This window comes from Streptomyces corallincola, from assembly GCF_019104725.1.
In the GTDB taxonomy this organism is placed as follows: Bacteria; Actinomycetota; Actinomycetes; order Streptomycetales; family Streptomycetaceae; genus Streptomyces; species Streptomyces corallincola.
In genome coordinates, this window is the sequence record NZ_JAHRXF010000018.1 from 1 (window position 1) to 55,568 (window position 55,568).

A 55,568-nucleotide genomic window follows, 5' to 3' on the forward strand; every position below is an offset into this window, starting at 1 on the left:
CCCCGGTGGTCCTCCTGAACCGCGCGGTGGCCGTGGGCGAAGCCGACGGCCCCCAAGCCGGCCTGAAAGCCCTCTCCCCCCCCGCCCCCCCCCCCCCCCGCCACACCGCCGCCTCCGCCTACCTCCACGAACGCGCGGGCGACCTCGACCTGGCGGCCAGGCTCTACGCCGAAGCAGCCCACCAGGCGACCAACATCCCGGAACGCAACCACCTGACCCGCCAGGCGGCACGACTGAACGCCCGCGAACGGGACTGACAACGACCGTCCACCACCCGCTCCACGCCAGAACAGGACCACGCGTCCACAACGCGGAGAACCGCCGCACTTCCCGGATGTCGGAGTGGACGGCGTGCTCACGGTGCGGCGGAGCCCCGGTCCCGAAGGGGCGGACATCGCACCCGAGGCGGCCTTGCGCTGGCCGCCGTGCGAGTGCGGCAGCCCGAGGTGTCCCGATGACAAGGCGCTGCCGGGCGGGACGACAGCGGGGCTGAGCGGCAAGGTCGCCGAGGCCAACGCGAGGAGCCGCAGGGGCGGGTTGTGATCACGCTGCCCCGGCCGACCGGGTGTTCATGGACGAGGGGGCCGGAAAACAGAAGAACCCCAGATCGACTGGGGTTCCCGCTGGTGTCCGAGGGGGGACTTGAACCCCCACGCCCGATAAAGGGCACTAGCACCTCAAGCTAGCGCGTCTGCCATTCCGCCACCCGGACCGGTGGTGTCGGCTCGCGGGGTGTTGTCCCTGCGGCGACGTGGACAACCATACCAAGGTTTCGGAGTGCGTTTCACCTGCGTACAGGGGGTGGGGGCCCGCCGGGAGGGGTGGGCGGCGAGCCCCGACCACGGAGGGCTACGGGGCGCTCACCACGGGCTTGTCGGAGCCTCGGGGAGGTGTTCGCCAGGGGGCGGTGATGGCGACGCAGACCCGGCGTACCGCGGGCATGTAGGCGGTCGAGGCGTTTGGGGACGGCGGCGACGAAGGTGTTCCTCGTTCAAGTGGTCCCGGATCCCCAAGGTGCTCAGGCCCTCCTGATCCAGGGTGTGCCGCCCGCTGGACAGAGGGACCGTGTGCCCCTCGTGGGCGGCCGGGTGCGGGTCGGGGGCGGACACGCACGGGCGCTCGGAACCACGGTCCATGACCGGTGCTCCGGGCGCCCGTGCCGACGGGTGTCAGCCCGTGAACAACTGGGTTGCCTTCTGGACGAGTTGGTACACGCCGTAGACCAGGGGGGCTCCCACCCACACCCAGGAGAGGACGATCAGACCTCGGCGGTCAGGCGGGCTGCTGTCGCTGGGCATCGGCGGCCTCCCTCGGGGCAGGGACGTGGTGATGGCGGGCGTTGACGGGGCGGACGAACTCGTTGGCTATGAAGCCGACGACGAGCAGGCCGATCATGATGGAGAAGGACAGGGTGTACAGCGACGAGCCGTGTTTGCCCGCCGACTCCTGCCGGTCGGCTATCCAGTTGACGATGAGCGGGCCGAGCACCCCGGCGGTGGACCAGGCGGTCAGCAGCCGACCGTGGATGGCGCCGACCTGGTAGGTGCCGAACAGGTCCTTCAGATAGGCGGGGATGGTGGCGAAACCGCCGCCGTAGAAGGAGAGGATGACCAGCGCGCAGAGCACGAACAGGGGCTTGGCGGTGTCTCCGAACAGGGCGATCAGCAGGTACATCAGGGCGCCGACGCCGAGGTAGACGCGGTAGATGTTCTTGCGGCCGATGAGGTCGGAGGCGGACGACCAGCCGATCCGGCCCGCCATGTTGGCGGCGGAGAGCAGCGCGACGAACCCGGCGGCGGCCGAGACCGAGACGGGCGTCGAGGTGTCCGCGAAGAAGTCCGTGATCATCGGGGCGGCCTTCTCCAGGATGCCGATGCCCGCGGTGACGTTCATGCAGAGCACGATCCACAGGCACCAGAACTGCGGGGTGCGTACCGCGCTGCGCGCCGAGACCTGCACCCCCTCGAAGGCGCTCGGCGCGTCCGCGACCGGCTTCGCGGTGCGCGGCACCCGGACCAGGAACACACCGAGCGACATGAACACCGCGTAGGCGAGGCCGTGCACGAGGAAGGCGAGCGCGATCCCGCTGTGCCCGGTGCCGAAGGAGTCGAGCATCTGCGCCGACCAGGGCGAGGCGATCAGCGCGCCGCCACCGAAGCCCATGATGGCGATGCCGGTGGCCATGCCGGGACGGTCCGGGAACCACTTGATGAGGGTGGACACCGGGGAGATGTAGCCGATGCCGAGGCCGATGCCGCCGACGAAGCCGTAGCCGAGGACGATCAGCCAGAACTGCTGGGTCTGGGCGCCGAGCGCGGAGATCAGGAAGCCGGACGAGAAGCAGATCAGGGCGACGGTCATCGCCCAGCGCGGCCCGTTGCGTTCCACGAAGGTGCCGCCGAACGCGGCGGACAGGCCGAGCATCACGATGGCGAGCTGGAAGGGCAACGCGCTCTGCGTGCCGTCGAGATGGAGCGCGGACTCCAGCGGCGGCTTGAACACGCTCCAGGCGTAGGCCTGACCGATGGACAGATGGACGGAGAGCGCGGCCGGCGGCACGAGCCAGCGGCTCCAGCCGGGGGGTGCGACAGGGGGACTGCTCATGGGGCGGGAGGGTAGGACGCGGCCCGGCGAAAGAGAAGGTGCGCGGCAGACCGTATGCGACGAACGGTAGGCCGAAAGCGGCCAACGGTCGGAGCCCGGACCCCGCCGACTCCCGCTCCCCTCGGTACGCGCCGGTGGAGGCGATCGGCGTCGCGTGGTACCCCCGGTTGGAGGCGGAGGCGGACAGCGAGCTGCACCTCCGCGACTACGCCAAGCGCGTCCCCCGCCTCGCCGCGAGCGGCCGGTGCTCTGTCCTTCAGGAGCGTGTTCGCCACGCGTGCGGCCGGGACCCGGGCGGAGTCCCGGCGGACGGAGACGACCCCGGTGTGCGCATACTGCGGTGTGGGCCGCTCGCTCTCGCTCCCCGTGCAGGACAATGAGAACGTGAAGGTCACCTCGCCGCACGACGGCCGGGTGACTCACGGCAATCTCCGCATCAAGGGCCGTTTCGGCCACCAGCACGTACAGAACCGGGGCTGATCAGATCATGGGACGCGTCACGGAACGTCGGAAGGTCCTCCGGATTCGGGAGGGCGCGCTCAGCACCCGCCCGGACACCCTGGTGGCCGAGGAGCCACTGGAGATCCGGCTCAACGGGAAACCCCTGGCGATCACCATGCGCACGCCGGGCGACGACTTCGCGCTGGCGGCGGGGTTCCTGGTGAGCGAGGGCGTGCTGGCGAAGGCGTCCGATCTGCAGAACATCGTGTACTGCGCGGGTGCGACGGTGGACGGCTCGAACACGTACAACATCGTGGACGTGAAGACCGGCCCCGGTGTGGAGCTGCCCGACTTCACGCTGGAGCGGAACGTGTACACCTCGTCGTCGTGCGGGCTGTGCGGCAAGGCCAGCCTGGACGCGGTGCGCACCACGGCCCGCTGGCCGATCGCGGACAACCCCCCGGTCCGGGTCTCCCCCGAGCTGCTGGCCGAGCTGCCGGACCGGCTGCGGGAGGCGCAGCGGGTGTTCGACCGGACCGGCGGCCTGCACGCGGCGGCGCTGTTCACCGAGGACGGCGAGCTGCTGGACATCCGGGAGGACGTGGGGCGGCACAACGCGGTGGACAAGCTGGTCGGCCGCGCGCTCCAGGACGACCGGCTGCCGTTGTCGCGGGTGATCCTGCTGGTGTCGGGCCGGGCGTCGTTCGAGCTGGCGCAGAAGGCCGTGATGGCCGGGATCCCGGTGCTGGCGGCGGTGTCGGCGCCGTCATCGCTCGCGGTGGACCTGGCGGCCGAGACCGGGCTGACGCTGGTGGGTTTCCTGCGCGGCAGCTCGATGAACGTGTACGCGGGCGAGGACCGCATGGCCCTGCGGCCGGCCCCCGCTCAGGGCTGACGCCCCCGCCGTCCGGGCCGCCGCCACCAGCCGCGACGGCGGCCGGTACGACCGCTCGGCGGCGCGGGGCGGTCGGCTCGGTACGACGGGTCAGCGCGCGGCGAACCGTACGTCGGCGGCGCTGACGACCGTGCCGAGGCGCGGGAAGTCGAGGCGGACGGACGCGTCGTGCTCAGCGTGGGTGAGGGCCGCCATCGCGTCCTCGACGAAGACGAGGTCGTAGCCGAGGTCGTCGGCGGCGCGGGCGGTGGACTCCACGCCCAGGTTGGTGGCGATACCGCCGAACACCAGGGTGCGGATGGAGCGGGCCCGCAGCAGCTCGTCCAGGCCGGTGCCCTGGAAGCCGCCGATGGTCTGCTTGACGATCTCGGCGTCCCCGTCCCGGAGCAGCCCGGCCACCAGCCCGCTGCCGGGCGGCTGCTCGGGCGCGCCGCGCCGTTCGACGCGGATCAGGACGACGAGGGCGCCCGCGGCGCGGAAGGCGGTGGCCAGGTCCTCGGCGGCGGCCAGCACATCGGTGCCCTTGCGGGGTTCGAGGGGCAGCGCGACGACGCGGTCCATCAGATCGACGAGGACGAGGGCGGTGCGCTGCGGATCGAGCACGGGAGCTGCGGTCATGACGGAACGTTAGCCTTCGCCAGCCGTCCGTGCCGGAAATCCGGATCAACAGGCCTGTGAACTGCTCACGTTCGACGGGGTCGCGGGTGGCACCGGGGCCGTGCCGGAAGCCTCGGCCTCCGCCGCCGCGAGCGCCACCGCCTCGGGGTCGCGGGAGCGGCGCTTGGCGAGCACCGCGCAGACCATGAGCTGCATCTGGTGGAACAGCATCAGCGGCAGCACGGCCAGCGAGGCGTGCGCGCCGAACAGGACGCTCGCCATCGGCAGCCCGGAGGCGAGGGACTTCTTGGACCCGGCGAACTGGATGGCGATGCGGTCGCCCCGGTCGAACCCGGCCGCCCGTCCGCCGTACCAGGTGACGGCGAGCATCACGGCCAGCAGCACCGCCTCCACGACCAGCAGTCCGCCGAGGCGGGGCAGGCTGATCTGGCCCCAGATGCCCTGCGCCATGCCCTCGCTGAACGCGGTGTAGACGACGAGCAGGATCGAGCCTCGGTCCACCAGGCCGAGCACCTTCTTGTGCCGGGTGAGGAAGCCGCCGACCCAGCGGCGCAGCAGTTGCCCGGCGAGGAACGGCGCCAGCAGCTGGAGCACGATCTTCACGAAGGAGTCGCCGGAGAAGCCGCCCCCGTCGTTGCCGAGCAGCGCGGCGGCGAGCAGCGGGGTCAGCACGATGCCGATGATCGAGGAGAACGACCCGGCGCAGATCGCGGCGGGCACGTTGCCGCGCGCGATCGAGGTGAACGCGATGGAGGACTGGATGGTGGACGGCACCAGGGTCAGGAACAGCAGGCCCTGGTAGAGCGGCTGGTCCAGCAGGACCGGGACCAGTCCGCGCGCGGCCAGTCCGAGCACCGGGAAGAGGACGAAGGTGCTGGCCAGCACGGTGATGTGGAGCCGCCAGTGGCGCAGCCCGTCCATCGCCTCGCGGGTGGAGAGCCGGGCGCCGTAGAGGAAGAAGAGGAAGGCGATGGCGGCCGTGGACGCACCGGAGGCGACGGAGGCGCCCGCACCGCGGGCCGGGAGCAGCGCGGCGAGGCCGACCGTGGCGAGCAGCAGCACGATGTAGGGGTCGATCGGCATCCAGCTCGGCCAGCGCAGGCGTTTCACAGGGCTCCAGTCACGGTGCGTTCGGTACGGGCGGCGCGCGCGGCACCGGCCGGAGCCCGTAGGGCCCCGCTCCATGATCCTCCCGCCGACCTTGATCGGGAATCCCGTACACCCTTCTGACTGTCATCACGGTTCATGATGACCGGTTAGGCTGGACGGGTGTACGACCCCACCCATCTGCGCACGTTCCTGGCGGTGGCGCAGACGCTGAGCTTCACCCAGGCCGCCGACCGGCTGGGGCTGCGCCAGTCCACGGTCAGCCAGCATGTGCGGCGGCTGGAGGGGGCGACCGGACGACCGCTGTTCACGCGTGACACGCACTCGGTGGAGCTGACCGAGGACGGCGAGGCCATGCTCGGTTTCGCACGGCGCCTGCTGGACGTGCACGAGCAGGCGGCGGCGTTCTTCACCGGCACCCGGGTGCGCGGGCGGCTGCGGTTCGGGGCGTCGGAGGACTTCGTGCTGACCCGGCTGCCGGAGATCCTGGAGCGCTTCCGGCACGACCACCCCGGAGTCGATCTGGAGCTGACGGTGGAGCTGTCCGGCACCCTGCACGAGCGGCTGGCCGCCGGGAAGCTGGATCTCGTCCTGGCCAAGCGGCGCCCCGAGGACCGGTCCGGCGAGTTGGTCTGGCGGGACGACCTGGTGTGGATCGGCTCCGCGCACCTGCGGCTCGACCCGGCCCGCCCGGTCCCCCTGATCGTGTATCCGGCACCGGGCCTCACCCGCGCCCGCGCCCTGGAGGCGCTGGAGGGACAGGGCCGCGAGTGGCGCGTGGTCTGCACCAGCGGCAGCCTCAACGGCCTCGTCGCCGCCGCCCGTGCCGGACTCGGGGTGATGGCCCACGCCCGCCGCCTGATCCCACCGGGCCTGGTCCGGGTCCCGGAGCGGGCGGGGCTGCCGGAGGTCGGCAAGGTGGACTTCGTCGTCGTACGCGGACGCCCCGGCGCGGCGGACGGAGCGGCCGACGCCCTGGCGGCGGCCATCCTCTCCGGCGCGGACCGCCTGCACAGAGATCGCCGCACACCCCACTGACGCGACGGAACACTCCCCCCGGGGAAGATGCGCGTGACCGGCCGCAGCGCACCCGCACCCGCACCCGCACCCGGCGACCGACCGAAGCCGCCGAACCCGCCGAACCCGCGGAGCCGCGGGCAGGGCCGGTAAGCGGGCCGTACAGATTCAGTGGAGATCGACGCCTGCCGTCACACCACCCACGCACCCCCGTGTCCGACCCTTCCCCATGTGCACGCATTTTCCGGCGCCCACCGGTACGGAAGCGTGCGATTTGCCAGGCTTCCACGCCTCCCGCGCCCGCCACGGGTGTGAGGTAGCTTTCACCGCGCTGTGTCGAGCATCACGGCGTGACCGAGGAGCGAGGGTTTGCGCGAATACACCACCCCTCCGTCGGCATCGGCGCCGCCCGCGGGCGGCCTGGCCGACGTCGTGTTCGAGTATGCGCGGACGGACCCGCACCACGTCGCGCTGGGCCGCAAGGACGACTCGGGCGAGTGGCGGGACGTGACGTCCGCCGAGTTCCGTGACGAGGTCCTGGCGCTGGCCAAGGGGCTGCTGGCACGCGGCGTCCAGTTCGGCGACCGGATCGCGGTGATGTCCCGCACCCGCTACGAGTGGACTCTGTTCGACTTCGCGCTGTGGACCATCGGCGCCCAGGTCGTGCCGGTCTATCCGACCTCCTCGGCCGAGCAGTGCTTCTGGATGCTGTACGACGCCGAGGTGACGGCGGCGGTCGTGGAGCACGAGGACCACGCGATGACCATCGCCACGGTCATCGGCCGTCTCCCCCGGCTGCGGGAGCTGTGGCAGCTGGACGAGGGCTGTGTGCAGGAGCTGTACGAGGCGGGCGCGCACCTGGACGACGAGGTGGTGCACCGGCACCGCCGGGCGGTGACCCCGGAGTCGGTCGCCACGGTGATCTACACCTCGGGCACCACCGGGCGCCCCAAGGGCTGTGTGATCTCGCACGGCAACTTCATGTTCGAGGCGGACACCGTGATCGAGCGGTGGGAGCCGGTGTTCCACTCCCGCCGGGGCGACGAGGCGTCCACCCTGCTGTTCCTACCGCTGGCGCACGTCTTCGGGCGGATGGTGCAGGTGGCGGCGATCCGGGGCCGGGTGCGGTTCGGCCACCAGCCGCAGATGCACGCGGCGGCCCTGCTGCCGGACCTGGCCGCGTTCCGGCCGACCTTCATCCTGGCCGTGCCGTACATCTTCGAGAAGGTGTTCAACGCGGCCCGGCGCAGGGCGGAGAAGGAGGGCAGGTCGGGGCCGTTCGAGAAGGCCGTGGACGTGGCCGTGCGGTACGCGGAGGCCGTGGAGGCGAAGGCGTGGGGCACCGGCCCGGGCCCGTCCGCGGCGCTGCGCATGCAGCACCAGTTCTTCGACGCCGTGGTCTACGGCAAGATCCGCGCGGCGATGGGCGGCCGTATCCGCAACGCCATGTCGGGCGGCTCGGGCATGGACCGGCGGCTCGGCCTGTTCTTCGCGGGCGCGGGCGTGCAGATCTACGAGGGGTACGGGCTGACCGAGTCCACGGCGGCGGCGACCGCCAACCCGCCGACCCGCACCCGGTACGGCACGGTCGGGCAGGCGGTGCCCGGTATGACCGTGCACATAGCGGACGACGGCGAGATCTGGCTGCGCGGCCCGAACGTCTTCCAGGGCTATCTGAACAACCAGAAGGCCACCGACGGCGCCCTGCACGACGGCTGGCTGGCCACCGGCGACCTGGGCGCGCTGGACGAGGACGGCTATCTGACCATCACCGGCCGCAAGAAGGAGATCCTGGTGACCTCCGGCGGCAAGAGCGTCTCGCCGGGGGTGCTGGAGGAGCGGGTGCGGGACCATCCGCTGGTCAACCAGTGCATCGTGGTCGGCAACGACCGGCCCTACGTGGCCGCGCTGGTCACCCTGGACCAAGAGGCCGTGGACCACTGGCTCCAGATGCGCGGCAAGCCCCGGCTGACCGCCGAACAGCTGGTGCGGGACACCGATCTGGAGACGGAGGTGCGGCGCGCGGTGGTGGCCGCCAACACGCTGGTCTCCCAGGCGGAGTCGATCCGTACCTTCCGGGTGCTGGCCCGGCCGTTCACCGAGGAGCACGGCCTGCTCACCCCGTCGCTGAAGCTGAAGCGCCGGGCGATCGAGAAGGCGTACGACGTGGAGGTGGACGCGCTGTACCGGGGCTGACCGGGAAGCGTGCCGGGGAATGCGGCGGGGCATCCGATCGTTGACCATGTGCAGTACCCACTCGTCCACGAACGAAGGATCAACGAGCTCGTGAGCAGCAAGGTCCCCCCGATCATCCTGAACAACGGCGTCGAGATGCCCCAACTGGGTTACGGCGTGTGGCAGGTGCCGGACGACGAGGCCGAGCGCGCCGTCGCCACCGCGCTGGAGGCCGGCTACCGCAGCATCGACACCGCCGCCATCTACGGCAACGAGGAGGGCACCGGCAAGGCCATCGCCGCCTCCGGACTGCCCCGTGAGGACGTCTTCGTCACCACCAAGCTCTGGAACAGCGACCAGGGGTACGACTCGACGCTCCGCGCGTTCGACACCTCGCTGGCCAAGCTGGGCCTGGACTACGTGGATCTCTACCTGATCCACTGGCCGCTCCCCTCGAAGGACCTGTACGTGGACACGTACAAGGCGTTCGAGAAGCTGTACTCCGACGGCCGGGTCAAGGCCATCGGTGTCTCCAACTTCCTGCCCGAGCACCTGCGGCGGCTCATCGGGGAGACCTCGGTCATCCCGGCGGTCAACCAGATCGAGCTGCACCCGCACCTCCAGCAGCACGTGTCCCGCGAGTTCCACGCGGAGCAGGGCATCGCCACCGAGGCGTGGTCGCCGCTGGGCCAGGGCAAGGGCCTGCTGGACGTACCCGCGATCGTCGCCATCGCGCAGAAGCACGGCCGCACCCCGGCCCAGGTGGTGCTGCGCTGGCACCTCCAGCTCGGCAACGTGGTGATCCCGAAGTCCGTGACGCCGTCGCGGATCAAGGAGAACATCGAGGTGTTCGACTTCAGCCTCGACGACGAGGACCTGGCCGCGATCAGCGCCCTCAACGAGGACCGCCGGATCGGCCCGGACCCGGCCGCCTTCGACATGTCCTGAAGCAGCGCTCCGAAGCCGTGCCCCGAAGCCGTGTCCTGACGCCACGCGCCGAGGCCACGTGCTGAATCCGTTCCCGGACGCGCGTCCGGGTGCGGTTTCCCGGCCGTCCGTTCCGCCGTACCGGCGGGGCGGGCGGCCGTTCGGCTGTTCCGGGGCGCCGGGCGGATTGGCGCGCGGGGGTTGACGGGGACATGCGGCAGGGGCCACCTTGTACGGCACCCGGTAAGGAAACTTTCCTAATAGAAGGGTCCCCCCACAGTGCGCTTACGGACACTGACCCTCGCCGCCGCCTCCGGGGCCGCTCTGCTCGCGGCCGGAGTGCTGCCCGCCCACGCCACCTCCCCCCACCGCACGCCCGCCTCCGCCCAGGAGGGCTCGGTCAGCGCCGCCGCCCTGCTGGCCAAGGTGACCTCCTGCCAGCAGATCTCCAACGGCCTGTACCGCACCGACGAGGAGACGGCGCCGTCCGTCCCGGTCTGCGGGAAGAACGGCGCGGTCTTCTGGAAGGCCGACATGGACATCGACTGCGACGGGCAGCGCACCGCCAACTGCAACGAGAGCCGCGACCCCTGGTACCAGGACGACACGGCGTTCCACCAGTCCGACGGGCGCCCGCTGAGCGCCGAGTCGCTGCCGTACGTGGTGGTCCCCAGCTCCAGTTCGATCTGGAACTACGCGGGGGCCGGCATCCGGGGCGGCGGGGTCGTCGCGGTGATCTACAACAACCAGGTGGAGTACGCCGTCGTCGGTGACACCGGCCCCACCGGCATCATCGGCGAGGCGTCCTACGCCACCGCGCGGGCCCTCGGCATCGACCCCGACCCGGCGACCGGCGGGGCCGAGTCGGGCGTGACGTACATCCTGTTCAAGAACTCCTCGGTCTCCCCCATCGAGAACCACGGCGCGGCCGTCTCGCAGGGCGACCAGCTCGCCCGGCAGTTCCTCGCCGCCAACTGACCCCCCTCCCCGGTCGTCACCCGACCGCACCGGCCCCGCTGCCCCGCCGACACGCGGCAGCGGGGCCGCTGTCGTGTCCGCCCGACCAGGTGGCCCCGGCGCCGGTCAGACGGGCCGTACGCCGGTGTGGACCGTGTGGGCGGCGAGGACGAAGACGTCGGGGCGGCGGTGGACGCCCGCCGGGTCGGCGGGGTCGAGGAGCCGGTCCAGGGTGGCCAGGTCGTCGGCGTCCAGGTCCTCGGCGGCGGTGTCGCGCAGCCGGGTCAGGGTGGTGGCGATGTGGGCGCGGGCGTGGTCGCTCACCGGGGCGGGCAGGTCCAGCAGGAAGGTGCGGCTGCGGGTGTGCCGCAGTCCGGCGGCGGTGAGCAGCGCGGGCCAGTCCTCGGTCACCGGGACCGAGCCGGGCAGCCCGGCCCGCATCCGCTCGAACCACTCCTGCTCCAGCGCGTCCAGCCGGGCCTGGAGACCGGGGCGTCCGAAGCCGAGGTCACGGGGCAGGAAGCGGGCGGGGAGTCCGCCCTCCAGAACCGCGAGGGTGCCGCCGGGCGCGAGCCGTTCCGCGAACGCGGTGAGCGCGGCCTGCTGGTCCCCGAGGTGGTGCACACTCCGGCTCGCCCACAGCAGGTCCGCCGGGTACGCCAGGGACTTCAGCACGTCGGGGAGATCACCGGTGAGCGTGTCGAAGCGGTCGGCGAGCCCCTGCCGGGCCGCCCGCTCCGCCGCCCGCTCCAGCAGCGGACCGGTGCCGTCCACGGCGACGACCCTCGCGCCGGGGAACGCCTCCGCGAACACGCACGCCACCACACCGGGACCGCTTCCCGCGTCCACGATCAGACCGGGCTCGGTCACCTCCTGCGCCAGCCAGGCCGTGACCCGCTCGTAGAGGGGCGCGAACAGTTCGGCCTGGGACTCCAGCATCGGGGCCATCTCGGACCAGTCGATGTCGTGCGCGTGCCCCTCGCCGTGCGCGTGCGTCCCGTGCGGGCGCGGGCGGTGACCGGCGTGGTCCGGGTGGTCGGGGTGGTGCTCGTCGTGCGCCATGAGGTCAGCCTCTCGTCGGTGTGCCGCCAGCGTGCGACGGCACACCGCGCGAGAGCCAGTCCTGTTGCCGGTACGGCAAACGGCCCGGCGGAAACAGCACGTGCAACCGGCACGGGCGGGCCCGGTCACCGGCGGGCCCGGTCACAGGCGGTCGGACGGGCACGGGTGGTCGGACGGACCCGGGGCGGGTCAGTTGCGCCCGGCCATCACGCCTCCGTCCACGTCCCACACCGCGCCGGTGACCCAGTCGGTGCGGTCGGACAGCAGGAAGGCGACGGTGGCGGCCACGTCGTCGGGGGTGCCGGTGCGGCCGAGGGGGTGGAAGGGGGCGAAGCCGTCGAGCGCGGATTCCAGGTCGGCCGCCGGGATGAACTCCTCGTAGATCGGGGTGCGGACGACGGCCGGGGCGACCGCGTTGACGCGGATGCCGTGCTGGGCGAGTTCCATCGCCAGGTGCTGGGTGAGGGAGTGCAGTCCGGCCTTGGCCATCGAGTACGCCGACGAGGGCGTGGCGGCGACGGCCTGGTGCGCCCACATGGAGCCGATGGTGACGACGGAGCCCTTCGCGCCACGGGCGATCACGTTGGCGGCGAAGGTCTGGGTGAGCAGGAAGAAGGCCCGGTTGAGGGCCTGGTAGCGGTCGTAGTCGGCCGCCGTGTGCTCCAGGAAGGGCTTCGGGGCGAAGACACCGGCGGCGTTGACGAGGAGGTCCGCGTCGGCGTGTTCCTCGGTGAGGAGGGCGCGCAGACGGTCAACGGCCTCCGGATCGGCCAGGTCCGCCGCCAGGCCGACGGCCGGGCCGTGCGGGGCGAGGGCCGCCGCCGCCTCCTCGGCACGCGCCCGCGTACGCCCGGTGACGACCGCGCCGCCCCCGGCGTCCAGTAGGTGCCGGGCCACGGCGTGGCCGATGCCGCTGGTACCGCCGATGACGACGACCTTCCGCCCGCTGAGGTCGAGAGCGGGGCTGGGGCTGGGGCCGGACATGGTGTGCTCCTGTTCCGCCGATGGCTCACCCGGACACCGGGTGACAACGGAAGGGCACACGTGACGGCGGCGCCCCGGGGTTCAGGCGCTCGCTCCCCCGTCCGCCCCGTCAGCCGTCGCCCTTGCGGAACGCCCGGAGCCGGAACACCGGGTCGGCACGCGGGCGGTCCTGGTCCGGGAGTGCGGCGAGGCGGGCGGCGAACTCCTCGGTGCGCGCCTCACCGGGCGGGAGCAGGGTGAACCAGCCCCGGTTCAGGTCGGCGACGGTGCTGCGGGGACTGCGGCCCTGAACTCGGCCCGTCCGGTGAGGGTGAGGCCCTGTTCGGCGGCGAGGGCGGTGACGGCCCCGGCGTCGTCCGGGGCGGTCCGGCGGGGGCGGGGCAGCAGCACGGTGTCGATGTCGCTGCCGACGTCGTGCGCGGCGGACTTGTCCACGGTGACGACCAGGGTGCCGCCGGGCCGCAGCACCCGCGCGCACTCCGCGAGGACGGCACGGACCCCGGCCGGGCGGGGCAACAGATGCAGCAGCCAGACACCGGTGACGGCGTCGAACGTCCGGTCGGGGAACGGGAGTCGGCGGCTGTCCGCGAGCAGCACGGCACCGGGCAGCCGGGCGGCGGCGCGGGCCGCCATGCCGGTGGAGCGGTCCACCCCGGTCACCCGCAGCGCGGGCAGCGCCCCGGCGAGCAGGCGGGTGACGATGCCGGTGCCGCAGCCGGTGTCCAGCAGTCGGCCGGGGCGGTCGGCCGGGGCGTGCACGGCCGGCAGCAGACCCAGGACGGCGTCGGCAGCCGCCCGCGCCCGCGCCGCGCCGCCGCGCAGGGTGTCGTAGGCGTCGGCTTCCTTGTCGTAGTCCAGCACGCTCTCAGTGTGGCAAGTGGGCGGGGGCGATGTCCGCCACTCGGCGTGCGAGGGCGAAGTCCCGTGCGGTGAGGGCGCCGCCCGCGCTGTGCGTGTGCACAGAGAGGCGGACGGTGTCGTAGCTGAGGGTCAGGTCGCCGTGGTGGTCCAACTCGTCCTGGATGACGGCGACATGGGCGACCAGGGCAGCGGCCGCCCGGTGCGAGGCCGCCCGGTAGGCGCGGGTCAGGCGGCCCTCCTCCACGGTCCAGCCGGGCAGCGCGGCAAGCAGGTCCGCGATCTCCTCCGGGGCGAGCGGTGCGTCGGCCATGACGGTTCCTGCCTCTCCTCACACGTCCTCGCGTCGCAGGTCCTCGCGTCACACACACGTCCTCGCGCGCGAGGGGTGCGCCGGTGCGGGGTCGCGTACGCGGGGTCCTCGTGCGCCGGGTACCCCCGTCCCAGCCTCCCACGGTCGGGTGAACCGTGACCGCCCGCACCGGGTGCCCGCGCCGGACGGGCCGGTACGGGGTGTGAACGGGCCGGTACGCGGCGGGGTCGGCTCGGCTACGGTCAGGGGCATGAGCCCCGTCGCCACCGGCACCGCCGCCGCCTCCCCCGCCGCCCGCACCGGACGCGCCGCACCCGCGCGGGGCGCCGCAGGGAAGGCGGAGGGCGGGGTCGGGCCGCTGCTGCGGGCCTGGCGGGAGCGGCGGCGGATGCCGCAGCTGGAACTGGCGCTGCGCGCCGACTCCTCGGCCCGGCACATCAGCTTCGTGGAGACCGGGCGGTCCCGGCCGAGCGAGGAGATGGTGCTGCGGCTGGCCGAGCACCTGGAGGTACCGGTCCGCGAGCGCAACGCCCTGCTGCTGGCGGCCGGTTACGCGCCCCGCTTCCCGGAGACCCCGCTGCACGACCCGGCGCTGGAAGCGCTGCGCGACGGCATGGAACGCCTCATCCAGGGCTACGAGCCGTACCCGGCGCTGGTGGTGGACGCCGGGTACACGGTGGTCGCCGCCAACCGGGGCATCGCCCTGCTGCTGGAGGGCGTACCGGAGCGGCTGTCGGCGGACGGGCCGAACGCGATGCGGCTCACCCTGCACCCGGAGGGGCTGGCGCCCCGCATCCGCAACCTGCGTCAGTGGCGCGGGCATCTGCTGGCGCAGATGGAGCGGGACATCGCGCTGCACCGCTCGGACCGGCTGCGCGCGCTGTACGACGAGGTCGTCGCGTACCCAGTGCCCGAGGGCCCGGCGGACGAGGAACCCGCCGGGCCGGTGGCGTACTTCGCGCTGCCGCTGCGGATCGAGCACGCGGGCCGGGTGCTGTCGTTCGTGTCGTCGATCTCCACCTTCAACACCCCGATGGACGTCACGGTGTCCGAGCTGGCCATCGAGACGTTCCTCCCGGCCGACCCGGCGACCGCCAAGTACCTGCACACGCTGGCCGGTTGAGATGCGGACACCGGCGAGGACACGATCCGGCCAGGACGGGTGTGCGAGCGGGCCGGGACATGACAGACTGCGAGGATCTGTAACGGTACGCAGGGGAGGCGTGGCGTGAGTGAGCGTCGGACGGCACCCACCGTGGGTCAGGTGGTGCTCGGCAGGCGGTTGCAGGAGCTGCGGGAGGCGGCGGGTCTCGGCCGTGACGAGGCGGCGCGGGTGCTCCGGGTCACGGCGGCGACCGTGCGGCGGATGGAGACGGCCGAGGTCGCCCTGAAGATCCCGTACGTGCAGGTGCTGCTCACCACCTACGGGGTGCCCGCCGACGAGGCCGCCGTGTTCGTGCGGCTGGCGGAGGAGGCGAACCAGCCGGGCTGGTGGCAGCGGTTCCACGACGCCCTGCCGGACTGGTTCAGCCTGTACGTCAGCCTGGAGGGCTCGGCCCGCGTCATCCGCTCCTACGAGCCGCACTTCGTGCCCGGCCTGCTCCAGACCGAGGCGTACGCGCGGACCGTGATGGAGGCGGGCACGGTCGGGCGGCTCGGTCCCGAGGTGGTGGACCGGCACGTGTCGCTGCGGATGGAGCGGCAGCGGCTGCTGGACGGCGACAACCCGCCCCACCTGTGGGTGATCATCGACGAGACGGTGCTGCGGCGGCCGATCAGCGGGCGGCCCGAGGTGATGCGCGACCAGCTGGACCGGCTGCTGGAGTACGCCGAGCGGGACCGGGTCACCCTGCAGATCGCGGAGTTCGCGGCGGGCCCGCATCCGGGGACGTACGCGCCGTTCACGCTGTTCCGGTTCGCCGAGCCGGAGTTGCCGGACATGGTGTTCACCGAGTACCTGACCGGCGCGCTGTATCTGGACGCCCGGCGCGAGGTGGCCACGCACCTGGAGGTGCTGGACCACATGACGGCGCTGGCCGCGTCCGCGCAGCGCACCCGGAAGCTGCTGCTGGAGTTCCGCGAGCGGCTCTGAGCCCCCGGCGCCCGCGTCCCGGCGGGTGCCGGGGCGCGGGCGCCGGGCGCGCGACGGGGTGTCAGGCCAGCTCGGCCGTGAGCGTGATCGTCGTACCGGCGAGCGCCTGGCTGACCGGGCAGTTCTTCTTGGCGTCCTCGGCGGCGGCCTGGAAGCCCGGCTCGTCGAGGCCGGGGACCTCGGCACGCACGGTCAGGTGGATGCCGGTGATGCCGGTGCCCGGCTGGAAGGTGACGTCGGCCTTGGTCTCCACCCGGGTGGGCGGGGTACCGGCGCCGGCCAGGCCGTGCGAGAGGGCCATCGAGTAGCAGCTGGAGTGCGCGGCGGCGATCAGCTCCTCGGGGCTGGTCTTCCCGTTCGCCTGCTCGGCGCGCGAGGGCCACGACACCGGCTGCTCGCCGATGCCGGAGGAGTCGAACGTGACGACTCCGTTGCCCTTGAGCAGGTCGCCTTCCCAGACGGTGTGCGCGGTGCGCGTGGTGGCCACGGTGGTTCCTTTCGCGTGTGGTCCCGTGTGCGGGTCCCGGTACCCCATCCGATCACATCCGCACCCCCGGCGGTCCCAGGACCGGGCCGCCGCAGGGCGAGTTGGGGCTTGCGGCGGCCGTCAGGCGGCGTGCTCGCGCTCCGGCTCGGGCTCCTCGGGGCCGTCCGGCCCCTCCGGTTCCCCCGCTTCCTCCGGTTCCTCCGGTTCCTCCGGTTGCTCGCGGGCGGCGGGCTCCGCCGTGCGGCTGCCGGGTACGCGGACCCGCGGGCCGTCGCTCTCGCGCAGCCAGCGGCGCAGCAGGTGGTGCACCTGCTCGGCGCCGACCAGTTCCTCCCCGGGCGCGACCGGCGGGGAGAGCGTCAGCGGGGAGAGCAGGAACGGGTGGGACTGGGCGCCGCCGAGGCCGCCGTGCGAGCCGATCTGCTCCTCGAACGCGAGGACTTCGCCGTCCTCGGGCTCGTACGCGGAGTTCACCATGATGTCGGCGGTGTGCGGGAAGCCGTGCGTGCGGCGCACCGCGTCGGCGGCGCCGGGCCCGAACCGCTCCAGCGGTCCGGGGTTCTCGTCCAGGTCCGCGAGGGGGATCTCGGTGCCGTGCGGCCCGAGGACGACCCCGCCGTGCCGTTCGCTGCGCACCAGCAGGAAGCCGATGCCGGGGTGGTCGGCGAGGGTGGTGAGCAGCGCCGGGTGCCGGGCGTCGATCTCCTCCCGGCTCATCCGGTGCGGGACGTCCGGGAAGGAGACCAGACCGAGGTTGCCGGAGGCCAGCACGACGGGTTCGGTGCCGTGCGCGGGGCGTTCGCGCGGGGTGGCGCCGTCGGCGGGGTCGGGGCGGCCCAGGGCGGCGCGTACGGCGTTGCGGGCCTCGGCGCCGCTGCGGGTGCGCTCCGCGCGGCGGGGCACGTGCAGTCCGCAGCCCGCCCGGACGAGGTCGGCGAGGGTGAGGCCGTAGCGGGCGTGGAAGGTCTCGCCGGGGCTCTGTCCGTGGTCGGAGAGGACGACCAGCCGGTAGGGGCGGGGCGCGTGTTCGGCGGCCCGCTCGATCAGCGCGAGGGACCGGTCCAGGCGCTGGAGGACCTTGGCCGCGTCGGCGCCGCACGGCCCGGAGTGGTGGGCGACCTCGTCGTAGGCGACGAGGTCGGCGTAGACGGCGGTGCGTCCGGCGAGCAGGTCGCCCATCACCGCGGCCACCACCACGTCCCGTTCGACGACGGTGGCGAAGGCGCGGACCAGCGGGTAGAGGCCGCCGCGTCCGACGCGGGGGCGCTGCCCGCGGGCGCGGGCGGTCAGCGACTCACCGATCTCGCGGGCGACTTCGGCGCCGAACGACAGAGCGGTGCGCACCGCGTTGGCGGGGTCGGAGAAGTAGGCGAAGTACCCGGCGCGGGAGCGGGTGCCGCGGCCCCGGCGGCGGGCGGCGATGGACAGCACGAGCGCCTGCTCGGCCGCGCCGCCGCCGAAGAGGTTGCCCCGGCTGGCGCCGTCCAGGGCGAGGAGTCCGTCGTCGCCGGTGCGCTCCACGGCCCGGCGCTGCAGTTCGGCGGCGCTGGTGGGCCGGTTGCACACGACGACCTCGCCGCGCTCCTTCTCGTACCAGCGGAACGCGGGGATGTCGTACGTGCTGCCGTGCAGGATGCCGAGCTGGCTGGCGCCGGTCTGGCTGGACCAGTCGGTGCGCCAGGCGGTGAGGGTGTGGGTGGCGGGGCCCTCCGGTGCCGGTGCGGGCGGGGCGGGGTTCCGCGCCGGTACCCGGACGCCGTCGGGCGGCTGGCCCGGCACCCCGAGCGGCAGGCCCCCCGGTGCCGCCCCGAGCCACCGGGCCACGGTCGGCATCCGTCCGGCGCGGACGGCGTCCACCAGCACGTCGTGGCCGACGCCGTCGAGCTGGACGCAGACCAGGCCGGGCGTGGTCGCGCAGGGCGGCCCGGTTCTGCGGCGGCGCAGCGCGAGGCGGGCCAGGCGGCGCCGGTAGGCGTCGTCGTCGCGGACGGCGAGCGCGCCGCCGGTCGCGGAGGCGACGGCGGACATCACGGCGGCCACGACGACGGCGGTCTCGGGCGCGACCTCGGCGCGTCCGGAGGGGTTGACGCGCAGCGCGAGCAGCAGCAGCGACCCGTTGAGGAAGAAGACCAGCACCCCGAGGACCAGCGCGGGCACCAGGAGCAGCAGCCGCACCAGCAGCGGCCAGACCAGCGCCGACAGCAGGGCGAACGCCCCGGCGCCGCAGGCTGCGGTGACCGCTGTCCGGGTGGCGCTGTCGCCCCCGGCCGACTGGAGCCGGAAGTCGGGCAGCAGCCCGGCGAGCACCAGCAGGGTGACCGTGGAGACCGCCCACACGGTGAGACCCCGTCCGACCCGGACGGCGATCCGCCGCCAGCGCACGCCCCGCACGACCGCCCACCTCATGTCCCTGCCCGCTCGGGCGGCGGGCCGTCCCCACCCTGCCACACCCGCCGCGCCCGGCGGAGGTCAGCGGCCGTCGTAACCGGCGGTCGGCATGGACAGCCTGCGGTGCACACACGCCTTCATCCGGGCGTCGTAGACGGGTTCGGGGTGGCCGGCCAGCTCCACCCGGACCCCGCGCCGGGCGCACTCGGCGGTGAAGTCCTCCACCGAGGACAGGGCGCGGCGCAGCACCCGCGGACTGGGCGCGACGAACAGGTCGAGGCCCGGCCGGACCCCGTCCCAGAGCGCGGCGTGGTCGAACCGCAGCCCGTGCACGAGGAGTTCACGGGCGACGACGTACCCGTGCTCGGCGGCCCAGCGGGCGCACATGGCGTGCTGGCCGCGGGAGTCCACGAGGAAGGGGTCGCGTTCCAGTTCCTCCAGCGGGGTCAGGCCCGCGATCGCGGTGACCCGTGGCGTCGCGGGTCCGCCGCCGGTGTCTGGCAGTTGTCCCATCGCGTCCCCTCACCTCCGGGTTCGCCGCCGACCCTACCCCCGCGCGTAGGCTTCGTGGGAGTCGAGCGGAGGAGGCGGGGTCGGTGCCGGTGGAGATCACGTGGTGGGGCCATGCGACCTGCGGGCTGCGGGACTCGGGCACGCGGGTGCTCACCGATCCGCTGTTCGCGCGGAGGCTGGCCCATCTGCGGCGCCGCCGGGGCGGGTTGCCGCCCGCCGGGGACCGGCGGGCGGACCTGGCGCTGGTCTCGCATCTGCACGCCGACCATCTGCACCTGCCGTCGCTGGCCGAGCTCGCGCCGGGCACCCGGCTGCTGGTGCCGCGCGGTGCGCCGCGCGCGGTGCCGGGCCTGCGCCGGTTGCGGGACCTCAGGGTGACCGAGGTGGTGCCGGGCGACACGGTCCGGGTCGGTGAGCTGCGGGTGCGGGTGGTGTCCGCGCTGCACGACGGTCGGCGGCTGCCGGTCGGCCCGCACCGCTCCCCCGCGCTCGGGTACGTCGTGGAGGGCGAGGCGCGCACCTACTTCGCCGGGGACACCGGCCTGTTCGACACGATGGCCGACGAGGTCGGCCCGGTGGACGTGGCGCTGCTCCCGGTCGGCGGCTGGGGGCCGTACCTCGGCGAGGGGCACCTGGACGCGGGCCGGGCGGCGCGGGCGCTGGCGCGGCTGGCCCCGCGCGCGGCGGTGCCGGTGCACTACGGCACGTACTGGCCGATCGGGATGGACGCGGTCCGCCCGCACGAATTCCACACGCCCGGCGACGAGTTCGTGCGGCTGTCGGCCGAGGCGGCGCCCGAGGTGGCCGTGCACCGGCTGGGGCACGGGGAGAGCTTCCGGCTGGAGGTCGCCCGGTGAGACCGACGGCCGCCGTCGTCCTGCTCGCCGCGCTGCCCGTGCCGGTGACCCCGGCCGAGGCGACGCAGCAGGCTCTCGGCTACCCCTCGCTGTTCCTGCTGGTGCTGATCGGGGCGCTGGTGCCGGTGGTGCCGACGGGGGCGCTGGTGAGTTCGGCGGCGGTGGTGGCGTTCCACCAGACCTCGCCGTTCGCCCTGCTGCTGGTGTTCGTCACCGCCTCGCTCGCCGCGTTCCTCGGGGACGCGGCGCTGTACTGGCTGGGGCGGCGCGGCCTGCACTCCAGGAACGGGTCCCGCTGGCTGGCCGCGATCCGGTCCCGGGCGCCGGAGGAACGGCTGGCGCAGGCCCAGGTGAAGCTGGCCGACCACGGGGTGGCGGTGCTGGTGCTGTCCCGGCTGATACCGGCGGGCCGGATACCCGTGATGCTGGCCTGTCTGCTCGCCGAGTGGCCGCTGCGCCGCTTCTGCCGGGGCAACCTGCCCGCGTGCCTGGCCTGGACGCTGACGTACCAGGTGATCGGCATCCTGGGCGGCTCGCTGTTCCAGGAGCCCTGGGAGGGCGTGGTCGCGGCGATCCTGCTCACCCTCGCGGTCGGCGCGGTACCGGCGCTGGTGCGCCGGGTCAGGGCCGCGGTGCGGGGCGGGGAGCGGGACACGGAGCGTACGGGGGAAGCGGGGCGTACGGGGGCCGGTGAGGCGGGACACGCCGGTGGAGCGGCGGGCGGGAAGTAGCCGAGAGGGACGGTGCGTTCACGGCGCGGTGCCGCGGTGCCCGCGCGTGAACGGCTCCGATTCCCCAACTCTCGTGCCTACGGGGCCACTTGGTCTGCCCCGGACCTCCTGCTACTCCAGCACCCGCGACGACCCGACCGGCAGGTCCCACAGGTCTGCCCGGTCGAGCCCCTCCTTCTCCCAGGCCGTGCGGACCCGGGTGAGGGGTTCGAGGACGGGTTCGGCGGAGAGGACGAAGGTGCCCCAGTGCATGGGCGCCATCCGGCGGGCGCCGAGGTCCAGAGTGGCCCGTACGGCTTCCTCGGGGTCGCAGTGGACGTCGCGGAGCCACCAGCGCGGGTTGTAGGCGCCGATGGGCATCAGGGCCACGTCGATGCCGGGGTAGCGGCGGCCGATGCGGGAGAACCAGTGGCCGTACCCGGTGTCCCCGGCGAAGTACAGGCGCCGTCCGTCGGTGTCGGTGAGCACCCAGCCGCCCCACAGACTGCGGCAGGTGTCGGTGAGGGTGCGCTTGGACCAGTGGTGCGCGGGCACGAAGTCGAAGCGCACACCGGACAGTTGGGCACCCTCCCACCAGTCCAGCTCGGTGACGTGGGTGAACCGGCGCCGCCGGAACCAGCGTCCGAGCCCGGCGGGCACGAACACCGGGGTTTCGCGCGGGAGTCGGCGCAGGGTGGGCGCGTCCAGGTGGTCGTAGTGGTTGTGGCTGATGACCACCGCGTCCACCGGCGGCAGGCTGTCCCAGGGCACGCCGACCGGAGTGACCCGGGCCGGGGTGCCGAGGATGCGCCGGGACCACACCGGGTCGGTGAGGACGGTGAGGCCGCCGATCCGGACGACCCAACTGGCGTGCCCCGCCCAGGTGATGGAGAGGGCATCGGTACCGGTGCGGGGCAGCGGCCGGGGCTCGTACGGCAGCAGCGGCACGTCCGCGAGGCCCTCGGGACCGGGGCGTACGGCACCCTCGCGGGCGAAGCGGGCCATCGACTTCAGGTCGGGCAGCGGCGCGGTCAGCCGGTCGTGGAAGGCACGCGGCCACACCCGGTGCTCGCCCAGCGGGCGGGGTTCGGCGAGCGGGGGGTGGGGCGCGGGCGGCGGCGGGGCGGGGGCGTCCGGGGCCTCCGCGTGGGGGGCGGAGACGGGGGTGTCCGGGGCCGCCGTGTCGAGGGGCACGGAGTCGAGAGGCACGGAGTCGAGAGGCACGGAGTCGAGAGGCACGGAGTCGAGGGGCGCGCCGGTTTCGCCGCCGACCGGGCTCGGGGCCGTGGTGGCGGGCTCGGGCTCGTGCGTCTGCTGCGTCATCGGGGAGGCTCCCTATCGCCGGGCTTCGTCGCGAAGGTCGTCGAGCGCGGACGTCAGGGACGCCAACGCACCGCGTACATGGGGTAGTTCCAGCGGATTCGATGAGGTGAGGCTCAGCACCCGCTCCCGGTCGCCGGTGCCGGTCAGGGGCGCGGTGGTGAGCCGTACCCGCAGCGCGCCGAGGTCGTCCCCGAAGCGGTGGCCGCCCGCGACGGGGACGCCGAGCAGCCCGGTGAGCAGGTCCTCCAGCTCCTGGGCGTCGCCCGCGCCGCGCCGGGCGAGGGGGGCGCGCAGCGGTTCGAGGTCGGCGTACAGGTGCCGTCCGGCGCGCGGGAGCAGGGCGAGCGCCCCGGCGTCCACGACCGCGCGGTGCAGGGCTCCGGCGAGCCGCGCGTGCAGGCGTACGGCGGACTCGCGGCGGTGGACGACGGGCCGGGGCTCGTCGAGGGCGTACGCGGCGGCGGCCGTGACGGGCGCGGCGATCCGGGCTCCGAGCGCGGTGAGCACATCGAGGACGCGGGCGTGCAGGGCCGCGCCCTCGGGTCCCTCGGGGAACCGGGCGACGGCGGCGGGCCAGCCGGGCGGCAGCGCGGCACCGGCGAGGTCGGTGACGACGGTGACCCGGCCGGGCAGCATCCCGGCCGGGCCGACCGGGGCCGTGTCGTGCGGGCGGTGCACGGTGTCCCGCCAGGTCTCGTCGCTGATCAGGTGCAGTCCCTCGGCGGCGGCCACCTCGGCGGTCTCGTGCAGCAGCTCGGGCGGGGCGACGGTGGCGGTGGGGTCGTCGGCGGGCGACAGCACCAGCAGCCGGGGCCGCCCGCCCTCGGCGCGCACCCGCCGTACCGTCTCCAGCAGGGCGTACGGGTCGGGTACGCCGCCGCTCTCGGGCGGGGTCGGTACGTGGAAGGCGGGGCGGCCCAGCAGCCGGGCGCACGGCGTCCACCAGGCGGGCGAGGGGCGCGGGAGCAGGATGTCGCCGTCGTCCCCGGCGAGCGCGGCGGTGACGGCGAGCAGCAGCGGGGCGGCGCCGGGCGCGGCGGCCACCCGGCCGGGGTGCGTGGGCAGCCCGCGCCGGGTCCAGTGGCCGCAGGCGGCCTCCAGCAGTACCGGGGTGCCGCCGACCGGCGTGGGGTCGGCGCGGTGGGCCGCCGCCGCGAGCACGGCGGCGAGTTCGGGCAGCACGGGCAGTCCGTCGCCGGGCAGCGGCGGGCCGTAGCGGACGGGGCCGTGCCCCTCCTCGCCCGTCCGCCGCATCTCCGCCTCCGCGCAGTCCGTGGTGCCGTCCCGTGGTCCCGCCCTCACCCGCCCCGGCGTCCGGATGCCCGGCCCCTGTGACGCGCGGGCCGGGTGTCCGCCGCTGATGCCCCCGGGAAGGTGTGTACCCGGCCCGCGCCGTTGCATGGCCGGTGAGTGCGGCGGGCGGGGGGCGGGGTTCCGTACCGCACGGTGGGTCCCGTCCGCCGGGCGGTCAGCGGGCGGCGGGCCTCCGGCGGCCGAGCAGCCGGTGGGCGGCGCCCGCGCAGGCGGCGACGATCAGGGCGCCGCCCGCGGCCAGCGCGGGCACGGACGGCGTGTGCGCCCCGCCCTGACCGGCCTGTACGCCGCCCTGCACGGTGCCGGGACCACAGTCGTCGCCGCCGTCCCAGCTGTCGCCGCCGCTGTCCCGGTCCTGGCGGCAGTCCTGCCCGGTGTGTCCCGTACCGGACTCCTGGCCCGTGCCGGAGGGCTGCCACTGGCCGCCGCCGGGGGTCTGGGGTGCCGCCGGTTCGGGGCGGCGGGTCGGGGTGGGGGCGGGGACCCGGCCCGTACCGGAGGGTTCGGCCACCGGGCCGGGTTCGCGCGCCGCGCCCGGCTCGTCGGCGAGCGGCGGGCCCACGTCGCAGGACCCGGCGTCGCCGTTCCCCGGCGGAGGCACCGGTACGGGGACGTCCCCGGCGTCGGCGGCCGGGGCGGCGGGGTCGTCGCAGACGCGGGCGGGCGCGGCCGCGGTCTCCGCCGCGGGCGTCCACGCGGACGCGGTACTGACCGGCCCCGCCACGACGAGCGCCGTCCCGGCCAGGACGGCGGCGGACAGGGCGCGGGCGGCGGGGCGCTGGGGCCGGGCGGTGCGGCGCATGGGGCGGGCTCCTCGGCGAGACGGCGTTGGGGCGGTGCGCGAGGCGGGGCTCAGGTCCTCGGGACCGGCGGGGCTCCGCCGTGCCCGGACGCCGTACGCGCCGCGTGCCGTGCGGAGCGGGGACGCTTCCGTCGCGTCCCCGGTGCCATGAGAGCCCGCCGGGCGGCGGGGCGCGCGCGGCCGTGCCCCATTCGCGGGACGCGAACGGCCGGGCGGGTGACTCATGGCACGGCGCTCGGAGGTTTTCCGGCGGCCCGGCCGGGTCACCCGCCGGGCCGCTGACGACGAGAGAGGTGAGGTTTCATGCGTATCGCGTTCCTGGTGGCCCCCGAGGGCGTCGAGCAGGTGGAGCTGACCGAGCCGTGGCAGGCGGCGGTGAACGCGGGCCACGAACCGGTGCTGGTCTCGACGGACGCCGGTGAGATCCAGGCGTTCGACCACCTGGACAAGGCGGACACCTTCACCGTGGACGAGGTCGTCGGCGAGACGTCGGCCGCGTCGTTCGGCGCGCTGGTGCTGCCGGGCGGGGTGGCCAACCCGGACTTCCTCCGCACCGACGAGAAGGCCGTGGCGTTCGCGCGGGAGTTCTTCGACCGGGGTCTGCCGGTCGCGGCGATCTGTCACGCGGCCTGGACGCTGGTGGAGGCGGACGTGCTGCGCGGGCGGACGCTGACCTCCTGGCCGAGCGTGCGCACCGACATCGTCAACGCGGGCGGCACCTGGGTGGACGCGGAGGTCGAGGTCTGCGAGGGCGGGCCGAACACCCTGGTCACCAGCCGCAGGCCGGACGATCTGAAGGCGTTCTGCGCCACGTTCGTCCGGGTGTTCTCCGAGGCGGGCGCCTGAGCCGCCGACGCCCGGACCCGCGGCGCGGCGCGCGTGCGGGCCGGACCGCCCCTGGGGTCGGTCCGGCCCGCACGGGTGCGCTCAGGTGGCCATACGGTCCACCGGGCCCGGTGCCGTCTCCCCGCAGACCCGTTCGCGGGCGCCCTCGCGGGTGCGGCCGGCGCTGACCAGGCGGCGCGGGTTGCGCCGCAGGTACTCGCCCTCCAGCTGGGCCATGCGTTCGTTGTGGACGCGCAGCGCGTCGTTGGAGCCGTACAGGAGGGTGTCGTGGCGCGTGCGGTGGATGGTCGCCAGCTCTTTCATGAGCTGCTGGTCGTCCAGGCGACTGGGGCTGACTCCGGTCATGGTGGCACCCCGCTCCTCGTGGCTCCGCGTGTCCGGGCTCCTGGGACCACTGTACGAACAACCGGCGGACGCGGCCTGTCCACCCGGACCGCGCCCGCCGTACCGCGTGCCCGGGGCCCGACCTGCGGGCCCTACCGGGCGCGCTCGACCCGGCGCTCGTCCCAGACGGGTTCGGTGGTCTCGCGGACGCGGCCGTCGCTGCCGAAGACCAGGAAGCGGTCGAAGGAGCGGGCGAACCAGCGGTCGTGGGTGACGGAGAGGACCGTGCCGTCGAACGCCTCAAGTCCCTCCTGGAGCGCTTCGGCGGACTCCAGGTCGAGGTTGTCGGTGGGCTCGTCGAGGAGCAGCGCGGTGACGCCCTGGAGTTCCAGCAGCAGGATCTGGAAGCGGGCCTGCTGGCCGCCGGAGAGCCGGTCGAAGGACTGCTCGGCCTGGCCGGTCAGCTCGTAGCGGCGCAGCCGGGACATCGCGGCGCCCCGGTCCTGCGCGTGTTCCTTCCACAGGATGTCCAGCAGCGTACGGCCGTTGAGCTCGGGGTGCGCGTGGGTCTGCGCGAAGTGTCCGGCGACGACGCGCGCGCCGAGCTTGAACTCGCCGGTGTGCGCGACCTGTTCGCCCGCGAGGAGACGCAGGAAGTGCGATTTCCCCGACCCGTTGGAGCCGAGCACGGCGACCCGTTCGCCGTAGAACACCTCCAGGTCGAACGGGCGCATCAGACCGGTGAGTTCGAGGTGCGCGCAGGTGACGGCGCGGATGCCGGTACGGCCGCCCTTGAGGCGCATGGTGATGTCCTGCTCGCGCGGCGGCTCGGGCGGCGGCCCCACCTCCTCGAACTTGCGCAGCCTGGTCTGCGCGGCGGCGTACCGGGAGGCCATCTCGTGGCTGACGGCGGCGGCCTGCCGAAGGTTGATCACCAGCTTCTTCAGCTGGGCGTGCTTCTCGTCCCAGCGGCGCCGCAACTCCTCGAAGCGGGCGAAGCGTTCACGCCGGGCCTCGTGGTACGTGGCGAATCCGGCGCCGTGCACCCAGGCGTCGGCGCCGGCCGGGCCGGGCTCCACGGAGACGATCTTCTCGGCGGCGCGGGCGAGGAGTTCACGGTCGTGGGAGACGAACAGGACGGTCTTACGGGTCTCCTTGAGCTGCTGCTCCAGCCACCGCTTGCCGGGTACGTCGAGATAGTTGTCGGGCTCGTCGAGGAGCAGGACCTCGTCGGTGCCGCGCAGCAGCGCCTCCAGCACGAGACGCTTCTGCTCGCCGCCGGAGAGGGTGCCGACCTCGCGCCACTGGGCGGTGTCGTACGGCATGCCGAGCGCGGCCGTGGTGCACATGTCCCACAGGGTCTCGGCCTCGTAGCCGCGCACCTCGGCCCAGTCGGACAGGGCCTGCGCGTAGGCGATCTGGGCGGCCTCGTCGTCCACGGTGAGGATGGCGTGCTCGGCGCGGTCCACGGCCGCCGCCGCTTCCCTGATCCGGGGCTGGGCGACGGAGACGAGCAGGTCGCGCACGGTGGACTCGTCGCGCACGGAGCCGACGAACTGGCGCATCACACCGAGTCCGCCGCTGACGGTGACCGTGCCGCCGTGCGGTTTCAGCTCGCCGGAGATCAGCCGGAGCAACGTGGTCTTGCCCGCGCCGTTGGGGCCGACCAGCGCGACGGCCGCGCCCTCACCGACCCGGAAGGAGACGTCGCCGAGCAGCGTCCTCCCGTCGGGGAGGTGGTATTCCAGGTGCGCGGCTTCGAGATGTCCCATGTCCGGCATTCTGTGCGGCGCACGGAGGCGGGGGCAAACCGTTATGCGGGAGCCGCTCCCGGGGCCCGTACGGCGGCTCCTCAGCGCTCCGGGTCCACCGGCTCGCCCGCCGGGCCGCCCTCACCGGCCGGGACGACGGTGGCTCCGGCCCAGGTGTGGACCGTGAAGCCGGTGTCCGGGTCGCCGTCCAGGACGACGACGCCGGTGTTCTCCAGCGGCCGGGCGGCGGCGAAGGGCACACCGACGTTGGTGGCGCGGGCGGCGGTCCAGACGCGGATCGCGGCGCCGTGGCTGACCATGACGACGCTCTTGGCACCGCTGTCGGCCGCCTCGCGGATCACCGCGTCGTACCGGCCGAGGAAGTCGGCGCCGCTCTCCGCGCCGGGCAGCCGGGCGTCGAGGTCGCCGTCCGCCCAGGCGAACCCCGTCCGCAGATAGCGGGCGCCGTCGGGTCCGGCGCCGGGCCGCATCTCCAGGTCGCCCGCGTCGATCTCCCGGATGCCGTCGCGGACGGTGACGGCGAGACCGCGCGCGGCGGCGAGCGGGGCGGCGGTGAGGTGGGTGCGGGTCAGGGTGGAGACGTAGAGGGCGTCGATCGTCTCGTCCGCGAGGACGGCGGGCAGCGCCGCGGCCTGTTCGGTGCCGAGCGGGGTGAGACCCGGCCCCGGAACGGCGGTGTCGAGCAGCGCCTCCAGGTTGGAGGGGGTCTGGCCGTGGCGGACGAGGATCAGGCGCATCCGGGGTCTCCTGGCGTCGGCCGGGGCCGCCGCTCGGCGTACACGGCGCACAAGAACCGGCTGGTTCAGGGTAACCGGACCCGCATGAGAGCAGATGTGGACCTGACCGCCGTCCCGAAGTCCGGCCGGACCGCCCTGCGCGGGCTGCTGGACGCGGACGCCCGGCTGTTCGAGGCCGCCGCCGCCTGGCACTGGCCGGGCGCCGAGGGGGTGCTGCCGAGGCTGAGCCGGAGCGCCAACCACGGGGTGCTGTGGTTCGCGGTGGCGGCCGGGATCGCGGCGAGCCGCAGCCCGCGCGCCCGCCGGGCCGCGACGCGCGGGATCGCCTCGCTGAGCCTGGCCTCGCTGACCATCAACACGCTCGGCAAGCGCTCGGTGCGCCGCGCCCGGCCGGTCCTGGACCCGGTGCCGACCGCGCGGCAGCTGAAGCGGCAGCCGATCACCACGTCGTTCCCGTCCGGGCACGCGGCCTCCGCCGCCGCGTTCGCGGCGGGCGTGGCACTGGAGTCGCCCGGCTGGGGCGCGGTGGTGGCGCCGGTGGCGTTCTCGGTGGCCGCGTCCCGTGTCTACACCGGGGTGCACTTCCCGAGCGACGTACTGGCGGGCGCGGCGCTCGGTGTGGGCGCGGCATACGCGGTACGCGGGCTGGTGCCGACGCGGAGCCAGGTGGCGCCGCCGCCCCGGCCGCGCACCGAGGCGCCCGCGCTGGCCGACGGGGCGGGCCTGGTCATGGTCGCCAACAAGGCGTCGGGCACCTCGGACCGGGTGCGGGTGCTGCGGGAGGCGCTGCCGGGCGCGGAGATCCTGGAGTGCGACCCCGAGGACGTGGGCGCGGAGCTGGAGAAGGCGGCGGCGCGTGCGCGGGTGCTCGGGGTGTGCGGCGGTGACGGCACGGTGAACAGCGCGGCGGCGGTCGCGCTGCGCCGGGGCCTGCCGCTGGCGGTGCTGCCCGGCGGCACGCTGAACCACTTCGCGTACGACCTGGGCATCGAGGACGAGCGGAAGCTCGCGGACGCGGTGCGGGCGGGCGAGGCGGTCCGGGTGGACCTGGGCCGGTTCCGGGCCGGGGACCGCGAGGGCATCTTCCTGAACACGCTGAGCCTCGGGGTGTACCCGGATCTGGTGCGTGAGCGGGAGCACTGGTCGCCCCGGATCGGCAGCTGGCCGGCCGGGGTGCTCGGCGCGTACAAGGTGCTGCGGGCCCGGCGCCATCCGCTGCGGGTCGAACTGGGCGGCCAGGAGCGGCCGTTGTGGATGCTGTTCGTCGGCAACGGCGTCTACCACCGGATGGGGCTGGCCCCCGGACGGCGCGCGGACCTCGCGGACGGACTGCTGGACGTACGGGTGGTGCACGGCGGACGGCGGCCCGCGCTGCGGCTGCTGGGCGCGGCGGCGGCCGGTCCGCTGACCCGCTCGCCCGCGCACGCGGCGGAGCAGGTGAACCGGCTCCGCCTGACCGGCCTGGCCCCGGGCACCCCCCTCGCCTACGACGGCGAGGTCACCGAGATCGGCGGGGACGTGCTGATCGAGAAGCTCCCCGAGGCGCTGACGGTGTACCGCCCGCTGTCCTGACGTCCCTCCCGCGCCGCCCCGCCGCACGTCGTCCGCATGGTGACACACGGGTCTCATCATGCGGCACGGGCGCGTAGCGTACGGAGCGCGGGGCGAGGACGACGTGAAGGGGCAGAGCCATGCCAAAGGCGCGGGAGACGGCCGTCTACACGCACGGGCACCACGAGTCGGTGCTGCGGTCGCACACCTGGCGGACCGCCGCCAACTCGGCCGCCCACCTGCTCGGGGTGCTCCGCCCGCACATGCGCGTCCTCGACGTGGGCTGCGGTCCGGGCACCATCACCGCCGACCTCGCGGAACGCGTCCCGGACGGGCACGTCACCGCCGTGGACCACGCGCCCGGCATCCTGGACCGGGCCCGTGCGACGGTGGCGGCACGCGGGCTGACCAACGTGGACTTCGCGGTCGCGGACGTGCACGCGCTGGACTTCCCCGACGACACGTTCTGCGTCGTCCACGCCCATCAGCTCCTCCAGCACGTCGGTGACCCGGTGCGCGCGCTCTCCGAGATGCTCCGGGTGACCAGGCCCGGTGGATACGTGGCGGTGCGCGACGCCGACTACGCGGCGATGACCTGGTATCCGGCGGTGCCCGGTCTGGACGACTGGCGGGACCTGTACGAACGGGTCGCGCGGGCCAACGGCGGCGAACCGGACGCGGGCCGCCGCCTGAGGTCCTGGGCGCTGGCGGCGGGCGCGCGGGACATCACCGCCACCTCCAGCACCTGGACCTACGCCACCGACGAGGAACGCGCCTGGTGGAGCGGGCTGTGGGCGGACCGCACCCTGGCCTCCGCCTACGCCGACCGGGCCGTGGCGGGCGGCCACGCCACGCCCGAGCGGCTGCGCGCGGTGTCGGAGGCGTGGCGGGAGTGGGGTGCGCGGGAGGACGGGTGGTTCGCGGTGCTGCACGGCGAGATCCTGTGCCGCAAGCCCGCGTGAGGCACCCGCGCGGGAGGCGGCCGGTCACTCCCGGGGCAGCAGCGGACCCAGCGGGCCAAGGTCCAGGTTGAGGTCCTCGGGGCGCAGGCCGTAGCGGTCGCGCAGCTCGGCCATGCGGTCCTCCAGCAGCATCAGGGTGAGCCCGACGCGCTCCTCCTGGTCCTCGGTCAGCTCCCCGGTGTCGAAGCGGCGCACCGCCTGCCGTTCCATGAGCTGGCGGAGCAGCTCGACCACGGTGAGGACGAGTGCGACGAGGTCCCGCTCGACGGTGTCCGGCTCCAGATCGAGTGCGCGGGTACGGCCGGGGCGCCGGGAGCCCGTCCGCGCGGACGCCGGGTCGCCGCCCGGCACACCGAGCGCGGAGAACAGTTCGGAGTCGGCCCGGCGCGCGGCGGTCCCGTCCGCCCCGCGGCCGCCGCTCATCGCCCCTCCTCCCCCGGCGGGAGCCCGCGCACACGGGGCGGTTCGAAGGGGGAGGACACGTTCTCGTTGACGGAGCTGATCAGCGCCTTCAGGTCGATGCGTACGAGGTCCACGTCCGCGATGCGCAGAGTGATGTCGCCGGTGATGACGACCCCGCCCGCGAGCAGCCGGTCCAGCAGGTCCACGAGCGCGATCTCTCGGCGCTCCACGACGGTCACCGCTCCTCCCCCGCGCTCCCGGCGGGCGCCTCGCCCGCGAACGAGTACGCGGCCCACGGCCCGGTCAGTTCCACGCGCAGGCCCGGCGTCTCGTCCTTGCTCCGGTCCACGAGTTCCACGAACGCCTCGGATTGCGAACGGCCCACCAGATAGGCCGCGTTGAGCACGTTGCGGCCCGACTCCCCGGAGAGCCGCGCGTTCTGCGGCGGATGCAGCCGGGCGTCCTCCGCGAAGTGGGCGAGCCGGTCGTGCAGGACGGTGGCGAACGTCTCGGCGGTGTGCCACCGCTCCTCGCCCCGGTGGGCGCTCTCGCGCCGCCCGCGCAGATAGTCCCGGCCGCTGGCGGGCCTCGCGGCGACCGGCGCCGCCGCCTCGGCGGGTTCGCGGTCGAGATAGACCTTGACACCCCACTCGACCCGGCCGTCCAGCCGGTCGAGAAGACGCCGGAAGTCGTCCTCGCGGGCCTCGATCATGGCCCGCACTCCGCTGTCGTCACGGAAGACGGTGGCGAGGCGGAGCGGTACGGGGGTGGTGACGCAGGTCAGCGCGTCGATCACACCCTGGTGGGCGCGGGCGGTGGCCGCGAGCCAGTCCAGGTCCTCCAGGTTGCCCCGCAGCGCGCCCTCGGCGAAGTCGTGCTCCGGGACGGTGCTGACCACCGCGACCAGACCGTGGTGGTGCAGCAGCGCGGCCGGGGCACCCCCGACACCGGCCAACTCGGCCTGAAGGGGCGCCCCGAGGGGCCGGCTGACGGCGTACACGTAGCGCAGACCGCTCACGGGACCTCCTTGCGCGAGCGCGACCGGCCGGGCTCCAGCCCCTGAAGCTCCTCAAGGCGGGCCAGCCGCTCCCGCAACTCGGTGTTCTCCCGGACGAGTTGGTCCCGGCGGGCACCGGAGGAGAGCGCCGGGTCGGTCTCCCACCAGTCGATGCCCATCTCCTTGGCCTTGTCCACCGAGGCGACGATCAACCGGAGCTTGATGGTGAGCAGTTCGATGTCGAGGAGGTTGATCCGGATGTCACCGGCGATCACGATGCCCTTGTCGAGCACGCGCTCCAGGATGTCGGCGAGGTTGGCACCCGAGCCCTGCCCGTAGGGCTCGGGGAACCGGGGGGCCGTGGTCATCGACGACTCCCGCCACCGGCGGGCTCGGGCTCCTCGTCGTACTCCTCCTCGTACTCCGCGGCGTCCTCGTCGTCGTCCTCCGGCTCGCCCTCCTCGTAGCCGTCCTCACCGGAGTCGCCGTAGTCCTCCTCGTCCTCGTACTCGTCCTCGTCGCCTTCCTCCTCCTCGGCGTCCCCGTCGTCGTAGGCGTCCTCGTACTCCTCGTCGTCGGCGTCCTCCGATTCCTCGTCCTCGTACTCCTCGGTGTCCTCCGAGCCCTCCTCCGACTCCTCCTGCTCGGCCTCTTCGTCCGCGACCGCGTCCTCGTGGCTGCGCACGACCTCGCCGTCCTCGATCTCGCCGCGCCAGCTGTCCTTGGCCTCGCCGCGGAGGCTGATGAAGCGGACGTAGTTCTTCAGGTCCAGCCGGAGGCGGCGGCCCTGGGCGCGCCAGATGTTGCCGGTCTTCTCGAACAGGCCGCTCGGGTAGTACTCGACGACGAGGAGGACCCGTGTGAGGTTGTCGCCCAGCGAGTGGAAGGTGACGACGCCCTTGGTGCTGCCCTTGGCGCCCTCGGACGTCCACTGGATGCGCTGGTCGGGGACCTGCGTGGTGGTGGTCGCCTTCCAACTGCGGCTGGACCAGAACACCTTGGCCTGCCAGTCGGAGTGGGTGTCGTCGGCCCGATTGGCACTCTTGACGCCCTTGGCGAAGGTGCTGAAGTCCTGGTACTGCGTCCACTGGTCGTAGGCGGTGCGCAGGGGCACCCCCACGTCCACCGACTCGACGATGACGGTGGGCTTGTTGCCGCCGCTCTTGCCCTTGCCGCCCTTGCCGAGTCCGCCGAAGGCGCTCTTCACCTTGTCCTTGACGCGGCCGGCGCCCAGTTCGAGCGCGGACCGCACCGGGCCCTTGCCCTCGGCGAGCTTGCGGCCACCGTCGAGAGCCAGTTTGGCCGTGCCGCCGCCTTCCTCCGCCATGCCGGTCAGCTTCTGCGTGGCCTGGCCGAGTTTGCCCCCCAGCCCTCCCAGCATCCGCTGTGCCTGTGCCGCGAGATAGTCCTGCCCCTCCGCCTTCAGGCGGTCGGCGGCCTCGCTGTGCACGAGCGTGGACAGCGGGTTGCCCGTGACCTTGCCGTTCTCCTGCGCGGAACTGTCCGTCATCGGTCGTCATCACCCTTCGACCGCCGGGAGCGGCCCGCCCGTGAGCCACCGGCTCCGGCCGCCTTCTTCGCGGCGGTCTTCTTGGCCGGGGCGGCCTTCTTCCGGGCGGGCGCGGTCTTCTTCGCGGGGGCGGACTTCTTCGCCGTCGCGGTCTTCTTCGCGGGCGCGGACTTCTTGGCCGTCCTGGCCGGTGTGTTCTTGGCGGGCGCGGACTTCTTCGCGGCTGCCTTCTTGGCGGGGGCGGACTTCTTCGCGGGCGCGCTCTTCCTGGCGGGGGCGGCGCTCTTCTTCGCGGGGGTCCTGTCGGCGGGTGCCTTCTTCGCCGGAGCCCTCCGGGTGGTCTTCCGCCGGGGAGGCCGCGCGTCCGGCTCCTCCTCCGGTTCCGGCTCCTCGTCCTCCTCGGGTTCCTCTTCCTCCTCCTCGCCCTCCTCGTCGTCCTCGTCCTCGGGCTCCTCCTCGTCCTCGAACTCCTCGTCCCTGTCCTCGAACTCCCCGTCCTCGGGCTCCTCTTCCTCCTCGCCCGCTTCCTCCTCCTCGTCCTCGAACTCCTCGTCCTCCTCCGGCTCTTCCTCGTCCTCCTGCGCCTCGTCGTCGAACTCCTCGCCCTCGACGCCGTATTCGTCCTCGTCCTCGTCGTCGGGCGGCCCGTCCTTCCCGGCGCCCGCGCCGCCGGTGGCCGGCACCCCGGCCAACTGGTCGCGGACCTTGACGGTACGAGAGTGCAGCCGGTCGGCGAGCGCGTTGATCTGGCGCTCCGCCAGCCCACCGGAGGCGGCCTTGCCGACACCCGTCAGATCGCTGCGCAACTGGTCCCCGATCTCCTTGAACTGGGGGTTGTCACGCAACTGCTGCTGGAGAAGGTCTCCGATGGCCTTCGGGGTGATGTTCAGTTTCTTGCCCGCCACCGCCGAGCCGACCGCGAGGGCCACCTTCAGCTTCTTTGTGCGTCCGAGCAGATATCCGGCCCCGATGGCGAGGCCCAGTGCGGTGCGATTCATGGTGATGCCGTCCCGTCGCCGGTCGTGTGGGTCGAACGCATGGCGGTCTCCAGCCGGTCGAGCAGTTCGTCCTCCGCACGGTCGAACTCCTCCTCGGTGATCTCGCCCGCCTCCAACCGTCTCTCCAGTGCCCCGAGTTCGGCCCGCACGGTGGCGGGGTCGTAATAGACGCGCTCCGCCTCGTGGAGCACCTGACCGAGCACCCAGGCACCGCCGCGCACCGGCGCGAACGGCAGCAGCAGCACCTCGCCGATCAGTCCCATGTCGTTCTCCTCTCGCCGCTACGGCGTCCCCGTGTCGGCGCGGGCCGTGCTGCCCGCGGGCTCCGCCGGGCCGGGCTCCACGAAGCTGTACGGCGGGAGCGGGCCGTGCACGCTCACGTCGAGGTGCGGGTGGGTCTCGCGGGCCCGCTCGACCAGGGCGACGAAGTGCTCGGCCTCGTCGCGGGCGACCAGGAACGACACGTTGAGCAGCCACCCGGTGGACTCGGGGCCGACCCCGACCGCTGCCGCACCCGGCTCCAGCAGCCCGCGCAGCTCCAGCGCGTCCTCGGCCTCCTTGGCCTTGACCGCACCGGCGACGAGCTCGCCGAGCCGGATCTTGTCCGGGTAACTCCCGCCGCCCGCCTGCCGGTTTGCCTCGGCCAGCGCGCGGAGGTCTCCGCGCTCGGCCATCACGCGGTGCAGGACGGCCTCTTCGATGTGGCTCGCCTTGACGTTGTACTCGACCTTGCCGTCCAGCTCGGCCAGCCGTTCCGCGTAGTGTGCGGCGCGCTCGTCGAGGACGTGAGTGACGGCCGCGTCGTCGGGGGCGACGTTGCCGAACCGCATCGGCAGCACACAGCCGCCCGCGCCGGTCTCGGCCAGGACGTTCTGGTGGGCGAGCAGGTCACGGCGCTTGGGCCGCAGGCCCTCCGGGGCGTCGCTGACCACGGCGGTCAGCTCGCCGGACGTCAGCAGGCGTACCGGCCGCGGCGGCTCACCGACCCCGGACATGCCCTCGGGGAGCGCCGGATGCGAGCGGGAGGTGATCCCGTAGACGTACGTGCTCACTGTTCCGGCTCCTTCCTGCGGCGCGTGGCGGTCTTGCGGGCGCGCGGCCGGGTTTCCCGCTCGCCGTCGCGCTCGCCGTCCTCGTCGCCGCGGGCCTGCTGGAACGCGTCGGAGATGGTCTCCGCCGCGCCGGACAGGGCGCCCTTGGTCTTGCCGTGCGCGCCGGACTCGGTCATCTTGCCGACGATGTCGGGCAGGCCGGGGTCCTTGTGCGGGCCGGATTCCAGGTCGAGGCGGTTGCACGCCTCGGCGAAGCGCAGATAGGTATCGACGCTGGCCACCACGACCCGGACGTCGATCTTCAGGATCTCGATACCGACCAGGGACACCCGTATGAACGCGTCGATGACGAGTCCCCTGTCGAGTATGAGCTCCAGAACGTCGTAGAGACTGCCTCCGCCGCCTCCGCCGCCGCTCTGCTGTGCCGGGACTACGGTCATGCCGGACGTTCCTCTCGTGCGGGGTCGGACGGTTCGGTTGTGCGGGCGGGTGCCGGTACGGGGCGGGGACCGGGGGTGGAGCCGGGGGGTCCGGGGTTCAGCGACCGCCGGGGCCGCGTGTGTCGGCCCGGCCCCGTTCGTAGCGGCGGACCCGCCGGTAGCCGGTGAGCTGTCCGTCGGCGTCGAGCGCCACCTCGTAGCTCGCCATCAGGCTCATCGTGTCGGGCACCCGCTCCAGCTCCATGACCTCCACCTCCAGCGCCCAGCCGTCGCCGGTCTGCTCGAAGGAGGACACCGACTCCGGTCGCATGCCGGTGAGTTCGGCGAGCTGGGCGCGGGCGTCGCGCAGGATCTCCGTCGGCTTGGGACGGGCGGTCCGGCGCTTGGGCCGGGGGCGGGCGGGCTCGCGGTGCCCGGTGTCACGGCTCTCGGAACCGTCACGTCGGGCGCCCGTGCCGCGTCCGCCCCGAGGGCTGTCACGCGGACTGTCGCGCCGACCGGCCGGTGGTTTCTCGGGCTCCCGCGAACGCTGCGACTGCGATATATCTCGTATGTTCGACATGTCCCACCTCTCCGTGCGGGTGGCCAGGTGACCTGAGGCCAAACCTCCGGATGTGCCGTGTCGGGGGACGGCGGAGGGGGCGTACGACGGCGCGAACGGAAAGGGCCCCGGCGCGACCGGCCGATGCCGGTGCCCGAGGCCCCAGGACGTGTCTTCGGACCCCCTCCGCCGCGCGGGCGGAGCGGGGTGCCGCGTGCCGTCCTCAGCGCACGACCGCCTCCTCCACCAGCAGCTTCGCCGCCGTGGCGATGCCTATGGCGTCGATACCGGCCGCGTGCAGCTGCTCGTCGGGGGCGGCGGAGCCGGGCATGGTGCGGACGGCGAGCCGGACCAGGCGCGGCACCGGGCGGCCGTCGCCGAACGCCTCCGCGACGGCGTCCCCGAGGCCGCCCTCGGAGTGGTGGTCCTCGACGGTGATCAGGCAGCCGGTCTCCTCGGCGGCCCGGTGCAGCGTCGCGGTGTCCACGGGCTTCACCGAGTACAGGTCGATGACCCGTACGTCGATGCCGTCCAGGGCGAGCCGGTCGGCGGCGGCCAGCGCCTCGTGCACGGTGACCCCGGCGGCGACGACCGTCAGCCGGTCCCGGTCGCCGGAGCGCAGCACCTTGCTGCCGCCGACGGGGAACTCCTCGTCGGGGCCGTAGACGACGGGGGTGTCGCCGCGCGAGGTGCGCAGATAGCGGATGCCGTCGAGGTCGCCCATCTCCACGACCAGCCGGGCGGTCTGGTTGGCGTCGCACGGATAGAGCACGGTGGAGCCGTGCACGGACCGGAACATCGCCAGGTCCTCCAGGCCCATCTGCGAGGGGCCGTCCTGCCCGATGGCGGTGCCCGCGTGCGAACCGACGAGGTTGATGCCGCTGCCGCTGACGGCGGCCATCCGCACGAAATCGTGGGCGCGGGTGAGGAACGCGGCGAAGGACACCGCGAACGGCACCCGGCCGCGCGCGGCCATCCCGACGGCACAGGCGACGAGCTGCTGTTCCGCGATGTAGCACTCGAAGTACCGGTCCGGATGCTCCTCGGCGAACATCTCGGTACGGGTGGAGTCCCCGACCTCGCCGTCCAGCGCCACGACGTCGCCGCGTGCGGTGCCGAGCGCGGCGAGCGCCTTGCCGAAGGCGTCCCGCGTGGCGACCTCCTCGCCGGTGTCCCAGCGGGGCAGGTGCAGCGCCTCGGCGGTCGCGGAGTGCGGTACGGCGGTGGCGGGCGGCTCGTGCACGCTGACGCGGGCGTCGCCGGGGCCGCCGAGTTCGGCGATGGCCTCGTCCGCCCTGGGCAGCGGTTTGCCGTGCATGCCCTCACGGTCCTCGACGGCGGCGACGCCCTTCCCCTTGAGGGTGCGGGCGATGACGGCGGTGGGGCGGCCGGTGGTGGCGGTGGCCTCCGCCAGGGCGCGGTCGATGGCGTCCACGTCGTGGCCGTCGATCTGTACGGTGTGCCAGCCGAAGGCGGCGAAGCGGCGGGCGTAGGCGTCCAGGTCGTGACCGTGCCGAGTGGGACCGCGCTGACCGAGCCGGTTCACGTCCACCAGCGTGGTCAGGTTGTCCAGCTTCTCGTACCCGGCCTGCTCGGCCGCCTCCCACACCGAGCCCTCCGCCATCTCGCTGTCCCCACACAGCACCCACACCCGCGCGTCTCCCCGGTCCAGCCGCTTCGCGGCCAGCGCCAGGCCCACCCCGACGGGCAGCCCCTGGCCGAGCGACCCGGTGGCGGTGTCCACCCAGGGAAGCCGACGCGGTGTGGGGTGCCCCTCCAGACGGCTCCCCAGCCTGCGGAACGTGAGCAGTTCGGCGTCCTCGACGGCCCCCGCCGCCTTGTACGCGGAGTACAGCAGGGGCGAGGCGTGCCCCTTGGACAGCACGAACCGGTCGTTGGCCGGGTGGTCCGGCCGCTCGAAGTCGTACCGCAGATGGTTGGCGAACAGGACCGCCACGAGGTCGGCGGCCGACATCGAGGACGTGGGATGCCCCGATCCCGCGGCATCGGCGGCCCGCACACTGTCCACGCGCAGCTGTCGTCCGAGTTCCACGAGCTGGTCGGTGTTCATGGGTCTCCTTCGTTGGGGGGAGCCGGTCCGGGTCCGGGCGCCCGTGCTCGCCCGCGTGCGCCGCCGCGCGTACGGTCACCGGAGCGGCAGCACGCCCCGCACGGCGAGGCATTCCGCGTAACCAGGCGGATGCCACCCAAACGCGGACCGGCGGGCGCGGTGGGTCACGGTGGGCGCGGGTTCGCCGGGAGGGCGGGCAGACCGGGCGCGGGCCGGGACGACCAGCGATGCCGCGTGCGGTGCCCGGCCGTGCGCGCCGGGACGGGCTGTACCGAGGCCGTCCGGGAGCCGCACCGGGCACATGGGTGCCCTGTGCGGGCGCGGCGACCCCAACTAGGCTCGCCCGCATGGAGATTCTGGGCACCTCGCTGCGCGTCTGCGTCACGGACCTCGACACCGCCGTCCCGTTCTACGAGCGTCTCGCGGGCGCCGCTGCGCTGCGTTTCGAGCGCGGGGGCGTGACGGTCGCCGCGATTGGGCCGTTCCTTCTGATGAGCGGGCCGCCGGAGGAGCTGGAGCTGCTGCGGAAGGTGACGGCGACCGTCGCGGTGAAGGACGTGGACGAGGCGCACCGGCTGCTGACCGAGCTGGGCGGGCACATCCTGGCGGGCCCGGTGCCGTCGCCGGTGGGCCGTACGCTGCTGGCCATGCACCCGGACGGTTCGATCTACGAGTACGTCGATCACCTCGGCACCGGCGGCCAAGTGGCCTGAAAGCGACGGGCGTTGTCAGGCTTCCGTACGCATCTCGGCGGTGAGCGCCCAGCGTTCGTGATCGCGCCAGGCACCGTCGATGAACAGCATGGCGGGTGAGAAGCCCTCCAGGCGGAACCCGGCGCCGCGCGCCAGCGCGATCGAAGCGGCGTTCGCGGGCTGCACGTTGATCTCCAGCCGGTGCAGCCCGAGCGGCCCGAAGGCGTGCCCGAGGACCAGGCCGAGCCCCTCCCGCATCAGCCCGCGTCCGGCGGCGTGCGCGAACGCGCCGTAGCCGAGGGCGCCGCACTGGAAGGCGCCCCGGACGATGTTGTTGATGTTGATGAACCCGGCGATGCCCCCGCCGTCCCGCTCGCAGACCAGGAACCCCGCCCGCGCCGGGTCCTCGATCAGCGGGCGGGCGTAGGCGGCGTACGCCTCCTCGGTGCCCGGCGGGAACAGCCACGGCCGGTGCAGCCCGACGCTCTCGCGGGCCCGCGCGGTGAACTCGGGGCCGTCGTCCGGGGTGAACGGCCGGATGGCCGTGCGGGGGCCTTCGGCGAGGTGGGGGGCGGTGGCGTGGGACATCCGGCCAGCCTATCCACCGCGCCGGAAGACTCCCCCCGCCGCCTCGGTCCCGGTCGGCACGGAGCCGCCCCGGTCAGCGCAGCGCCGGTTCGTCCAGGGTCAACGTGCCCGCCTCCGCGTCGAGTTCGGCCGCGACCCCGAACGGCACCGTCGTCGCCCCGTCACCGTGTCCGAAGCCGAAGTCCTCCGCGACCGGTACGCCGAGGGGCGCGAGCCGGTCGAGGAGCATGGGCCGGAGCCGTTCGTAGGGGTCGCACTGCGCCCAGGAGCCGAGCAGCACACCGTGCGCGCCCTCCAGCCAGCCGGAGCGCAGGAGTTGGGTGAGATACCGGTCGAGACGGTACGTCTCCTCGCCGACGTCCTCCAGGCAGACCAGGCCGCCGCGCGCGGAGGTCCGGGCGTCGGGGGTGCCGATGTCGGCGGCGAGCAGGGAGAGGCAGCCGCCGAGAGTGACACCGCGGGCCCGGCCGGGGACGAGGGCCCGCCCGCCGGAGGTGAGGGTGCGGACGGTCTCCGGGGCGAACAGGGTGGCCCGCAGACCCGCCTGTGCCCGCTCGTTCTTCACGAAGTCCAGCCCCGCGGCCATCGGTCCGTGCAGGGTGGCGAGGCCGAGCCGGACGGCGAACGCCTCGTGCAGCGCGGTCACGTCGCTGAAGCCGACCAGCACCTTGGGCCCGGCGGCGCGCAGCGCGTCCCAGTCCAGCAGCCCGGTGATCCGCTGGGCGCCGTAGCCGCCGCGCGCGCAGATCACGGCGTCCACGGACGGGTCGCACCACGCCTGCTGGAGATCGGCCGCGCGGTCGGCGTCCGTGCCCGCGAGGTAGCGGAACTCCGGGTGGCGGCCGAGGACATGGGGTGCGGCGAAGGCGTCGAGCCCCCAGCTCCGCAGCACGTCGAGTCCGGCGGCGAGGCGTTCACCGGGCACCGGCCCGCTGGGCGCGACGACGGCGACACGGGCGCCGGGAGCGAGCCTGCGCGGGCGTCGCAGCTCTCTCACGGTCGCAGCTCCAGTTCCGGCAGGCCCGGTACGTCCAGGCCGAACACCTGGGCGTAGAGGGAGAGTTCGGCCTCCAGGGCGCGGATCATCGTGTCGGCGCGACGGAAGCCGTGGCCCTCGCCCTCGAAGGTGAGGTACCGGTGCGGGACCCCGCGTCCGGCGATCCGGCCGAGGAACCGCTCGCACTGGGCGGGCGGACAGATCACGTCGTCCAAGCCCTGGAGCAGCACGAACGGCGCGGTGAGCCGGTCGGCGTGGGTGACGGGCGACCGTTCGGCGTAGCGGTCGGGGACCGTCTCGCGCGGGCCGATCAGGGACTCCAGGTAGCGGGACTCGAAGTCGTGGGTGTCGCCGGGGCCCCAGGCGGTGAGGTCGAGCACCGGGTAGATGATCGTGCCGCAGGCGTAGACGTCGGTGGTGGTCAGGGAGGCGGCGGTGGTCCAGCCGCCCGCGCTGCCGCCCCGGATGGCGAGCCGGGCGGGGTCGGCGGTGCCTTCGTCGGCGAGGGCGCGGGCGACGGCCGCGCAGTCCTCGACGTCCACCACGCCCCACTGCCCGCGCAGCCGCTCCCGGTAGGCGCGGCCGTAGCCGGTGGAGCCGCCGTAGTTGACCTCGGCGACACCGATGCCGCGCGAGGTGAAGTAGGCGATCTCCAGATCGAGGACGGCGGGGATGCGGCTGGTGGGGCCGCCGTGCGCCCAGATGACGTAGGGCGGGAGTTCGCCGTCGGGGGCGGTGCGGTGCGGGTGGTGGGGCGGGTAGACCTGGGCGTGCACCTCGCGGCCGTCGGGGCCGGTGAAGACCCGGACGCGGGGGCGCGGGTAGTACGCGGGGTCCACGGGGTCGTGGTGGCGGGAGCCGATCGCGCGGGCGCGTCCGCTGCGGATGTCCAGCTCGACGACCTCGGGGGCGGTGTGGTGTCCGGCGCCGACGGCGGCGACCCGGCCGCCGTGCGCGGCGAGGGTGCCCGCGAACTCGGTCCAGGGCCCGGCGGCGTCCACCAGGTCGCCGGACTCGGGGTCGAGTATGCCGAGGCTGGTCGCGCCCCGGCCGTGGACGACGGCGACGAGACCGTTGTCCAGCGGGGCGAACCAGTTCAGGCCGAGCTTCCACAGCGGACCGGCGAACTCCTCCTCGCGGGGGTGGAGCGGGGTGCCGTCGCGGTAGAGGTTCCACCAGCCGCTACGGTCGCTCGTGTACAGAAGACCGCCGTCGGAGGACCATTCGACCTGCGCGACGGACTCGTCCGGCCCCCCGGCCACCGTGTGGACGGTGTGCACCGTGCCGTCGGCCCCGATCTCACCGACCAGCAGTTCGGTGCCGTCCCACGGCATCCGGGGATGGTCCCAGGCCAGCCAGGCGGCCCGCCGCCCGTCCGGCGACACCCGCAGCCCGGTGACGAACCGGTGCCGCCCGTCGGTGAGTTCACGCACCGCCGCACGGTCCCCGGCCGCCGACCCGTCCAACGGCACGGCCACGTGCAGCCGCCGTACGTCGTCCGGGCCGTCCCCGGTGAACTCCTCCAGCACACAGCGGACTTCGCCGCCCCCGAGGTCGATCCGCGGCTCCGCCCAGCGCAGGGCGCCTCCGGCCGCCGACACCGGGGCGGCCGGGGTCAGCGGCACCGGGTCGGTACCGGGGCGCCAGGAGTACAGCCGCTGGTCCGCGAAGTGGGTGAACACCACCAGGGGCCCACCGTCACCGTCCGTACCACCGTCACCGTCCGCCCCACCGGGCCCGGCGCCCGCGTCCGGCACGCCGTCCCAGGGCCGCCCGCCGTACTCGTGGACGCGGTTGCGGACGTTCCACGGTGCGGGCAGGACCGTTTCCTCGGTGCCGTCGCCCCGGCGGCGTACCAGCGCCCGGCGACCGGCCTCGGCGGGCCGGGGTTCGGTCCACCAGACCTCGTCCCCGACGAACCCGACCCACTCGGGCTGCCCGTCGTGCGCGGCGGCCAGTGCCGCGTCGATCGGGGACGGCCAGGAGCCGTACGCCTGCTTCTCGGTGTCCGTCACGTCCGCGTCCTCCACGTCCGCCACCCTGTGCTCCCCCATGTCTCACACCGTCCGCAGGAACCGGTCCAGCACCCGGACGCCGAAGTGCAGCGCCTCGACGGGCACGCGCTCGTCCACGCCGTGGAACAGCGCCTGGTAGTCGAACTCCTCGGGCAGCTTCAGCGGCGCGAACCCGTACCCGGTGATGCCGAGCCGCGAGAACTGCTTGGCGTCGGTGCCGCCCGACATGCAGTACGGCACGACGTGTCCCTCGGGCGCGAACTCCCGTACGGCGGCGCCCATCGCGGCGAACGTGGGCGAGTCCACCGGCGCCTCCAGCGCGGTCTCCCGGTGCAGGAACTCCCAGTCCACGTCCGGCCCGGTGAGCCGGTCCAGGGTGGTCCGGAACTCGTCCTCGGCACCCGGCAGGAAGCGTCCGTCCACGAAGGCGACGGCCTCGCCGGGGATGACGTTGACCTTGTAACCGGCGTCCAGCATCGTCGGGTTGGAGCTGTTGCGGATGGTCGCCTCGACCAGCTTGGCGGCCGGGCCGAGCTTGGCCAGCAGCCCGTCCACGTCGTCGAAGTCCGGCTCCAGGCCGTACAGCGCGGCCAGTTCGGTGAGCGCGGCCCGCACGGTCGGGGTGAGCCGCAGCGGCCACTCGTGCTCGCCGATCCGGGTCACGGCGGCGGCGAGCCGGGTCACCGCGTTCTCGGCGTTGACCTTGGAACCGTGCCCGGCCCGGCCGCGCGCGGTGAGCTTCGTCCAGCCGGTGCCGCGCTCCCCCGCCGCGATCGGGTAGATCTGCCGCCCCGAGCCGTCGTGGAAGGTGAACGCCCCGGACTCGCTCACGCCCTCGGTGACCCCGTCGAACAGCTCGGGGTGCCGGTCCGCGAGGAACCCGGAGCCGTCCTCGGCGCTGGCCTCCTCGTCGGCGGTGAACGCGATCACCACGTCCCGGCGCGGCCGGACCCCCTCACGCGCCCACAGCCGGGCCACGGCCAGGATCATCGCGTCCATGTTCTTCATGTCCACGGCACCGCGCCCCCAGACCACGCCGTCGCGGATCTCCCCGGAGAACGGGTGCACGCTCCAGTCGGCGGCCTCGGCCGGGACGACGTCCAGGTGACCGTGGACGAGGAGGGCGTCGGCGGACGGGTCGGTGCCGGGGATGCGCGCCACGACGTTGGTACGGCCCGGCGTGCGCTCCAGCATCAGCGGCTCAAGCCCGGCACCGGCCAGCCGCTCGGCCGCGTACTCGGCGGCCGGACGCTCCTGGCAGTCGCCGCCGCCCCGGTTGGTGGTGTCGATCCGGATCAGGTCGGACGTGAACGCGACGACCTCGTCCAGTGCCTGCTGGTCAGCCATACTGCTCCTCCACCGCGGCCGAGACGATCGTCGTGACCGCCTTGAAGGTGCGGATTCCCTCGTACATGGTGTCGCTGGTGTACGCGACCTTGCGTTCCCCGACGCGCGCGACGCCGGGCACGACGGTGGCGGCCATCGCCAGGTGCTCGGCGTCGAACTCGACGGCCACGGTGAACGGGCCTGCCTGGAGCGGCTGCTGACGGACCGCCAGCTGGGTGGCGTCCTTCGCGGCGGCCCGGATCTCGGCGGCGGTACGGGCCGGGGTGCGGCAGACCGCCGCGTACCGCGAGACGTGGTCCTTGACCGCGACCTTCCGCGCCTCGGGCGCGTAACCGAGCGCGTCCTCGCAGGCCAGGTCGTCGCCGGTGACCAGGACGACGGGTACGCCGTACTCCGCGACGACGTGCGCGTTGAGCAGGCCCTCGCTGGCGCGTACGTCGTTCACCCAGACGCCGGTGATCTGGTTGGCGAGGTAGGTGTGGGCGAGGACGCCCTCCATACCGGCGCCCGTGTGGTAGCCGACGAAGGCGATGCCGTCGATGTCGCCGTGCTGTACGCCCTCGACCATCGACAGTGCCTTGTGGCGGCCGGTGAGCATCTCGACCCGGTCGTCCAGACGCTCCAGCAGCAGGTTGCGCATCGTCCAGTGGGCCTCGTTGACCAGGACCTCGTCCGCGCCGCCGTCGAAGAAGCCGAGTGCGGCGGCGTTCACGTCCGAGGTGAACATCGCGCGGCAGCGTTCCCATTGCGGGGTGCCCGGCAGCACATCGGCGGGCCAGGTGACGCCGGTCGCGCCCTCCATGTCGGCGCTGATGAGGATCTTCATGCGGGGCACGTTACGCGGTATGCCTTCCGCGAGTCACGAGGGGCGGGGGTGAGGCGGCGCCGGCCTTTCGCCGCGGGCCCACCACGGCCGCTCACGCGGTTCCCCGCACCCCTCGACCCCGCCCGCCGGGCCGGGGTGCCCCCGCGAGGGGGCGCCCCGGCTCGTCAGGGGGGCTACTCGCGGGCCAGGACGTACCAGTGGGCCGGGAGATCGATCCGGGTGCCGTCGGTGTGGTGTTCGGTCTGGGGGAGGGTGGTGTCGCCGTCGGCGAGGACCGTCAGACCGGCTTCGGCCAGGAGGCGGGTGATCTCGCCGTCGGGGGCGGCGGCGGGCTTGAGGCCGTGGTCGAAGACGCGGCGGAGCTTGGGCGGGGGGCCGTCGGGGCCGGAGGCGGCACGGGCGAGGACGTCACGGGAGGCGGGGGTCAGTTCGACCACGAAGGCGCGGCCGTCCGCGCCGATCAGCTCGGCCACCGCAGCGGCGACCAGTGGCCGGGCGGGCGGTTCGCTCTGGTGGATGACGGCCCGCATGTAGACGTGGGTGTCACCGAGCCGGGTGTGCAGCGCGCGGACCGCGTCGAGGTCGGTCAGGTCGAGCTGTTCGAACTCCACGCCGGTGCCCTCGGCGGCGCTCCGGGCGTGTTCGACGGCCGCGTGCGAGAGGTCCACGCCGACCGCGCGGGCGAACCGGGTGGCGAGGTAGCGGGTCTGGGTGCCGTTGCCGCAGCCGAGGTCCACGACGGTGCGCGCGGGGTCGGCGTGCGGGAGCAGCAGGGCGCTGTGCGGTGCGGCGGTGAGGGAGGGATCGGCGTCCCAGATGGCCTCACCGGTCGCGTCGGAGGTGGAACTCCAGTAACTCTCCCACGCGGCACGGTAGTTGTCGGACACGTTCATACGGTCTCCCCAGGGTCGGTTCCGTGATCCGGATACCGTGCTGACGGGTCGTCAGGCAAGGGGTGGGCGCATATCGCCGGGTGAACAGCGGCTCCCGGCGCGCGGTGGGGGCGCGCGAAACACCTCGGGCGCCTCTCGGCGGGCGGACGCGCGGGGGCTATGAGGCGCCGGGCACGTTCTGTTCGAACCACACCGTCTTGCGGTGTCCGCTCGTCGTGGCGCCCCACTCGCGGGCGAGGCGGCTGACGACGCGGAGTCCACGGCCGGCCTCGTCGTCGGGGCGGGGTTCGCGCATGTCGGGCAGCGCGGGCTCGCCGTCGGTGACTTCGAACAGCAGGGCGTCGGTGCGTACGACGCGCAGTCCGACGGGGCCGGAGCCGTGCCGTACGGCGTTGGTGACGACCTCGCTGACCAGCAGCTCCGCCGTCTCGACGGCCTGCGGGAGCCCCCATTCGCGCAGCCGGTCGCGGACCAGGCGGCGGGCGCGGGCCACTTCGCGCGGGTCGGCGTCGAGGGTCCACTCGGCGACGTGGTCGGCGGGGACGCCGTTGAGCCGGGCCATCAGCAGGGCGACGTCGTCCTTGCGTCCGCCACGGGTGTTGAGGGCGCGGATGATGGTGTCGCAGGCGGCGTCCATCGAGGCGGCCGGGTGGGCGGCGGACTCGCAGAGCGCGGCGATGCCGTCCCCGATGTCGGAGCCGCGCACCTCGACCAGCCCGTCCGTGCAGAGCACCAGCCGGTCGCCGGGCGCGACCCGGACCACGGTGGACTCGAACGGCACCCCGCCGACGCCGATGGGCGCCCCGGTGGGCAGATCGAGCAGTTCGCTGCGGCCGTCCTCGGCGCGGACCAGCACCGGCGGGATGTGTCCCGCGTTGGCGATGCGGAGTTCGCCCCGGATCGGGTCGTAGACGGCGTAGAGGCAGGTGGCGAGGTAGTTCTCACCGAGGCGCCGGGCCAGGTCGTCCAGATTGCGCAGGAGTTGGGCGGGCGGGGTCTCCAGCGCGGCCATCGTCTGGACGGCGGTGCGCAACTGGCCCATCATCGCCGCCGAGTTGAGCCCGTGACCCATGACGTCACCGACGACGAGGGCGGTACGGGAGCCGGGCAGTTTGACGGTGTCGAACCAGTCGCCGCCGATCCGGCCGAGCAGGGTGCCGGGGAGATAGCGGGTGGCGATGTCGCAGCCCGGCATGCGTGGCGCGACCTGCGGCAGCATGCTGTCCTGGAGGGTCTCGGCGACGTTCTCCTGGTAGGTGTACATGCGCGCGTTGTCGAGCACCAGGCCCGCGCGGGCGGCGAGTTCGGCGCCGGTGGTGCGGTCCATGTCGTCGAACGGCGGCCGGTCGGGGCGGCGCATCAGCACCATGAAGCCGAGGACGACGTTACGGGCCTTGAGCGGGACGATCAGCAGGGAGCGGCCGTTGATCAGCGGGCGCAGGTCGCGCTTCTCGAACTCGCCGGAGATCCGGTCCCCGAGTTCGTCGCCGACCCTGGGGATCAGCACGGGCTCGCCGGTGACCATGCACTGGTGGAACGGGGTGTGTTCGGGGAACGCGAACGCCTCCCCGACGGGCACGGTGTCGTCCCAGCGGCCGGGTTCGTCGTTGTGCTCGACCCAGACGCGGTGCATCAGGGTGGTGGCGTCGGGCGGGCCGTCCGGGAAGCCCTCCCCGGCGAGCACGGCGGACCGCAGATGGGTACCGGCGAAGTCGGTGAAGCGGGGCACGGCGGCGCTGGTGACCTCGCGGATGGTCTCACCGAGGTCCAGCGAGGAGCCGATGCGGGAGCTGACCTCGTTCAGGAACTCCAGGCGCTCGCGGACGGCCGCGTACTCCAGGTCGTACTCGGCGCCGGACGGGACGACGGGCGCGGCACCGCGCTGCCGGGGCGGCTCGGCGGTGAGCGGGAGTCGGCCGGGCCGCCGGGGCACACCCCAGTGCGGGGTGACGGGCACCCGCTCGTACTGGCTGAACTCCAGTATGGGATAGCCCAGTTCGAGTACCTGGGAGACGATCCGGCCGCTGAGTCCGGGGCCCATGCTGGGCAGGATCTCGGGAAGCCTGCGCTCCAGGGCTTCGGGGTCCGGGAGTTCGGTGTACCGGGCGAAGCCGGGCGAGATGCGTTCGTCGGTGCCGTCCTCCGGGCCGCGTTCACGCCGCAGCCGGGTCGCGTCGGCGGCGAGGACCAGCAGCCGGGAGGGGTCGGGACCGACCAACGGGTAGGCCCACCAGAGCACTTCGACCCGCTCGGCACCCTCCGCCGGGCCGCCGGTGCCCCGGCCCGCCGGGTCGGCCGGTTCCGCCGGGTCGAACCGGGCGCAGCCGGAGACGGGGTACGCGGAGTGGCCGCCGAGGAGGGCGGCGAGGCCGGACCCGGGCCCACCGGCGTCGAGCCCGACCCCGCCGAGACCGCCGTCCGCCGCGAGCAGGTCGTCGGCCACGGCGCCGCCGCGGGCGTCCGGCGCCGGTGTGCCGTGGGTGTCGTCGGAGAGGGCGCCGGAGACCGGGAGGAGGTCGGCGGCCGGACGGCCCACGGCGTCCTGCCGGGCCACGCCGAAGAGGCGGTGCGCGCCGCTGCTCCAGTGGGACACCCGGGCGTCGCGGTCCACGACGACCACGGCCAGTGGGATACGGCCCGCGTCGGCGCCGGGGGCGCCGCCTCCGGGAGGCGTGTCCCGCTCGCTGCCACGGTCCATGAACCAGGCCCTCTCTCCCGCGGCTCTCCGCAAACGATCTGTGCCGCCGCTCCCTACCGTACGGGCGGGACCGTCCGCGATGTGGGGCAATCACGGAATTGCCCGCGCCGCCCGCCACTCCTCTTACCGCGCCCCGGTGCACGCCCGCGCACCGGGGCCGCCGAAGGGGCCGCCGGGCCCCTCGTGGCTCAGTCCTCGTGGCCGAGCTGGAGATCCCGCTCGGTGCGTCCGCCGCCCGCGACCTGGAGCACGGTGGCGACCGGCGGGTACCCGGCGGCGATCACCGTGTACTCGCCGGAGGACAGGTCCACGAAGCGGAACGTGCCGTCGGCTCCGGTGGTGAGGGTGTCCACGACGTTCCCGGCGGCGTCCAGCAGGGTGACCCGCGCGTCCTCGACGGGACGTCCGCCGCCCGCCCGCACGGTGCCCTTCAGCGAGGCGCCGCCCGCGAGTTCGATGTCCTGGCGGGTCTCGCGGGACGCCTGGACGGTGACCGGGAGCGCGGCGGGCCGGTGGGCGGGGGCACCGGCGGCGAGGGTGTACTCCCCGGCGACGAGTTCGCTGATGACGTAGCCGCCCTCGTGGCCGCTGCGGACGGCGGCGACGACCTCGCCCTGCACATTGGTGAGGGTGACGGTGGCGTCGCGCACGGGGGTCCCGTCGGCGGCCCGCACACTGCCCGCGAGCCGTCCGGCGCCGCCGAGCACCACGTCGAGTTCGACGGGCCGGTCCCCGACGGTGACGGTGACGGCCTGCGGCTGGTGCCCGCCCGCCGCCGCGATCAGTACGTACGACCCGGCACCGGGGGTGGTGAGGGCGTAGCGGCCGTCGTCGCCGCTGGCGCCCCGGCCGATCTGCCGTCCGGAGACGTCGATCAGGGTGAGGGCGGCGCGCGGCACTGCGGTCCCGTCGGGATGCTGCACCCCACCGCGCACGGGGACACCGGCGGCGGTGGCGGCCGGAGCGGCGGCGAGCGGGGTACGGGGCTGGGCCGGAACGGCGGACGCGGGAACGGTCCGGGCGGCCGGGGCGGCCCGGGTCACGGGCACGGTGGGCGGTGCGGAGCCGCCGGGTGCCGCCGGGTCCGCACCGGCCACCGTGCCCTCCCCGGGCATGTTCTCGACGTTCTCGGCATGCTCGGCGCTCGCGCCGTTCTCGGCGGTCTCGGCGGTCTCGGCGTGGTGGGACACCAGCGGTTTCTCCTTGAGGAAGAAGGCGATCAACAGGCCGAGGAGCAGCACCGGAACGAGGTAGAGGAAGATCCGGGGCATCGCGTCGGCATAGGCGCGGATGTAGGCGTCGCGCAGCGCGGGCGGCAGCGCGTGCACCAGTTGCGGGGTCAGGGACTCGGGGTCGGGCAGCGCGCCGCCGCCCGTGCGCGCCGGGAGTTCGGCGCGCAGCGCGTCGGTGAGGCGCCCGGCGAAGAGGGTGCCGAAGACGGCGGCGCCGACGCTGCCGCCGATCTGCCGGAAGTAGTTGTTGGCGCTGGTCGCGGTGCCGAGGTCGGCCGGGCGCACCGAGTTCTGCACCGCGAGCACGAGCACCGGCATGACCAGGCCGATCCCGGCGCCGAGGACCGCCATCCAGACGCTGTACTGGAGCCGGGGCGTGTCGGTTTCGAGCCGGGACAGCAGCCACATGCCGAGCGCGGACAGCGCGCCGCCCGCGATCGGGTAGAGCTTGTAGCGGCCGGTGTGGCTGATGAGCTGGCCGCTGACGATGGAGGCGACGACGATGCCCGCCATCATCGGCAGCATGAGCAGCCCGGACTCGGTGGCGCTCGCCCCGTCCACCATCTGGAGGAAGGTCGGCAGATAGCTCGCCGCGCCGAACAGGGCGATGCCGACGACGAGTCCGGCGAGCGCGGTGACGTTGAAGACGGAGTCGCGGAACAGGCGCAGCGGGATGACGGGTTCGGCCGCGCGGTGCTCGGCGTACACGAACAGCCCGGCCGCCGCGACGGCCCCGAGGGCGAGACCGATGATCTCCCGCGAACCCCAGGCGTACTCGGTGCCGCCCCAACTGGTCAGCAGGACCAGGCAGGTTGACGCGGTGGCGAGCAGGAGTGCGCCGGGTACGTCGAGGCGGGCGCGTCCGGTGGGCTTCGGCAGTTTCAGGACGACGCTGATCACGGCGAGGGTGAGCAGCCCGAAGGGGACGTTCACGTAGAAGCACCAGCGCCACGAAAGATGATCGGTGAAGTAGCCGCCGAGCAGGGGTCCGGCGACGGAGGCGAGGCCGAACGCGGCGCCGATCAGACCCATGTACCGGCCGCGCCGCCGGGGCGGCACGATGTCCGCGATGATCGCCTGTACGCCGATCATCAGACCGCCCGCGCCGATGCCCTGGACGGCGCGGAAGGCGATGAGCTGGTCCATGCTCTGCGCGCGCCCGGCGAGCGCGGAGCCCACGACGAAGACCAGGATGGCGAACTGGAAGACGCCCTTGCGGCCGAGCAGGTCACCGAGCTTGCCGTACAGCGGCAGGCCGATGGTGGAGGTCAGCAGGTACGCGGTGATCGCCCAGGACATCCGGTCCAGGCCGTGCAGCTCACCGACGATCTTGGGCAGCGCGGTGGCGATGATCATCTGCTCCAGCGCGGCGAGGAGCAGGGCGAGCATCAGCCCGGCGAAGATCAGCCGCACGCGGCGCGGGTCGGGCACGTCGGACACGCCCGCCCCGCCGGGGGGTGCGGCCGTCTCCGCCGTCTCCCCCGGCGCCGTCGGGTCCGGGCCGCCCGCCGGTGCCGTTCCGGGCGGTCCGGCCGACGGGTCCGCCGACTCGTGCTGCACCAGTGTCGTCCCGCCCACGTACCGCTCCCCTCGTCGCACCTGTTCGCACATTTCCCGCGCGAGGCGACAACTGCGAACAAGTACGGCGAGTTACGGCACAGAAGCGGTCCGGGCCCGGACTCACTCGAACCGGTGAGGGTCAACTCCCTTGTGCGGGACTGCACTTGGCGTGCCGCCCGTGACAGGAGGCGGCTACTTCTCCACGTGGGCCGCGAGGTTGGCGAGGATCGCGTCGTAGATCCGGCCGAGCCCCTTGGGCGCGAAGGTGCGCTCGAAGAAGCCGCCGACGCCACCGGCGCCGTCCCAGACGGTGGTGACGACGACGCGGGAGGCGCCCTCCCCGGCCGGGGTGACACGCCAGGTGGTGACCATCGAGGAGTTGCGGTCCTTCTCGACCAGTTCGCCCTCGACGGGCTCCGTCACGTCGAGCAGGCAGTCGCGGACCCGCTTGCTGGTGGCCTGGAGCTTCCAGTGCACGACGGTCCCCTCACCGTCGCCGCCCTCGCGGACCTCGTACTCGCTGAAGTGCTCGGGGAGCAGCTCCCGCCGGGTGCCGCGGTAGTCGGCGACCGCGTCGAACACCTTCTCCGCGTCCGCTGTGACGACCCGCTCCGTAGTGGCCTCGACCTGCGCCATCGCTCTCCTTAAGGACCTGCGCTCCAAGGGCTGTACGGCAAGCCAACCACCCCGGCGACCGGGCCCTCAAATCGGGTCGCACGATCATGCGAACGTATGTTCTATTCTGAAGTCGAGCGACACCGAGGAGGCGTCATGCGCTGGGAGAACCTCGCCGTGCAAGCCGGGGAACCGGACGACGACGACGGCGGACACGGCCGGGCCGCCGACGCCGCGCTGTTCGGCGCGGACGCCGTGACGACCCGGACGTTCGACACCCCCGAGTTCAAAGGGATCACCTTCCACGAGGTGCGGGCCCGGTCGGTGCTGAACCGGGTGCCGGGGGCGTCGCGGATGCCGTTCGAGTGGACGGTGAACCCGTACCGGGGGTGTTCGCACGCCTGCGTGTACTGCTTCGCGCGCAAGACGCACAGCTACCTGGACCTGGACACCGGGATCGGTTTCGACACGCAGATCGTGGTGAAGGTGAACGCGCCGGAGGTGCTGCGCCGCCAGCTCGCCTCGCGCCGCTGGCAGGGGGAGCACGTGGCGATGGGCACCAACGTGGACTGCTATCAGCGGGCGGAGGGCCGCTACCGCTTGATGCCGGGGATCATCGGCGCCCTCACCGAGCGCGCGAACCCGTTCTCCATCCTGACCAAGGGCACGCTGATCCTGCGGGACACGGAGTTGCTCCAGCGGGCGGCCGAGGTGACGGACGTGGGTGTGTCGGTCTCGGTCGGCTTCACCGACCCGGAGCTGTGGCGCACGGTGGAACCCGGTACTCCGGCTCCGGAGCGGCGGCTGGACGTGGTGCGCGCGCTGGGCGAGCGGGGTATCGGGTGCGGGGTGCTGATGGCGCCGGTCGTGCCGTTCCTCGGCGATCATCCGGACGCGCTGCGCGAGACGGTCCGGGCGATCGCCGCGTCCGGGGCTACCTCGGTGACCCCGCTGGTGCTGCATCTGCGGCCCGGCGCGCGCGAGTGGTTCATGTCCTGGCTCGCCGCCCACCACCCGTATCTGGTCCGCCGCTACGAGCGGCTCTACGCGGAGGGCGCGTACGCACCGCGCTGGTACCAGCGCCGGATCACCCGCCAGGTGCACGAGCTGGCACGGGAGTACGGCATCGGCCCGTCACGGCCCGGCGAGGCGCGACGGCCGCGCCAGGCACCCGTGGACGGGCCGGAGGAGGACGGCACGGCGACTGAGCCCACGCAGCTGACGCTGATGTAACGGCGGGCCCGGTCCTCCCCGCACCCGTCCCCTGGCCGCCCCGCACCGCATGACATCCCCACCCACCCCTGGCCACCCCCGCACCCCGTCGCACCCCCCACCCCCGGCCCCTCGTGGCGGGCCGACCCCGACGGGACCCGGGCCCTCCCCGGAGGGCCCGCGTTGGAGGGCAACCCTCGGACCATCCGGGTCAACTATCGGCCAATCAGGTTCTTCCGGGTTCCCGCGTAGGGACGATGCGGCGTGGACCGTGACCCGCGCGGTTCACGCCACCCTCCGTCCCAGGGGAGCACTCATGAGAACTCGCGCAGCCGTGCTGTGCGCGACCGCCGCCGTGCTGGCGGGCTCGGTCACCGCGCTGCCGGCCCGCCCGGCCGCCGCGGCGCCCGCGAACCCGTCCGCCACAGCCGCTGCGGCCGACCCGGTCGCCTGGAAGAAGTGCGCCACCGACGACTCCCCGACCCTCCAGTGCGGCTCCCTGCGCGTCCCGCTGGACCACGCGGACCCGTCCGGCCGCCAGATCACCCTGGCCCTGTCCCGCGTCCCGCACACCGCGAAGACGTCCGAGGGTCCGCTGCTGGTGAACCCCGGCGGACCGGGCGGCAGCGGACTGACGCTCGCCGGTTTCGTGGCCTCCGCGCTGCCCGCGACGGTGTCCTCCCGGTACGACGTGATCGGCTTCGACCCGCGCGGGGTGGGTCGCAGCACCCCGGCCCTGGACTGCGCGCCGGGCCACTTCGAGCCGGTCCGCCCGGACAGTGTCCCGGCCACCCCCGAGACCGAGCGCGCCAACCTGGACCGCGCCCGCGCCTTCGCCGCCGCCTGCGGCGAGGCCCACGCGGACGTGCTGCCGTACCTCACCACCGAGCAGTCGGCGCGGGACATGGACAGCGTCCGCGCGGCCCTCGGCGCCGACCGGATCAGCTACTTCGGCTACTCCTACGGCACCTACCTCGGCGCGGTCTACGCGAAGCTGTTCCCGCGCCGGGTGCACCGCCTGGTGCTGGACTCCGTGGTGGACCCGACCGGTGTCTGGTACGAGGACAACATCGGCCAGGACTACGCGTTCAACGAGCGGCACCGCGCGCTGATGGCGTGGATCGCCCGCAACGACGGCGCGTACGGGCTCGGCACGGACCCGGCGAAGGTCGAGGACGCCTGGTACGCGATGCGGTCGGCGCTGGCGAAGCGACCGGCCGGGGGTGTGGTCGGCGCCTCGGAGCTGGAGGACACCTACCTCCCCGGCGGCTACTACGACGGCTACTGGCCGTACCTGGCCTCGGCGTTCGCGGCGTACGTCCACGACGGCGAGACCGAGCCGCTGGTGGAGGCGTACCGGAACTACGGTGCGGTGGACGGGTCCGGCGACAACGGCTACAGCGTCTACACCGCCGTGCAGTGCCGGGACGCGTCCTGGCCGCGTGCCTGGGACCGCTGGCGCACCGACACCTGGGGTGTCTACGCCAAGGCACCCTTCATGGCCTGGAACAACACCTGGTACAACGCACCCTGCGCGTTCTGGCCGGTGAGTTCGCGTACCCCGGTGGACGTGTCCAACACCGAACTCCCCCCGGCGCTGCTGTTCCAGGCGACCGACGACGCGGCGACCCCGTACCAGGGCGGTGTCAACGTCCACCGGATGCTGGCCGGTTCGCGTCTCGTGGTCGAGGAGGGCGGCGGCAACCACGGCATCACCCTCAGCGGCAACACCTGCCTGGACCGCCATCTCGCCGCCTATCTCCTGGACGGCACTCTGCCAGGCGGGCGGGGCACGGCCGACGCGGTCTGCCCCCACTCCCCCGCCCCGGCCCCCCTCACCGCCAAGGCGGCCTCCACCACCTCGCGCGGCTCCGCCCTCCACCACCTGCTGGGCTTCCGCCGCTGACCCGGCCGCACGGGGAGAACGCGCGCGGTGAGAACGCGCGCTGGGAGAAATGCGGAGGAGATCGCGGTGGCCGGATGCCTGGAGTCCGGTCATGAGTGAACAGCCGCTTCTCGTCCGCCCGATGACCGTCTCCGACTGCGCCCCCGTCGCCGCGCTGCGCGTGCGGGGGTGGCGGTTCGCCTACCGGGGGCTGATGCCGCGGGCGTTCCTGGACGCGCTGGAGCCGGAGTGGCACGCCGAGCGGACGCGGGAACGGCTGGCCCGTGGCGGGGACGGCGTCGATCTGGTGGCCGAGCGGGACGGCCGGGTCGTCGGATGGGTGAGCTGGGGGCCGTACCGG

52 protein-coding genes, 1 tRNA gene and 3 pseudogenes (1 of these 56 running past the window's edge) are annotated in these 55,568 nt (G+C 73.8%); 18 read left to right on the plus strand and 38 right to left on the minus strand.

What is annotated here, in order from left to right; all coding sequences use genetic code 11:
- Nucleotides 1-257 (plus strand): annotated as a pseudogene (locus tag KUM39_RS14020) (RNA polymerase subunit sigma-24); the annotation flags it as partial.
- A gap of 367 nt (nt 258-624) precedes the next feature.
- On the opposite strand, the gene KUM39_RS14025 reads toward KUM39_RS14020, so the two are convergent.
- From KUM39_RS14025 to KUM39_RS14030, 3 genes are all read right to left on the minus strand, one after another.
- A tRNA-Leu gene (locus KUM39_RS14025) sits at nt 625-712 on the minus strand.
- Between the two features lie 457 nt (nt 713-1,169).
- Nucleotides 1,170-1,298: an MFS transporter small subunit gene (locus tag KUM39_RS28570; RefSeq protein ID WP_281425702.1), complete on the minus strand. Its 129-nt coding sequence runs from the start codon at nt 1,296-1,298 to the stop codon at nt 1,170-1,172.
- Nucleotides 1,273-2,604, minus strand: coding sequence for an OFA family MFS transporter (locus tag KUM39_RS14030; RefSeq protein WP_217785934.1), 1,332 nt, complete (start codon nt 2,602-2,604; stop codon nt 1,273-1,275). The genes KUM39_RS28570 and KUM39_RS14030 overlap by 26 nt, the downstream gene beginning before the upstream one ends.
- Before the next feature lie 243 nt (nt 2,605-2,847).
- Between KUM39_RS14030 and KUM39_RS28175 the strand changes: the two are divergent.
- Nucleotides 2,848-3,084, plus strand: a pseudogene (locus tag KUM39_RS28175) (2Fe-2S iron-sulfur cluster-binding protein); the annotation flags it as partial.
- A 7-nt stretch (nt 3,085-3,091) separates the two neighbouring features.
- The gene (gene fdhD, locus KUM39_RS14040) at nt 3,092-3,940 is read left to right on the plus strand and encodes a formate dehydrogenase accessory sulfurtransferase FdhD (RefSeq protein WP_217785936.1); all 849 of its coding nucleotides are present in this window, start codon (nt 3,092-3,094) and stop codon (nt 3,938-3,940) included.
- Nucleotides 3,941-4,030: 90 nt separating this feature from the next.
- Here fdhD and KUM39_RS14045 read toward each other — a convergent pair whose 3' ends face one another.
- A complete protein-coding gene (locus KUM39_RS14045) occupies nt 4,031-4,558 on the minus strand; it encodes an isochorismatase family protein (protein WP_217785937.1) in 528 nt (175 codons plus the stop codon).
- A gap of 45 nt (nt 4,559-4,603) precedes the next feature.
- Complete coding sequence (locus KUM39_RS14050) at nt 4,604-5,641, minus strand: bile acid:sodium symporter family protein (protein WP_217786013.1); 1,038 nt, start codon at nt 5,639-5,641, stop codon at nt 4,604-4,606.
- A 186-nt stretch (nt 5,642-5,827) separates the two neighbouring features.
- Here KUM39_RS14050 and KUM39_RS14055 point away from each other — a divergent pair, with 186 nt between their 5' ends.
- The 4 genes from KUM39_RS14055 to KUM39_RS14070 all read left to right on the plus strand — a co-directional run bounded on the left by KUM39_RS14055 (nt 5,828) and on the right by KUM39_RS14070 (nt 10,762).
- Nucleotides 5,828-6,703 carry a LysR substrate-binding domain-containing protein gene (locus tag KUM39_RS14055; RefSeq protein WP_217785938.1) on the plus strand — a complete coding sequence of 292 codons (876 nt, stop codon included), beginning with the start codon at nt 5,828-5,830 and terminating at the stop codon, nt 6,701-6,703.
- A 348-nt stretch (nt 6,704-7,051) separates the two neighbouring features.
- Nucleotides 7,052-8,878 (plus strand): AMP-dependent synthetase/ligase, encoded by a 1,827-nt coding sequence (locus KUM39_RS14060; protein ID WP_217785939.1) that lies wholly within the window; start codon nt 7,052-7,054, stop codon nt 8,876-8,878.
- Between the two features lie 90 nt (nt 8,879-8,968).
- On the plus strand, nt 8,969-9,805 hold the full coding sequence (locus KUM39_RS14065; RefSeq protein WP_308288126.1) for an aldo/keto reductase: 837 nt from the start codon (nt 8,969-8,971) through the stop codon (nt 9,803-9,805).
- Between the two features lie 258 nt (nt 9,806-10,063).
- A complete protein-coding gene (locus KUM39_RS14070) occupies nt 10,064-10,762 on the plus strand; it encodes a glycoside hydrolase family 75 protein (protein WP_217785940.1) in 699 nt (232 codons plus the stop codon).
- A gap of 105 nt (nt 10,763-10,867) precedes the next feature.
- On the opposite strand, the gene KUM39_RS14075 is transcribed toward KUM39_RS14070, so the two are convergent.
- The 4 genes and pseudogenes from KUM39_RS14075 to KUM39_RS14090 form a co-directional block, all read right to left on the minus strand.
- Entirely contained in the window at nt 10,868-11,803 is a 936-nt protein-coding gene (locus KUM39_RS14075; RefSeq protein ID WP_217785941.1) for a class I SAM-dependent methyltransferase, read from the minus strand.
- Nucleotides 11,804-11,992: 189 nt separating this feature from the next.
- Nucleotides 11,993-12,787: an SDR family NAD(P)-dependent oxidoreductase gene (locus KUM39_RS14080; RefSeq protein ID WP_217785942.1), complete on the minus strand. Its 795-nt coding sequence runs from the start codon at nt 12,785-12,787 to the stop codon at nt 11,993-11,995.
- 109 nt (nt 12,788-12,896) lie between these two features.
- Nucleotides 12,897-13,648 (minus strand): annotated as a pseudogene (locus KUM39_RS14085) (class I SAM-dependent methyltransferase).
- Between the two features lie 4 nt (nt 13,649-13,652).
- Nucleotides 13,653-13,958, minus strand: coding sequence for a 4a-hydroxytetrahydrobiopterin dehydratase (locus KUM39_RS14090; protein WP_217785943.1), 306 nt, complete (start codon nt 13,956-13,958; stop codon nt 13,653-13,655).
- 250 nt (nt 13,959-14,208) lie between these two features.
- Between KUM39_RS14090 and KUM39_RS14095 the strand changes: the two genes are divergently transcribed.
- Nucleotides 14,209-15,081, plus strand: coding sequence for a helix-turn-helix domain-containing protein (locus KUM39_RS14095; protein ID WP_217785944.1), 873 nt, complete (start codon nt 14,209-14,211; stop codon nt 15,079-15,081).
- A 105-nt stretch (nt 15,082-15,186) separates the two neighbouring features.
- Nucleotides 15,187-16,050, plus strand: a complete 864-nt coding sequence (locus tag KUM39_RS14100; protein ID WP_217785945.1) for a Sco1979 family transcriptional regulator — start codon at nt 15,187-15,189, stop codon at nt 16,048-16,050.
- A 61-nt stretch (nt 16,051-16,111) separates the two neighbouring features.
- Here KUM39_RS14100 and KUM39_RS14105 read toward each other — a convergent pair whose 3' ends face one another.
- The 3 genes from KUM39_RS14105 to KUM39_RS14115 all read right to left on the minus strand — a co-directional run bounded on the left by KUM39_RS14105 (nt 16,112) and on the right by KUM39_RS14115 (nt 19,438).
- Nucleotides 16,112-16,537, minus strand: coding sequence for an OsmC family protein (locus tag KUM39_RS14105; protein WP_217785946.1), 426 nt, complete (start codon nt 16,535-16,537; stop codon nt 16,112-16,114).
- A gap of 120 nt (nt 16,538-16,657) precedes the next feature.
- Nucleotides 16,658-18,928 carry a phage holin family protein gene (locus tag KUM39_RS14110; protein ID WP_372455756.1) on the minus strand — a complete coding sequence of 757 codons (2,271 nt, stop codon included), beginning with the start codon at nt 18,926-18,928 and terminating at the stop codon, nt 16,658-16,660.
- A 78-nt stretch (nt 18,929-19,006) separates the two neighbouring features.
- Nucleotides 19,007-19,438 (minus strand): hypothetical protein, encoded by a 432-nt coding sequence (locus KUM39_RS14115; protein ID WP_217785948.1) that lies wholly within the window; start codon nt 19,436-19,438, stop codon nt 19,007-19,009.
- An 83-nt stretch (nt 19,439-19,521) separates the two neighbouring features.
- On the opposite strand from KUM39_RS14115, the gene KUM39_RS14120 reads away from it, so the two are divergent.
- Together KUM39_RS14120 and KUM39_RS14125 are read left to right on the plus strand one after the other, a co-directional pair.
- Nucleotides 19,522-20,295 (plus strand): MBL fold metallo-hydrolase, encoded by a 774-nt coding sequence (locus KUM39_RS14120; RefSeq protein WP_217785949.1) that lies wholly within the window; start codon nt 19,522-19,524, stop codon nt 20,293-20,295.
- Nucleotides 20,292-21,026, plus strand: coding sequence for a DedA family protein (locus KUM39_RS14125; protein WP_308288127.1), 735 nt, complete (start codon nt 20,292-20,294; stop codon nt 21,024-21,026). The genes KUM39_RS14120 and KUM39_RS14125 overlap by 4 nt, the downstream gene beginning before the upstream one ends.
- Before the next feature lie 111 nt (nt 21,027-21,137).
- Here KUM39_RS14125 and KUM39_RS14130 read toward each other — a convergent pair whose 3' ends face one another.
- The 3 genes from KUM39_RS14130 to KUM39_RS28575 all read right to left on the minus strand — a co-directional run bounded on the left by KUM39_RS14130 (nt 21,138) and on the right by KUM39_RS28575 (nt 24,444).
- Nucleotides 21,138-22,328, minus strand: coding sequence for an MBL fold metallo-hydrolase (locus KUM39_RS14130; RefSeq protein ID WP_246620114.1), 1,191 nt, complete (start codon nt 22,326-22,328; stop codon nt 21,138-21,140).
- 12 nt (nt 22,329-22,340) lie between these two features.
- On the minus strand, nt 22,341-23,582 hold the full coding sequence (locus KUM39_RS14135) for an aminotransferase class I/II-fold pyridoxal phosphate-dependent enzyme (protein WP_217785950.1): 1,242 nt from the start codon (nt 23,580-23,582) through the stop codon (nt 22,341-22,343).
- Nucleotides 23,583-23,796: 214 nt separating this feature from the next.
- Complete coding sequence (locus tag KUM39_RS28575; RefSeq protein ID WP_217785951.1) at nt 23,797-24,444, minus strand: hypothetical protein; 648 nt, start codon at nt 24,442-24,444, stop codon at nt 23,797-23,799.
- Nucleotides 24,445-24,747: 303 nt separating this feature from the next.
- Between KUM39_RS28575 and KUM39_RS14145 the strand changes: the two genes are divergently transcribed.
- Nucleotides 24,748-25,290, plus strand: coding sequence for a type 1 glutamine amidotransferase domain-containing protein (locus KUM39_RS14145; RefSeq protein WP_217785952.1), 543 nt, complete (start codon nt 24,748-24,750; stop codon nt 25,288-25,290).
- Between the two features lie 81 nt (nt 25,291-25,371).
- Here KUM39_RS14145 and KUM39_RS14150 read toward each other — a convergent pair whose 3' ends face one another.
- The 3 genes from KUM39_RS14150 to KUM39_RS14160 form a co-directional block, all read right to left on the minus strand.
- Nucleotides 25,372-25,635 (minus strand): DUF6158 family protein, encoded by a 264-nt coding sequence (locus KUM39_RS14150; protein ID WP_217785953.1) that lies wholly within the window; start codon nt 25,633-25,635, stop codon nt 25,372-25,374.
- A 131-nt stretch (nt 25,636-25,766) separates the two neighbouring features.
- Entirely contained in the window at nt 25,767-27,386 is a 1,620-nt protein-coding gene (locus KUM39_RS14155; protein WP_217785954.1) for an ABC-F family ATP-binding cassette domain-containing protein, read from the minus strand.
- A gap of 80 nt (nt 27,387-27,466) precedes the next feature.
- Nucleotides 27,467-28,123 carry a histidine phosphatase family protein gene (locus KUM39_RS14160; protein WP_217785955.1) on the minus strand — a complete coding sequence of 219 codons (657 nt, stop codon included), beginning with the start codon at nt 28,121-28,123 and terminating at the stop codon, nt 27,467-27,469.
- Between the two features lie 84 nt (nt 28,124-28,207).
- Here KUM39_RS14160 and KUM39_RS14165 point away from each other — a divergent pair, with 84 nt between their 5' ends.
- Complete coding sequence (locus tag KUM39_RS14165) at nt 28,208-29,695, plus strand: bifunctional phosphatase PAP2/diacylglycerol kinase family protein (RefSeq protein WP_217785956.1); 1,488 nt, start codon at nt 28,208-28,210, stop codon at nt 29,693-29,695.
- 119 nt (nt 29,696-29,814) lie between these two features.
- Entirely contained in the window at nt 29,815-30,636 is an 822-nt protein-coding gene (locus tag KUM39_RS14170) for a class I SAM-dependent methyltransferase (RefSeq protein WP_217785957.1), read from the plus strand.
- 24 nt (nt 30,637-30,660) lie between these two features.
- Here the strand turns inward: KUM39_RS14170 and KUM39_RS28690 are convergent, their stop codons facing one another.
- The 11 genes from KUM39_RS28690 to KUM39_RS14225 all read right to left on the minus strand — a co-directional run bounded on the left by KUM39_RS28690 (nt 30,661) and on the right by KUM39_RS14225 (nt 38,647).
- Nucleotides 30,661-30,918 (minus strand): gas vesicle protein K, encoded by a 258-nt coding sequence (locus KUM39_RS28690; protein WP_217786017.1) that lies wholly within the window; start codon nt 30,916-30,918, stop codon nt 30,661-30,663.
- Between the two features lie 137 nt (nt 30,919-31,055).
- Nucleotides 31,056-31,277 carry a gas vesicle protein gene (locus KUM39_RS14180; protein ID WP_217785958.1) on the minus strand — a complete coding sequence of 74 codons (222 nt, stop codon included), beginning with the start codon at nt 31,275-31,277 and terminating at the stop codon, nt 31,056-31,058.
- On the minus strand, nt 31,274-32,056 hold the full coding sequence (locus tag KUM39_RS14185) for a GvpL/GvpF family gas vesicle protein (RefSeq protein ID WP_217785959.1): 783 nt from the start codon (nt 32,054-32,056) through the stop codon (nt 31,274-31,276). Before KUM39_RS14185 ends, KUM39_RS14180 begins: the two co-directional genes overlap by 4 nt.
- Nucleotides 32,053-32,403, minus strand: coding sequence for a gas vesicle protein (locus KUM39_RS14190; protein WP_217785960.1), 351 nt, complete (start codon nt 32,401-32,403; stop codon nt 32,053-32,055). The genes KUM39_RS14185 and KUM39_RS14190 overlap by 4 nt, the downstream gene beginning before the upstream one ends.
- Nucleotides 32,400-33,545, minus strand: coding sequence for an SRPBCC family protein (locus KUM39_RS14195; protein WP_217785961.1), 1,146 nt, complete (start codon nt 33,543-33,545; stop codon nt 32,400-32,402). Before KUM39_RS14195 ends, KUM39_RS14190 begins: the two co-directional genes overlap by 4 nt.
- Nucleotides 33,542-34,543: a DNA primase gene (locus KUM39_RS14200; RefSeq protein WP_217785962.1), complete on the minus strand. Its 1,002-nt coding sequence runs from the start codon at nt 34,541-34,543 to the stop codon at nt 33,542-33,544. The genes KUM39_RS14195 and KUM39_RS14200 overlap by 4 nt, the downstream gene beginning before the upstream one ends.
- Nucleotides 34,540-34,806, minus strand: a complete 267-nt coding sequence (locus tag KUM39_RS14205) for a gas vesicle protein GvpG (protein WP_217785963.1) — start codon at nt 34,804-34,806, stop codon at nt 34,540-34,542. The genes KUM39_RS14200 and KUM39_RS14205 overlap by 4 nt, the downstream gene beginning before the upstream one ends.
- An 18-nt stretch (nt 34,807-34,824) precedes the next feature.
- Nucleotides 34,825-35,595 carry a GvpL/GvpF family gas vesicle protein gene (locus tag KUM39_RS14210; RefSeq protein WP_217785964.1) on the minus strand — a complete coding sequence of 257 codons (771 nt, stop codon included), beginning with the start codon at nt 35,593-35,595 and terminating at the stop codon, nt 34,825-34,827.
- Nucleotides 35,592-36,035, minus strand: coding sequence for a gas vesicle structural protein GvpA (locus KUM39_RS14215; RefSeq protein WP_217785965.1), 444 nt, complete (start codon nt 36,033-36,035; stop codon nt 35,592-35,594). Before KUM39_RS14215 ends, KUM39_RS14210 begins: the two co-directional genes overlap by 4 nt.
- 97 nt (nt 36,036-36,132) lie before the next feature.
- Nucleotides 36,133-36,597, minus strand: a complete 465-nt coding sequence (locus KUM39_RS14220) for a gas vesicle protein GvpO (RefSeq protein ID WP_246620116.1) — start codon at nt 36,595-36,597, stop codon at nt 36,133-36,135.
- Nucleotides 36,598-36,799: 202 nt separating this feature from the next.
- Nucleotides 36,800-38,647 carry a transketolase gene (locus KUM39_RS14225; RefSeq protein WP_217785966.1) on the minus strand — a complete coding sequence of 616 codons (1,848 nt, stop codon included), beginning with the start codon at nt 38,645-38,647 and terminating at the stop codon, nt 36,800-36,802.
- A 347-nt stretch (nt 38,648-38,994) separates the two neighbouring features.
- On the opposite strand from KUM39_RS14225, the gene KUM39_RS14230 reads away from it, so the two are divergent.
- The gene (locus tag KUM39_RS14230) at nt 38,995-39,360 is read left to right on the plus strand and encodes a VOC family protein (RefSeq protein ID WP_217785967.1); all 366 of its coding nucleotides are present in this window, start codon (nt 38,995-38,997) and stop codon (nt 39,358-39,360) included.
- A 15-nt stretch (nt 39,361-39,375) separates the two neighbouring features.
- Here the strand turns inward: KUM39_RS14230 and KUM39_RS14235 are convergent, their stop codons facing one another.
- The 9 genes from KUM39_RS14235 to KUM39_RS14275 form a co-directional block, all read right to left on the minus strand.
- Nucleotides 39,376-39,927 (minus strand): GNAT family N-acetyltransferase, encoded by a 552-nt coding sequence (locus tag KUM39_RS14235; protein ID WP_217785968.1) that lies wholly within the window; start codon nt 39,925-39,927, stop codon nt 39,376-39,378.
- Between the two features lie 73 nt (nt 39,928-40,000).
- Nucleotides 40,001-40,924, minus strand: coding sequence for a S66 peptidase family protein (locus tag KUM39_RS14240; RefSeq protein ID WP_217785969.1), 924 nt, complete (start codon nt 40,922-40,924; stop codon nt 40,001-40,003).
- Nucleotides 40,921-42,978, minus strand: a complete 2,058-nt coding sequence (locus KUM39_RS14245; protein ID WP_217785970.1) for a S9 family peptidase — start codon at nt 42,976-42,978, stop codon at nt 40,921-40,923. Before KUM39_RS14245 ends, KUM39_RS14240 begins: the two co-directional genes overlap by 4 nt.
- Before the next feature lie 3 nt (nt 42,979-42,981).
- On the minus strand, nt 42,982-44,286 hold the full coding sequence (locus KUM39_RS14250; RefSeq protein WP_217785971.1) for a M20/M25/M40 family metallo-hydrolase: 1,305 nt from the start codon (nt 44,284-44,286) through the stop codon (nt 42,982-42,984).
- Entirely contained in the window at nt 44,279-45,112 is an 834-nt protein-coding gene (locus tag KUM39_RS14255) for a M55 family metallopeptidase (protein ID WP_217785972.1), read from the minus strand. The genes KUM39_RS14250 and KUM39_RS14255 overlap by 8 nt, the downstream gene beginning before the upstream one ends.
- Nucleotides 45,113-45,285: 173 nt before the next feature.
- On the minus strand, nt 45,286-46,005 hold the full coding sequence (locus KUM39_RS14260; protein WP_217785973.1) for a class I SAM-dependent methyltransferase: 720 nt from the start codon (nt 46,003-46,005) through the stop codon (nt 45,286-45,288).
- Nucleotides 46,006-46,162: 157 nt separating this feature from the next.
- Nucleotides 46,163-48,703: an ATP-binding SpoIIE family protein phosphatase gene (locus KUM39_RS28580; protein ID WP_217785974.1), complete on the minus strand. Its 2,541-nt coding sequence runs from the start codon at nt 48,701-48,703 to the stop codon at nt 46,163-46,165.
- Nucleotides 48,704-48,891: 188 nt separating this feature from the next.
- Nucleotides 48,892-51,513: an MFS transporter gene (locus KUM39_RS14270; protein ID WP_308288128.1), complete on the minus strand. Its 2,622-nt coding sequence runs from the start codon at nt 51,511-51,513 to the stop codon at nt 48,892-48,894.
- Between the two features lie 174 nt (nt 51,514-51,687).
- Nucleotides 51,688-52,131 carry an SRPBCC family protein gene (locus tag KUM39_RS14275; protein WP_217785976.1) on the minus strand — a complete coding sequence of 148 codons (444 nt, stop codon included), beginning with the start codon at nt 52,129-52,131 and terminating at the stop codon, nt 51,688-51,690.
- Nucleotides 52,132-52,266: 135 nt separating this feature from the next.
- Between KUM39_RS14275 and KUM39_RS14280 the strand changes: the two genes are divergently transcribed.
- From KUM39_RS14280 to KUM39_RS14290, 3 genes are all read left to right on the plus strand, one after another.
- The gene (locus KUM39_RS14280; RefSeq protein ID WP_217785977.1) at nt 52,267-53,343 is read left to right on the plus strand and encodes an Rv2578c family radical SAM protein; all 1,077 of its coding nucleotides are present in this window, start codon (nt 52,267-52,269) and stop codon (nt 53,341-53,343) included.
- Nucleotides 53,344-53,638: 295 nt separating this feature from the next.
- Complete coding sequence (locus tag KUM39_RS14285) at nt 53,639-55,228, plus strand: alpha/beta hydrolase (RefSeq protein ID WP_217785978.1); 1,590 nt, start codon at nt 53,639-53,641, stop codon at nt 55,226-55,228.
- Nucleotides 55,229-55,319: 91 nt separating this feature from the next.
- Nucleotides 55,320-55,568 carry the 5' end (the start) of a GNAT family N-acetyltransferase gene (locus KUM39_RS14290; RefSeq protein ID WP_246620117.1) on the plus strand. 267 nt of this gene lie beyond the right edge of the window, so the window shows 249 of its 516 coding nt (coding positions 1-249); its start codon is at nt 55,320-55,322; the stop codon falls past the right edge of the window.

Excerpts from the sequence above, each read along its gene's own strand:
- KUM39_RS14255 (WP_217785972.1), bottom strand. The coding sequence starts at position 45,112 with ATGAAGATCCTCATCAGCGCCGACATGGAGGGCGCGACCGGCGTCACC.
- KUM39_RS14195 (WP_217785961.1), bottom strand. The coding sequence starts at position 33,545 with ATGACGGACAGTTCCGCGCAGGAGAACGGCAAGGTCACGGGCAACCCG.
- KUM39_RS28575 (WP_217785951.1), bottom strand. The coding sequence starts at position 24,444 with ATGCGCCGCACCGCCCGGCCCCAGCGCCCCGCCGCCCGCGCCCTGTCC.
- KUM39_RS14245 (WP_217785970.1), bottom strand. The coding sequence starts at position 42,978 with ATGGGGGAGCACAGGGTGGCGGACGTGGAGGACGCGGACGTGACGGAC.
- KUM39_RS14190 (WP_217785960.1), bottom strand. The coding sequence starts at position 32,403 with ATGACCACGGCCCCCCGGTTCCCCGAGCCCTACGGGCAGGGCTCGGGT.
- KUM39_RS14230 (WP_217785967.1), top strand. The coding sequence starts at position 38,995 with ATGGAGATTCTGGGCACCTCGCTGCGCGTCTGCGTCACGGACCTCGAC.
- KUM39_RS28570 (WP_281425702.1), bottom strand. The coding sequence starts at position 1,298 with ATGCCCAGCGACAGCAGCCCGCCTGACCGCCGAGGTCTGATCGTCCTC.
- fdhD (WP_217785936.1), top strand. The coding sequence starts at position 3,092 with ATGGGACGCGTCACGGAACGTCGGAAGGTCCTCCGGATTCGGGAGGGC.
- KUM39_RS14075 (WP_217785941.1), bottom strand. The coding sequence starts at position 11,803 with ATGGCGCACGACGAGCACCACCCCGACCACCCGGACCACGCCGGTCAC.
- KUM39_RS14145 (WP_217785952.1), top strand. The coding sequence starts at position 24,748 with ATGCGTATCGCGTTCCTGGTGGCCCCCGAGGGCGTCGAGCAGGTGGAG.
- KUM39_RS14150 (WP_217785953.1), bottom strand. The coding sequence starts at position 25,635 with ATGACCGGAGTCAGCCCCAGTCGCCTGGACGACCAGCAGCTCATGAAA.
- KUM39_RS14205 (WP_217785963.1), bottom strand. The coding sequence starts at position 34,806 with ATGGGACTGATCGGCGAGGTGCTGCTGCTGCCGTTCGCGCCGGTGCGC.
- KUM39_RS14285 (WP_217785978.1), top strand. The coding sequence starts at position 53,639 with ATGAGAACTCGCGCAGCCGTGCTGTGCGCGACCGCCGCCGTGCTGGCG.
- KUM39_RS14130 (WP_246620114.1), bottom strand. The coding sequence starts at position 22,328 with ATGACGCAGCAGACGCACGAGCCCGAGCCCGCCACCACGGCCCCGAGC.
- KUM39_RS14115 (WP_217785948.1), bottom strand. The coding sequence starts at position 19,438 with ATGGGACAACTGCCAGACACCGGCGGCGGACCCGCGACGCCACGGGTC.
- KUM39_RS14235 (WP_217785968.1), bottom strand. The coding sequence starts at position 39,927 with ATGTCCCACGCCACCGCCCCCCACCTCGCCGAAGGCCCCCGCACGGCC.
- KUM39_RS14080 (WP_217785942.1), bottom strand. The coding sequence starts at position 12,787 with ATGTCCGGCCCCAGCCCCAGCCCCGCTCTCGACCTCAGCGGGCGGAAG.
- KUM39_RS28580 (WP_217785974.1), bottom strand. The coding sequence starts at position 48,703 with ATGGACCGTGGCAGCGAGCGGGACACGCCTCCCGGAGGCGGCGCCCCC.
- KUM39_RS14260 (WP_217785973.1), bottom strand. The coding sequence starts at position 46,005 with ATGAACGTGTCCGACAACTACCGTGCCGCGTGGGAGAGTTACTGGAGT.
- KUM39_RS14030 (WP_217785934.1), bottom strand. The coding sequence starts at position 2,604 with ATGAGCAGTCCCCCTGTCGCACCCCCCGGCTGGAGCCGCTGGCTCGTG.
- KUM39_RS14135 (WP_217785950.1), bottom strand. The coding sequence starts at position 23,582 with ATGCGGCGGACGGGCGAGGAGGGGCACGGCCCCGTCCGCTACGGCCCG.
- KUM39_RS14155 (WP_217785954.1), bottom strand. The coding sequence starts at position 27,386 with ATGGGACATCTCGAAGCCGCGCACCTGGAATACCACCTCCCCGACGGG.
- KUM39_RS14050 (WP_217786013.1), bottom strand. The coding sequence starts at position 5,641 with ATGCCGATCGACCCCTACATCGTGCTGCTGCTCGCCACGGTCGGCCTC.
- KUM39_RS14045 (WP_217785937.1), bottom strand. The coding sequence starts at position 4,558 with ATGACCGCAGCTCCCGTGCTCGATCCGCAGCGCACCGCCCTCGTCCTC.
- KUM39_RS14225 (WP_217785966.1), bottom strand. The coding sequence starts at position 38,647 with ATGAACACCGACCAGCTCGTGGAACTCGGACGACAGCTGCGCGTGGAC.
- KUM39_RS14090 (WP_217785943.1), bottom strand. The coding sequence starts at position 13,958 with ATGGCCGACGCACCGCTCGCCCCGGAGGAGATCGCGGACCTGCTTGCC.
- KUM39_RS14275 (WP_217785976.1), bottom strand. The coding sequence starts at position 52,131 with ATGGCGCAGGTCGAGGCCACTACGGAGCGGGTCGTCACAGCGGACGCG.
- KUM39_RS14220 (WP_246620116.1), bottom strand. The coding sequence starts at position 36,597 with ATGTCGAACATACGAGATATATCGCAGTCGCAGCGTTCGCGGGAGCCC.
- KUM39_RS14095 (WP_217785944.1), top strand. The coding sequence starts at position 14,209 with ATGAGCCCCGTCGCCACCGGCACCGCCGCCGCCTCCCCCGCCGCCCGC.
- KUM39_RS14160 (WP_217785955.1), bottom strand. The coding sequence starts at position 28,123 with ATGCGCCTGATCCTCGTCCGCCACGGCCAGACCCCCTCCAACCTGGAG.
- KUM39_RS14215 (WP_217785965.1), bottom strand. The coding sequence starts at position 36,035 with ATGACCGTAGTCCCGGCACAGCAGAGCGGCGGCGGAGGCGGCGGAGGC.
- KUM39_RS14280 (WP_217785977.1), top strand. The coding sequence starts at position 52,267 with ATGCGCTGGGAGAACCTCGCCGTGCAAGCCGGGGAACCGGACGACGAC.
- KUM39_RS14170 (WP_217785957.1), top strand. The coding sequence starts at position 29,815 with ATGCCAAAGGCGCGGGAGACGGCCGTCTACACGCACGGGCACCACGAG.
- KUM39_RS14250 (WP_217785971.1), bottom strand. The coding sequence starts at position 44,286 with ATGGCTGACCAGCAGGCACTGGACGAGGTCGTCGCGTTCACGTCCGAC.
- KUM39_RS14165 (WP_217785956.1), top strand. The coding sequence starts at position 28,208 with ATGAGAGCAGATGTGGACCTGACCGCCGTCCCGAAGTCCGGCCGGACC.
- KUM39_RS14200 (WP_217785962.1), bottom strand. The coding sequence starts at position 34,543 with ATGAATCGCACCGCACTGGGCCTCGCCATCGGGGCCGGATATCTGCTC.